A 57,671-nucleotide genomic window follows, 5' to 3' on the forward strand; every position below is an offset into this window, starting at 1 on the left:
CAAGGCGGGGCCCTTCTTCATGACCGCTCGCGGTGACTATTGGGGTCCCCACGCGCGAGGGGCCCCAGGCGACGCCCCGCGCGAAGCGCGGAGCGGCGTCTGGGGTAGCGCGTGGGGCGCACCCCGCAGCTTCAGTGGAGAAGCCGCCACGTCCTTTCGCACTTCTGCGAGAGCACCGTCTCTAAAACGCATCCGGCCGCGCGAACTCCCGCGTGGCCAACCGCGCCTGCGGGTCGATGTTCGCCCGGATCAACGGCAGCGTCCGCGCCACCGCCGTGTCGATCCGCGCACGCAGGTCTTCCGACCGGATCTCGTAGTCGGCGAAGTCGTTCTCGCTGGCGTAGATGCCGAGCGGCACGGTGAGCGACTGGAAGAACCCGAACAGCGGCCGCATCTGGTGCTCCACGAGCAGCGCATGCCGGTCGCTGCCGCCCGTCGCGGTCAGCACCACCGGCTTGTCGATGAGGGCGTACTGGCCGATGTGGTCGAAGAACAGCTTGAACAGCCCGGTGTAGGTGGCCCGGTAGGCCGGCGAGCCGACGACGAGGATGTCCGCGCCTTCCACCGCCTCCAGCGCCTCCGTGACGATGGGGCTGAGGCTGTTGCGGAACGGCCCCGCTCCGAGCTCCGGGAGCAGCGGAGCGAGCTGGATGGTGCGGGAGACCCCTCCCGCCGCTTCCGCGTAGGAGCGCGCGACGTCGTCCACCAGCACGGTGGTGCGCGACGGGTGGGTGGGGCTTCCGCTCACTCCGACCACGGTGAGTGTGCGCGACATGGGTTCCGCCTTTGCCTCAGGGTCCGGGTTGAGGCCCAACGGTACCTCGCGTGGACGGCCACCGCGCGGGTGGCCGTCACGGTCCGTCATGCGGCGGGGTACAGCTCCCGCACGATCTCGAGCGAGCGGATGCGTCCCTCCACGGTCGCGGCTCCGGACGACACCATCAGCTCGTCGGTCTGGGTGGAGGCGAGGAGCGAGTCCAGGCGCGCCTTCACCTCGTCCGGCGTGCCGACCGCCTGGCGTGCGTTGCGGGAGGCGATGAACTCCTCCTCCAGGGGCGTGAACTCGTGCGCGAGCGCCTCCTCGATGCTCACCGGCTCCGGCTTGAGGCCGCGGCGCATGCGCAGGAAGGAGAGCTGGCCGGGCAGCGACTGCGCGCGTACGGTCTCCGGGTCGTCGTCGGAGACCACGTTGACCGCGATCATGGTGTGCGGCTCGGTGAGGATGTCGCTGGGCTCGAAGCGCGACCGGTACAGGTCGAGCGCCGCCTCGGTGTTCTCGCCGGCGAAGTGGTGGGCGAAGGCGAACGGCAGACCGAGTGCTGCGGCGACCTGGGCGCTGAAGCCGCTCGATCCGAGCAGCCAGACCTGCGGGGCATCGCCCAGCCCGGGCACCGCCGTGATGCCGTGCAGCGGGTTGGCGTCGCTCATCCCGCCGTAGAAGAAGCCGAAGAGGTCGAGGAGCTGCTGCGGGAAGTCGTCGACCCCCAGTCCCTCGGGGCTCCGCCGCAGGGCCATCGCCGTCGCGCCGTCGGTGCCGGGGGCCCGGCCGATGCCGAGGTCGATCCGGTCGCCGTAGAGGGCGCGCAGCGTGCCGAACTGCTCCGCCACGACGAGAGGTGCGTGGTTGGGCAGCATGACGCCGCCGCTGCCGACGCGGATGCGCTCGGTCGCGGCCGCCACGCCGGCGATCAGCACGGCCGGCGCGCTGGAGGCGATGGCCGGCATCCCGTGGTGCTCGGCGACCCAGAATCGCCCGTAGCCGAGGCGTTCGGCCGCCTGCGCGAGCCTCACCGTGCCGGCGACGGCGTCGGCGTTGGTGCCGCCCGCGGGACGGCTGGCGAGATCGAGGACGTTGAGGGGGATGCTGGTGGCGCTCACCCTGACACTAACGCGGGCCCTTACACGCCGATTCCCGGCCGGTCCTCAGAGGTCCGGCCGGGAATCGGCGCAGGGGGCGATATGGGGGTCAGGACGTGGTCTTCACCTTGCGGATCCAGGCCACGAGTGCCAGGGCGATCAGGCCGAGGACGATCAGCGAGCCGCCCATCCAGGCCGCCCAGGTCGCGACGACCGAGCCGGTGTGGGCGAGGCCGTCACTGCTGCCGGGGTCGACCACCGTGCTCGCCGCGTCGGCGGGCAGGACCGTCAGGGTGGCGGGGCACTCGTGCCCGCTGGTCTGGCCGTGCCCGACCACGCTGTACGTGCCGGAGGCGCTTGCGGGGAGCGTCACCGACAGCACGTCGCTGCCGTCCGCGTTGGCATGCTTGACGAAGTGGAGGCTGCTGTCCGCCGTGGCGAACGAGGCCAGCTTGAAGGAGGCGCCGTTCTGGCCTGTGACGGTCCAGTCGATCGCCTCACCCGGCGACCAGGTGCCCGGGATGCAGATGAGGGTGGCGGAGCCACCTGACTCGACGACGCTGACGTCGAAGGAGCACTCGGCACCTTTGGTGTACGGCACTGCGTTCGCGGCCGCCGGTGCCGCTACCAGCAGCCCCGCGGTCACAGCGATCGCCGCCAGGATCTTCTTGAACATCGGCCCGCCTTTCAGTTGGGGCCCCGGCATACGGTCGGGAGTTGAGTAATACTCACTTTACGACGCGGGAGCACTGAACAACAATGGGCGCGACGGTGTTCTGTGCCCCCACATCGGGGGTCGTCCCATCCCCCGGAAGTGTCGGAGTCGTCACGACCTTCAGGTTCGGGGCCGTCTGACCCGCGTTCAGGAACTGCACGGAGACGGTCCGCGACTCGCCCGGTGCGAGCTCCACCGTGAAGAGGCTCACCGGACGCGACTTGTCGACGCCGGCCACGGTCGCATAGTTCTTGTCGTCGCTCTGAGTGGCCGCCAGGAAGCCGTCGGCAGGTCCGTACACCGCGACTCGGGTCCGGATGTGGCCGGGGGTCACCCCATAGGTGCCTCCGCCTGTCACGTACTTGGGGAGCGACGTTCCTGCGTCCGCGGGCGCCTTATTGGTGAGCGTCACCGACACAACTGTCGAGGGCTTCCCGTCGGCGCGGCAGACCGCGGATCCCGCCGCGACGGACGTGCCGAGGTAGTAGTCCATCTTCGACCCGGTGGCGTCGTTGAAGTACACACCGATGCCCGCCGAGGCGAGGTCGGACTGCGGGAGCGCGCCAGCGAGCGTCGTTCCGGCCAGCACCTTCTGGTCGCTGCCGTGCGCGCTCCAGACCAGCACCCTGCGGGACTCGCCCGCCGCCGCGAGAGCGGAGAGGAGCTTCTTGGAATCCACTCCCCCGGCCGACATCCGCGAGAAGACGGCGCTTGCCGCGGAGGCGAAGAACGAGTCCTGCTGCGCGGGCTCCGAGTAGCGCTGATACACATCGCTCAGAAGCAGCTTCACCGCGTTGGCGGAGGTGAGCCGGTCGCCGGAGGGCAGCTGGACGGGCCCGGTCGCCTTTAGGAGCCCGCTCAGCACCACCGGGTCGACGGCGACCACACCGTCGACGGTTCCGCCGTACATCGTGGTCCACATCCGAGAGGCGGTCGCGGCGGCGAGCGGGAAGTCAGGAGTGAGGTTCGCATCCTGGAGGAACCGTCCGACGAGGGGGCCGAACAGCCCCTGTGTGCTGAGCGGCACGTCCGCCACGGGCGTCGGCCACGGGCCGATGTCGGTTCCGGCGGCTTGGCGCTGGAGGGTGATCGCACCGTTCTCGGCGTGGATCAGCGCCACGGCCCCGATCAGGCCGCCGGTGGACCGCAGCTCAGCGGGATTCTGGGCGACCATGAGGTAGTCGCGCGGACCGGCCGCTCCGAGCATCGACGGCAGGAGGCGCACCGTGTTCCCGATGGCCTCGATATCCGGGGCCGCCTTGTCGAGCACGCCGTGCAACCGATCGATCCCCCCGGCTACCGGGTTGACCAGCGCGCCCGTGTCGATCGACGCGACACTGGCTCGCGCGGTGTCGAAAGCGGTCGCCGCCTTGGCGACCGTCGGCTGCGCGGCCACGATGGGCGCGAGGTCGATCCGCCCGTCCGTGATGGCGAGCGCGCGTAGATCCACCGCGCTGCCCTCCTTGACCAGAGGAGCCACGACCTGTGCGGCCACGGTGTCGGATGCGGCGGCAGCGGTGCGAACAGCGGCGAGGTTGGGCCCGATCCACGGGACACCCTCCGCGGCGAGCCAGATCGGGTCGGAGGTGAGTGCCGCGGCCTCCCTGGTGTGCTGCTCGAGGGCAGCCGCCGCCCGGCCGGCTCCGGCGATGTCGCCGGAGCCGATGGCGGCCTTTACGCTCTCCGCCGAAGGGACCGCGTCATTGAGGGCGCGCTGCGCGAGGAAGCCGCGGACGCCGATCCAGAGGATGGCGAACAGGAGGATGAAACCGATGACAGCGACCACTGCGATACCGGCCGGATGGCTCAGTCGACGCCGCCGCCGAGCGTTCGTGGGCTCTGCGGGTTCGGGACGCGGCGGCGCGTCCGGCACGGTCAGACCTGTCGCCATGCGACAAATCTAACAAATCCTCACTTTTTTGGCGGCCCCCAAATCGGGGTGGCGCCGTAAAGCGGCCTCAGTGTGTTGCCCGTCTCAGCGGCCGAGGCCCCGGTACGTCCATCCGGCGGCCCGCCAGCGCTCGGGATCCAGCGAGTTCCGGCCGTCGATGACGACCCGTTGCGCGACCAGCTCGCCGACCGCCTCGGGGTCCAGCCCGGTGAACTCCGGCCACTCGGTGATCAGCAGCACGACGTCCGCATCCCGCACGGCCTCCTCCGCCGAATCCGCGAAGGTCAGCTGCGGAGCGCGGCGCCGCGCGTTCTCCACGGCCTGCGGGTCGGTGGCCGTCACGATCGCCCCGGCGTCGGCGAGCCGCATGGCGATCTCGAGCGCCGGGGAGTCGCGGATGTCGTCAGAGTGCGGCTTGAACGCCAGGCCCAGCACGCCGACGCGCACCCCGTCGAGCCCGCCGGAGATCTCGCGCACCAGGTCGACGACGCGTGCGCGCCGCCGCAGGTTGATCTTGTCCACCTCGTCGAGGAACTGCACGGCCTCACCGCGGCCGAGCTCCCGCGCACGAGCACTGAAGGCGCGGATGTCCTTCGGCAGGCAGCCGCCGCCGAATCCGACGCCCGCGTTGAGGAACCGGCGGCCGATGCGCGCGTCGTGCCCGATGGCGTCCGCGAGCTTCGTCACGTCGGCACCGGTCACCTCGGCGATCTCGGCCATCGCGTTGATGAAGGAGATCTTGGTGGCCAGGAAGGCGTTCGCCGACACCTTCACCAGCTCCGCGGTCGCGTAGTCGGTGACGATCACCGGCGTGCCGGCCGCCACGGCGGACGTATACACCTCGTCGAGAAGCCGCGCGGCCCGCTCGCCGCGCTCGCCCTCGGGCACGCCGTAGACCAGGCGGTCCGGGCTGACCGTGTCCTTCACGGCGAAGCCCTCGCGCAGGAACTCGGGGTTCCAGGCCAGGGTCGCGCCGGGCTGCTTCGCGGCCACCGATTCGGCCAGCCGGGCGGCCGTGCCGACGGGCACGGTGCTCTTGCCGACGATCAGGTCGCCGTCCTTGGCGTGCTCCAGCAGCGACGCGAAGGCGGCGTCCACGAAGCGCATGTCCGCGGCGTCGCCGTCGGCGACCTGCGGCGTCCCCACGGCGACGAAGTGGATGTCCGCCTCCCGGGCAGCGGCGAGGTCGGTCGTGAAGCGCAGGCGGCCGGACCTGGTCCCCTCCTCGAGCACCTCGGGCAGGCCCGGCTCGAAGAACGGTGCACGGCCCGCGGAGAGCGCGGCGATCTTGGCCTCGTCGACGTCGATGCCGACCACGTCGTGGCCGAGGTGAGCCATCGCGGCCGCATGAACGGCCCCGAGGTAGCCGCAGCCGATCACGGAGATTCTCATGGTGTCCGGTTCCTTCGGGTGGAGGGTGGAGGGCGCCTAGGTGAAGTCCGGGTCCGGTTCGTCCACGTACGCGGGCGCCGCATCCACGGGCCAGTGCCTGCGGCCGTTGTTGAGCACGCCGCGACTTTCCTGAAGGTAGCAGTTGCCGCACAACGATTCGTAGGAGACCGATGCGCCGTCGATGGCGACCTGATCGCCGTCGAAGACGAAGACGCCGTCGATCTTGCGCGCGTTGAAGATCGCCTTGCGGCCGCAGCGGCAGATCGTCTTGAGCTCCTCCAGGCTGTGCGCCACCTCGAGCAGACGGCGGCTGCCGGGGAAGGCGACGGTCTGGAAGTCGGTGCGGATGCCGTACGCGAGCACAGGGACGCCGTCGAGCAGCGCGATCCGCAGCAGGTCGTCCACCTGCGCCTCGGTCAGGAACTGGGCCTCGTCGACCAGCAGGGCGCTGACGTCGGTGCCGAAGCGCTTGACGGTGCGCTCACGATGCCGCTGGAACGCGCCGTACGCGTCGGTCTCCGGGGCGATCAGGAAGTCGACCTCCCGGGTCACACCGAGCCGCGACAGGATGCCGAGGTCGCCTTTGGTGTCGATGGACGGCTTGGTGAGGAGGACACGGTGGCCGCGCTCTTCGTAGTTGTAGGCGGCCTGGAGCATGGCCGTGCTCTTGCCGCTGTTCATCGCGCCGTAGCGGAAATACAGTTTTGCCACGAACCGATCCTATGCGGCGCGCGGGATGCATCGCCGTGACGCCACGTCAGGTGAGGTAGCCGTCCTCGGCCGCGCGGCGGATCAGGTCGGCGCGCGAGCTGGTGGGACGCCCGGCCTTTCCGTACTTCTCGCGGACGCGGCGGAGGTACGTCTTGGCCGTCTCGTACTGGACGTTCATCGCCTGGGCGACCTCGGACGTCGTCCTGCCGTCGGCGTAGAGCACGAGCGCCTGGCGCTCCCCGTCGCTGAGCCGCGGCCGCGCGGACTCCGGGATGAGCGGCTTCGGCCGCCATGCGGGCGGCGAGGACGCGGCGCGGCCGGCGCCGCGTCCGGCGGCGGACAGAGCGGCCGCGACCAGCTCGGCCATCGGCTGCGACTTGGTGATGTACGCGACCGCGCCGGCCCCGAGGGCGGCCTCGCGGTCCTCCGGGGTGTCGACGGCGCTCAGCACGACCACCTTCGCCCCCGCCGCGCGACAGGTGCGGACGCGCGCGCCGATGGACACGGACTCCTTCAGCTGCAGGTCCATGATGACGACGTCGGTGGGGAACGCGTCGCTGTGGACGAGCTCGAGCCAGCTGCCGGCGCGCACGACGAGGTCGAACTCGGGAGCGTTGCGCTCGATCCAGGAGGCCAGGCTGTCCAGCAGGATCTCGTGGTCGTCGAGGATGGCGAGACGGATCGGCGGCTCGGCATGGCCGGGAGAGCCGCCGGTCGCGGTGGGGTCGTGGTGTGCGGATGTCATCGGCGTCTCCCTCCAGGGTAGGGGAACCCGGCCTCCGGGTATGCGAACCGGACGACCACCTCGCCGCCGCGGACCCGCATGGTGGCGCGCATGACGACCGCGTTGAGCGAGCTGACGAACGGCAGCAGGTCGCGGCGCAGCTCACCCCGGTGGCCGTCGACCCGGGCTCGCAGCACGAAGACGGGATGCTCGGGATCGCGGGCGGTGATGCTGAGGGATGCGGGGTCGAGGCCCGGGAAACCGGCGACGGTGGCGATCAGCGCGCCGACGATCGCCCGCTGGTCGGAGGTCAGAACGCGCTCGAGGCGGTCCGGGTCGTCCACCCGGTCGGAGCCTCCGGCGAGGGGGCGCCTCGAGGCCGCCAGCCGGGATCCGAGCGCCAGCTCGATCGTGTCCTCGAGCCACGGGCTCGCCACCGCCCGCACCGAGTCGGCGCGCAGCCGTTCGGCGATCGCCCGGGCCGTCTGCGCGTCCTCCGGCGTCACGGTGCCGCGCTGGATGAGTCCCGTGAGGAACGGGACCGCCTCGGCGTTGAGCGATGTCATGCGCTCCTGCGCGACCATCCGCTCGGCCGCCTGCCGGAGCTCGCCCTCGAGCCGCGCCTGGCCGTCCCGCGCCACCTCGCGCCATCGCAGCGTCTCGCCGGTCAGGGTCCAGGCGTACCCGGCGCCGCCCGCGGCCAGTGCCAGGATCGGCGTCGCTGCCACGGTGGCGTACACCAGCGGCGAGTTCGCGATGGTGACCGAGTCCTCGGCCGCCGCCAGCGCACCCAGCACCAGCGCCGCCACGACCGCCGAGCCGGCCACTTCGCCGACCGGGCGGTACAGCGGCATCAGCACGAGCAGCAGCGCCACGGCGATCTGGCCCCAGTCGTCCTGGATGCGGTCGTTGTGCCCCCACATGGACGCCGTGAACAGGCATGCGGCGGTGACGACGGTCGCGATGATGCAGAAGTGCGACCACCGGCCGAACGGCGCGAATGCGGGATGCGTGCGGATCGAGACCACCACCACCGCGATCAGGAGCACGACGAGAGCGAGCACCGCCAGGGCCGGGTCGTGGATCCCGCGCGCGTGGCCGAGAGTGGAGAACACGGCGTACACGACCGCGACGGTTCCGAGGAGGGGCACCAGGAGCCAGGCGGACTGCGCGCCGAGGGGGTCGAGCCGCTGCGGGGTGCGTTCCACGGCCACCGAGCGTGCCCCGACGATCGTGCGGGGGCTGAGCGCGGTCATGCGGCTCCGCCCTCCCCTGCCGCCGCCCGCGGTCCGGTCGGCACGGTCAGGATCACCGTCGTCCCCACATCCGTCGTCGAATAGATGTCGACCGTCCCGCCGACGCGCGCGATCCGCTCGTGCACCGACTGGCGCAGGCCGAGCCGGTCGGCGGTGGGACCGGTCACCGGGAAGCCGCTGCCGCCGTCCACCACCATGACCGACAGCGAACCGGACCCGGCGGAGAGCGCGACCTCCGCGGTCGGGCTGCCCGAGTGGCGCACCACGTTGACCAGGCACTGCCGCACCGCGAGACCCACCGCCCGGCGGACGTCCTCGTCGAGTCGCACGAACGATGCGCGGTCCCCCGAGATGTCGACGGTGAGGCCCTCGTCGCGGGCGTCCTCGATGGCGCGGTGGAGCTCGCTGTCGTACCAGGGGTCGGCGGCCGGCACGGCTGCCCCGGTCGTGCCCTGGTCGGTGCCTGCCGCGACGGCCCCGGGCCCCGCATCCGCCCCGGACACCCGGGTGCCGAGCCCGTGCAGGTCCGCCTCGATGCGCTTGGTGAGGCGGGCGTCGAGAGGGCCGGGCCGGGCCCCGGCCACGGCGATCAGCTCGCTGAGCACCGTGTCATGGAGATCGGCGGTCGCCTCCGCCAGGATCTCCCGTCGCAGGTCGACGAGCCGGGCGTCGCGCACCGCCCGATGCAGGGTGGTCTGCGCGCGCGACCGGGTGCCACGGGTCAACCCGTCGTAGGCGAGGATGCCGACGAGCAGCAGGTAGGCGCCGAGTGAGATCGCGTCGGGGACGTAGATGCGGTCGGTCGTCGCGGCGCCGAGGATGACCGCGGCCTCGGCGAGCGCGAACCCGAGGGTCGCCCAGAGGATGCCCGCGAGCGCGCCCGTGCCCGTTCCGCCCACCAGCGTCATGGCGACGACGGGGAGGGCGACGACGAACAGGTTGGTGTCGCGGTAGGCGGGCGTGCTGGTGAACAGGGTGACGACGTAGAGGTAGGTGCAGACGGCGCCGACGAGCAGGTACGCGACCGTCAGCGCCGCGGTGCGCCCGCGAGCGAGGAGCAGGAGGAGCCCGGCCATCGGGACGAGGACGAGCAGGGTGATCCACGAGGAGGGACGGTCGGAGCCGACGAGGGTCGTAGCGACGTTCACCGCCGCCGCGGCGAGGCAGACCAGGCCGGCCCAGCGGGCGGCCGCGGCGAGGGCGCGCGAATTCGCCGGTCGTGCCAGATGGCTGGGCAGACCGAGCGACATGAGTCCCGCCCTTCCGGATCCGAGCGCGCCTCGGTCCCTCCGGGATTATGGCATCCCGAGTCTCGGGAGTGTACCCCGCGGTGTGTACCCCTCGCCCGGACGTCACCTGGCGGCGATCAGAACAGCGTCGGTTGCACCCCCAGGCCGGTCAAGGACGCGGACACCAGCGACGCCGCGTCCGGAGCCTCCGTCGCACCCCCCGCTCGCACCGCCGAGCCGACGGTCTGACGCTCCCCCTCGTCGTCGCGCATCATCCCGAGCGCACTCGACCGCACGCCACCCGTCAGCGGATCCTCCTGTCCGCGCTCGAGTCCGTGCGAGCGGATCAGCGGCTTGATGCGTGCCGCCAGCCACTTCCGGTACTCCTGCGGCGCATAGGTGCCCCGCCCGTACATCTGCCGGTACCGCGGGAGCAGTTCGGGATGCTCGCGACCGAGCCAGAGGTAGAACCACTCCTTCACGCCCGGCTTCAAATGCAGCGCCGAATAGAGGACGGACGTTGCGCCCGCCTCCTTGGCCTGTTTGAGCGCCTCGTCGAGATGGGCCCGCGTGTCCGTCAGATACGGGATGATCGGCATCAGGAACACGCTGCAGTCGAGCCCGTGCTCGCGCACCGCCGTCACGGTCGCGAGGCGCGCCTTCGTGGTCGGAGTGCCGGGCTCGACGGACTGCTGCAGTTCGTCGTCGTAGACCGCGATCGACATCGCGAGGTCGACGGGGACGCGCCGGTTCGCCTCGGCGAGCCGGTCGAGGTCGCGCCGCAGCAACGAGCCCTTGGTCAGGATGCTGAAGGGCGTGCCACTGTCGGCCAGCGCGTCGATGATGCCCGGCATGAGCGCATAGCGGCCCTCGGCCCGCTGATACGGGTCGGTGTTGGTTCCGAGAGCGACCGGATGGTGGCCCCAGCTCGGCTTGGAGAGCTCCTTGCGAAGCACCTCCGCCACGTTGACCTTCACGATGATCTCGTTGTCGAAGTCCTTGCCCGAGTCGAGGTCGAGGTAGGTGTGGGTGGGCCGCGCGAAGCAGTACACGCACGCGTGCGAACAGCCGCGGTAGGGGTTGATGGTCCAGCCGAACGGCATCGGCCCTCCCCCGCCGGGGATGCGGTTGAGCGCCGACTTCGCCAGCACCTCGTGGAACGTGATGCCGGCGAAGTCGGGCGTGCGCACCGAGCGCACCAGATTGTTCAGCCGGGCGAGACCCGGCAGGGCGGACGGCTCATCGGCCGACAGCTCCTGACCACTCCAACGCATGTCTCCATTCGAACATATGTTCGAACCTTAAGCAAGGTGCACGACGTCACCCGTCCATCCCGATCGCAGCCACCGGTCGTGGCTGGCCACGACGACCGCCCCCGGGTACGCGCCCAGCGCCTCCTCCAGCTCGGTGGCGAGGGAGAGCGACAGGTGGTTCGTCGGCTCGTCGAGCAGGAACAGGTGCGGCGGCCTGGCGACGATCAGCGCGAGCGCCAGCCTGCGCTGCTGCCCGACCGAGAGCGCGCCGACGGGCCGGTCGACGTCGCGCGGAGCGATGATCCCGAGCGACGTGAGCGGCACGGCCTCGGCCCTGCGCTCCCCCACCGACGCCTGGTAGATGCGGCGGGGTGTGGAGTTCGGGTCGGCGAACCGCACGTCCTGCTCCAGCAGGGCGATCCGCACGCCTCGGCGGCGTTGCACCGCGCCCGACTCGGGGTCGAGCCGGCCGGCGAGCACCGCGAGCAGGGTCGATTTACCCGCTCCGTTGGCGCCCGTCACGAGGATGCGAGCATTCGCGGGCACGGCGAACTCCGCCATGCTCAGGCGGCCCGGGATACGGATCCCGCGGGCGTGCACCAGCACGCCCGCATCGTCCCCGAGCGCCTGGAACCCCGACGGGATCCCGGCGAACGCGAGGTGTGCAGGCGGCTTCGCCACCTGGGATCCACGCAGATCGTCCAGGCGGCCCTCGGCGTTCCGGATGCGGCGGCTGATCTGCCGATCGAGCGCGTTGCCCTTCACCGACTTCACGAACTTGTCGTTGTCGCGCACCTTCCCGGACCAGGCGATGGAGCGCGCGGTGACGTCGACGGCGTGCTTCAGCTCCTTCAGCTCCAGCTGCTCGTCGGCGAACTGCTTCTCCCAGCGCGCCCGCTCGGCCGCCTTCTCCGCGAGGTACGCACTGTAGCCGCCGCCGAACACGGTGGTCCCGGAGCGTGCCGGGTCGAGGTCCAGGAGTCCGGTGGCCACGGCGTCGAGGAAGGCGCGGTCGTGGCTGGCGAAGATCACCGGCCCCGCCCATCCCTTCAGCTGACGCTCCAGGAACGCGGCGGCCTCGTCGTCCAGGTGGTTGGTCGGCTCGTCGAGCAGGAGGGCGTCCGGCCGGCCGAGCAGCAGCGCGGCCAGGGCGAACCGGCTGCGCTGCCCGCCGGAGATCTCGCTGAGCCGCCGGGCCAGCGGGATGTCGCCGACGCCGAGGCCGGCGAGCAGCTCGTCCCGCCGTGCGTCGACGCTCCAGAGCTCCGCCCGCTCGGCGGCCGCCAGTGCCGCGTCATACCGAGCGGCGGCGGACGGGTCGTCGCCGCCGAGCGCGACCGCGGCATCCTCGAGCTCCCGCTCGATGGCGCGGACGTCGGCGAGCGCGTGCTCGAGCATGGCAGCCAGCGTCTCCCCCGGCTCGAAGCGGACCTCCTGCCAGAGGAAGCCGGTGCGCTCGGGACGGGACAGCACGCCGCTGTCGGGGGTCTCGTTGCCGGAGAGGACGCGGAGCAGCGTCGACTTGCCCGCTCCGTTCTCGCCGATCAGGCCGAGTCGGTGTCCCGGCGCAACGGTGAGCGAGACGTCGGTGAGCACCCGGCGAACGCCGTAGACGACCGAGACGCCGTCGGCGCGCAGGGGTGCGAGAGTGATGGTTGCCATGGGAACCGCCTTTCCGGGCGCTCCGATGAGGAGCAGGTTCCCGCCGGGCGATCTCCGTCGTGAGGTGCGCCGGAGCGCCCAGGTGCCTGACCGGGCAGCGCGCTAGACCAGTGGGTCCTCAACTCACATCGACGGCGCCTCAGGCGCGGGACGTCAGGAGATTCTCACTTCATAGCGGGGACGACGATAACAGGCCCCCCACGCGTTTGTCCAGCGTTCGACGCCGGCGCGTGCGCCCGTTACTGCTGCAGGTGCAGGGTCTCCGCCGTCGTGGCCAGCACCCGCTGCGCCTCCTCGGGGCGGTCGTTCAGCGTCGAGCCGACGGTGGGGATGAGCTCCTTGATCGTCGGCAGCCAGCCGGCGAACCGGTCCGGGAAGCAGTGCTTGAGCAGGTCGACCATGATCGGCACGGCGGTGGATGCGCCCGGCGAGGCGCCGAGCAGGCCCGCGATGGAGCCGTCCTCCGCGGCGACGACCTCGGTTCCGAACTGGAGCACGCCGCCCTTCTTCGGGTCCTTCTTCATGACCTGCACGCGCTGGCCGGCGGTGATCAGCTCCCAGTCCTTGCCGTCGGCCGTCGGCATGAACTCCTGCAGCGCCTTGAGCTTCTTGGCCCGGGAGGCGAGCAGCTCGCCGACCAGGTACTTGATGAGGTCGAAGTTGTCGCGAGCCACGGCCAGCATCGGGCCGAGGTTGCCGGGGCGCACAGAGCCGGGCAGGTCGAACCACGAACCGGTCTTCAGGAACTTCGGGCTGAACCCGGCGTACGGACCGAAGAGCAGCGAGGCCTGCCCGTCGACGACGCGGGTGTCGAGGTGCGGCACGGACATCGGCGGGGCGCCGACGGCGGCCTTGCCGTACACCTTCGCCTGGTGCTGCGCCACGATCTTCGGATCGGTGGTGCGCAGGAACTGACCGGAGATCGGGAACCCGCCGAAACCCTTGATCTCGGGGATGCCCGACTTCTGCAGCAGGTGGAGCGCACCGCCGCCGGCGCCGACGAAGACGAAGCGGGCGGTGGCGACGTGCGAGGTGCGACCGACGTCGTGGCGCACGCGGAGGCGCCACAGGCCGTCCTTGGTGCGCTTGATGCTGCGCACGCTGTGGTTGAGCGCCAGCTCCGCGCCGTTCTCGACCAGGTTGTCGATGAGCGCGCGCGTGAGCGCGCCGAAGTCGACGTCGGTTCCGGAGGTCTGACGGGTGGCCGCGATGCGCTGCTTCGTGCTGCGCTTCTTGGTCAGCAGCGGGGTCCACTGGCCGATCACGGCCGGATCCTCCGAGTACTCCATGCCGGCGAACAGCGGCTGGTCCTTGAGCGCCTCGTAGCGCTTGCGCAGGTAGCGAACGTTGTCGCGGCCGCGCACGAACGTCATGTGCGGCGTCGAGTTGATGAACGTGTTCGGCTCGGGCAGATCCCCGGCCTCCACCAGGCTCGCCCAGAACTGCCGGCTGAGCTGGAACTGCTCGTTGATGCTGATCGCCTTGGCGGGGTCGACGGTGCCGTCGGACGCCTCGGGCATGTAGTTGAGCTCGCACAGGGCGGCGTGACCGGTGCCGGCGTTGTTCCACGGGTTCGACGACTCCTGGGCCACTTCGCCCAGGCGTTCGTAGATCCGGATGCTCCAGTCGGGCTGCACGCGCTGGATCATGGCCCCCAGCGTGGCACTCATGATGCCGCCGCCGATGAGGACGACGTCGATGGGAGAATTGCTCACCCGTCAATCCTATGATGCGGGCGCGCCGGACCCACCCCGCGGGTGCCCCCGATCTCTCGATATCGAGACATCGGGGGCCGCGGAGACGGGCCTGGGGTCAGACCGTGACGGGGTTGCCGAGGCGCTCGGCGACGAGCTCCGCGATCTGCACGGCGTTGAGCGCCGCGCCCTTGCGCAGGTTGTCGTTGCTCACGAAGAGGGCGATGCCGCGTCCCTGCGGGGCGCCCTCGTCGGCGCGGATGCGGCCCACGAAGCTGGGGTCGCTGCCCGCGGCCTGCAGCGGGGTCGGCACATCCGTCAGCTGAACGCCGGGGGCGTCGGCGAGCAGCTCGGCCACGCGCTCCGGGCTGATCGGGCGGGCGAACTCGGCGTTGATCGACAGCGAGTGGCCGGTGAAGACGGGGACGCGCACACACGTGCCGCTGACCAGGAGCTCCGGCACGCCGAGGATCTTGCGCGACTCGTTGCGCAGCTTCTTCTCCTCGTCGGTCTCGTTCAGGCCGTCGTCGACGATGGAGCCGGCGAGCGGGATGACGTCGAACGCGATCGGGCGCACGTACTTGACCGGGTCGGGCATCGTCACGGCGGAGCCGTCGTGCACGAGGTCGAGCAGGTGCTCGTCGGCGACGGCGGCGCGCGCCTGCTCCGCCAGCTCCTCGGCGCCGGCGAGGCCGGAGCCGGAGACGGCCTGGTAGGTGCTGACCACGAGACGGGTCAAGCCGGCCTCGTCGTGCAGCGGCTTCAGGACGGGCATGGCCGCCATGGTGGTGCAGTTGGGGTTCGCGATGATGCCCTTGCGCGCCTCGGCGATGGCGTCGGGGTTGACCTCCGAGACGACGAGCGGGACATCCGGGTCCATGCGCCAGCCGCTCGAGTTGTCGATCACGATCGCACCGGCCTCCGCGAAGCGGGGGGCGTGGGCCTTCGACCCGGTGGCTCCGGCCGAGAACAGGGCGATGTCGATGCCGGAGACGTCGGCCGTGGCGACATCCTCGACGGTGATCTCCTGGCCCTTGAACGGCAGCGTGGTGCCGGCCGAACGGGAGGAGGCGAAGAAGCGGATGCTCTTCACCGGGAAGTCGCGCTCCTCGAGCAGGCGGCGCATGACCGCGCCCACCTGGCCGGTCGCGCCGACGACGGCGACGTCGAAGCCCGTGCTGTCGGTATCGGTGAACTCGCTCATGTCAGCCCCTTCGGGTCGTTTGTGGAGTCAATGCCACGGTCGGCGCGGCTATTCCCTCCGGGTGGATCTGCGGTGGTCGTCTTCGGGTCAGCGACCGGTGCCGGCGTAGACGATGGCCTTCTCGTCGCCGTCGAGGCCGAAGGCGGTGTGCACGACGCGAGCCGCCTCGGCGACCGTGTCGGCGCGCGTCACGACCGAGATGCGGATCTCGCTGGTGGAGATCATCTCGATGTTGATGCCGGCGTCGTACAGGGCCTCGAACAGCTTCGCCGAGACACCGGAGTTGGTGCGCATCCCGGCGCCGACCAGGGCCAGCTTGCCGATCTGGTCGTCGTACTGGAGCGACTGGTAGCCGACCTCGTCGCGCTCCGCTGTGAGGGCGGTGAGCACGCGCTGGCCCTCCGACTTCGGCAGCGTGAAGGAGATGTCGGTGAGGCTGGTCGCCGCGGCGGACACGTTCTGCACGATCATGTCGACGTTGGCGTTGGCCTTCGCGACGATCTTGAAGATCTGCGCGGCCTTGCCCGGCACGTCCGGAACGCCGACGACGGTGATCTTGGCCTCGCTCAGGTCGGTGGCGACGCCGGAGATGATGGGCTCTTCCACGGTTCCATCCTTCTGGGCGGCTTCGGCCGCCGCTGCTTCGTTGAGGACGTAGGTGCCCTCCTTGTTCGAGAACGACGAGCGCACGTGCAGCGTCACGTTGTGGCGGCGCGCATACTCCACGGCGCGGATGTGCAGCACCTTGGCGCCCGCGGCGGCGAGCTCGAGCATCTCCTCGCTGGTGATGCGGTCGATCTTGCGGGCCAGCGGCACCTGCCGCGGGTCGGAGGTGAAGATCCCGTCGACGTCGGTGTAGATCTCGCACACCTCCGCCTGGAGCGCGGCGGCGAGAGCGACCGCGGTCGTGTCCGAGCCGCCCCGGCCGAGGGTCGTGATGTCGCGGGATTCGCGGCTGAATCCCTGGAAGCCGGCGACGATCGCGATGGCGCCCTCGCTCAGCGCATCCTGGATGCGGCCGGGCGTGACGTCGACGATGCGCGCGGCACCGTGCTGGGCGTCGGTGATCATGCCGGCCTGGCTGCCGGTGAACGACCGGGCGTCGTATCCCATGCTCTTGATGGCCATCGCGAGGAGCGCCATCGAGATGCGCTCGCCCGCGGTGAGGAGCATGTCCAGCTCCCGCGGCTCGGGGATCGGGGTGACCTCGTGCGCCAGATCGATGAGCTCGTCGGTGGTGTCGCCCATGGCCGAGACCGCCACGACGACCTCGTTGCCCGCCTTGCGCGTCTCGACGATGCGCTTCGCGACGCGCTTGATGCTCTCAGCGGTCGCGACGGACGATCCGCCGAACTTCTGGACGATGAGGGCCACAGACACTCCTGAACTCACGGGTTTCCCATCCTACCGGCCGCGATATGTCGGTTCCCTTATGTGACAGCGCCTGTGGACAGCCCGCCTCCTGTGGACGATGATGCCCCGCTCACGGCGCGGAGCCGACGAAGATTTGTGCCAAATCGTGGGAAAGGCCGCCCGATAACCGAGATTTGTGCCAAATCGCGGAAGCGGGTGGTGGGCGGGGTCAGGAGACTTGGCGGCGGCCCTCGAAGGCGCGGCCCAGGGTGACCTCGTCGGCGTACTCCAGGTCGCCTCCGACGGGGAGGCCGGAGGCCAGGCGGGTGACCCGGATCTCGAGCGTCGTGAGCAGGCGGCTGAGGTAGGTGGCGGTCGCCTCGCCCTCGAGATTGGGGTCGGTCGCGATGATGACCTCCTGAACCGTGCCGTCGGCCAGGCGCTGCATGAGCTGGCGGATGCGGAGGTCGTCCGGTCCGACGCCGTCGATCGGGCTGATCGCTCCGCCGAGCACGTGGTACAGCCCGCGGAACTCACGGGTGCGCTCGATCGCGACGACGTCCTTCGCCTCCTCCACGACGCAGATCAGCGTCGGCGTGCGGCGCGGGTCGCGGCAGATCGAGCAGGTCTCCTGCTCGGACACGTTGCCGCAGATCTCGCAGAAGCGGACCTTGTCGCGCACCTCGAGCAGCACCTCCGCCAACCGGGTGACGTCGAACGTCTCGGTCTGCAGGATGTGGAACGCGATGCGCTGGGCGGACTTCGGGCCGATGCCCGGCAGCCGCCCGAGCTCGTCGATCAGCTCCTGGACGATGCCTTCGTACACCGGTTACCTCATCCCCGGGGTCGGAGGCGCGGGCTGCTCCTCGATGAAGGTGGCGCCGAGGATCTCGCGCACCACCGCCTCGCCGTAGCGCTGCGGCTGCTGGAAGGTCGGGGTGCGCGATCCTGCGGCGGGGGCCGAGGCCGGACGCGCGCCGCGGGCGCCGGCGGCGGAGCGGTCCGCGGAGGACGGCGACGCAGCAGCCGAGGGCGACGAGGCTGACGGCGCGGTGGGCGCCGCAGCCGGGCCGGCGGACGGCGTCGCGCCGGGCGACGGGGCGGCGGCCCAGTCGCCGGCGGGCTCCTCCGGCACCGGCGGTTCGAACGGCGGCTCGGTCTCCGGCGGCGGGACGTCGTCGAAAGGCGGCTCGTCGGCGGACGGCGCACGGGTGGGCGCGACGGCAGGCGTCGGCGTCGTCGTCACGGCCGGAGCGGGGGCGGCGGCTGCGGGCGCGGCGGCCGGCGCGGGGCGCTCGAGCGTCACGACGGCCGCGGTGGTCGAGATGGCCGTCTGCGCCTCGTCGGCGGCTGACGACGGGATGGCGACCGTCGCCCACTCGGTGACGACGGAGGCCTCGACCGGGGCCGACCCGGCGGCGGAAGCCGGAGTCGCGACCGAAGGAGCCGCGGCCGCAGGCGCCGCGGCCGCAGGCGCCGCGGCCGCAGGTGCCGCGGCCGCGCGATCCGCACCACGCGACGGGGCGGAGCCGGACGAGGCACGAGCGGCTCCCGCCGGCGCGGGTGCGGCGGCGGGAGCTCCGGACGGCGCAGGCGCAGCCGACGACGGCGCGGCGGCCGGCGCCGCTGCGTCGGCGCCCGGCCAGGTCTCGGCGGTCGGAGCGGAGGGCGCACCGGCGGAGGGACGCGGCGAACCGCCGGATCCCGGAGCCGAGTCGGCGCGCGCGATGAACTTGACGCGGATGCCGAGCACCTCGACGATCGCCTGGCGCAGGTACTCGCTGACACCGGGCGCTCCGCCCGCGTCGGGCTGCCGGAAGCTCTGCACGTCGTTGTCGCTCGGGAACGACAGCGTGAGCACGTCGTCGTTGAGCGAGCGCACCTGAGCGGTGAAGACGACCATCCACGCGCTGCGCTTGGCCTTCTGGACGGCGTCGAGGATCTGCGGCCACGAGTCCTTGACCTGCTGCGTGGTCACCGGCCCGACCGGCACGGCGGCCGCGCGTGCGGCCTCCGCGGCGCGGACGACGTCGGCGGTCGCTGCCGGCTCGGAATCGCGCGACGTGTCGGACCCCGCACCCTCTGCGGGACCGGCGTTCGGCGCGGTTGCAGCGGGCGAAGGCGCATCGGCAGCCGGCGCGACGGCAGGCGCGCTCGCACGCTCGGCCGCGGCGGCAGGCTCTGCGGGAGCAGGCGGAACAGGCGCAGCAGACGGAGCAGACGGAGCGGCCGCTGCCGGCCGTGCGGCGGCCGGACGCTCCGGCGCCCGCGCAGGGACCGCGCGCTCGGCGGGCGCAGCTGCCCGCTCCGCACGCTCCACGCCCGCCGCACGTTCTGCGCCGACCGCGTCGCTGACGCCGACACGGCGCTCCAGCCGCTCGACGCGGGCCAGCGCGCCGCGCTCGCTCTCGTCGCTCGACGGGACGAGCACGCGGGCGATCATGAGTTCGAGGTGGAGGCGCGGCGACGTGGCGCCGGTCATCTCCGTGAGGGCGGCGTTGACGATGTCGGCCGAACGGCTCAGCTCGGCGGCGCCGAACTTCATGGCCTGCACGCCCATCCGGTCGAGCTCGTCCTGCGGGACCCCGCGCAGCACCGCCGCGGCCCCTTCGACGCTGGTCGCCGCCACGACGATGAGGTCGCGCAGCCGCTCGAGCAGGTCTTCGACGAAGCGCCGCGGGTCCTGTCCGGTCTGGATGACGCGGTCGACCGCCGCGAACGCGCCCGCTGCATCCCGTGCCGCGATCGCGTCGATGACCTCGTCGAGCAGGGCGGCGTGGGTATAGCCGAGGAGGGCGACCGCACGCTCGTACTCGATCGCGCTGCCCTCGGAGCCGGCCATCAGCTGGTCGAGCAGCGACAGGGTGTCACGGGGCGAGCCGCCGCCCGCGCGGACGACGAGCGGGAGGACGCCGGGCGCGACCGTCATGCCCTCGCTGTCGCACAGGCTCTGCACGTACTCGAGCATCTGCGCGGGGGGCACCAGCCGGAACGGGTAGTGGTGGGTGCGCGACCGGATGGTGCCGATCACCTTCTCGGGCTCGGTGGTCGCGAAGATGAACTTCACGTGCTCCGGCGGCTCCTCCACGATCTTGAGCAGAGCGTTGAAGCCCTGCGGCGTGACCATGTGCGCCTCGTCGAGGATGAAGATCTTGTAGCGGTCGCGGGCCGGGGCGAAGATCGCCCGCTCGCGGATGTCGCGCGCGTCGTCGACGCCGTTGTGGCTGGCCGCGTCGATCTCGACGACGTCGAGCGAGCCCCCGCCGTCGCGGCTGAGCTCAATGCAGCTCGCGCACTTCCCGCAGGGGGTGTCGGTCGGTCCCTCGGCGCAGTTGAGGCAGCGCGCCAGGATGCGGGCGGACGTCGTCTTGCCGCAGCCGCGCGGACCCGAGAAAAGATAGGCGTGGTTGACCCGGTTGGTGCGCAGCGCGGTCATCAGCGGCTCCGTCACCTGGGACTGGCCGATCATCTCGGCGAAGGTGTCGGGCCGATAGCGGCGATACAGGGCGGTTACCACTCACACATGCTACTTGGCGCCGCCGACATTCGGGTGGGAGCGGACGCTCAGGGACCGCGCACGTCCAGGGCCCGCGCGATGGCCGACCACAGCGTCACCCGGGCGTCCTCCGTCGCCTGCGCCGCGGGGGGCGGAGGCAAGTACAGCGGGGTGTACGGCGGCACGTAGAACAGGTGGGTCGCATCCGGGGCGCGCACGTAGGCGTCGCCCCCGTGCGGCGGCCGCACCTCGGCCGCCGCGTCCATCCACTCGCACGCGTCGTCGAGCTGCTCGTCCTGCCCGGCGCAGCCGAGCACGACCGGTCCGCGGATGCGCGTGAGATCGAGCACCGAGGCCGCCGTCGGGTCCCGCGTGCCGCTCACGCACGGCACCCAGGCGCCGCCGACCGTGACCGCCGGTCCCGGCACGGGCGACGGGCAGACCAGGCCGGTGGTCCCGGCGGGGGCGATCGCGCCGTAGACGAGTTCGGGATGCGCGACGGCGGTCCACAGCGCCAGCTGCGCCCCGCGGGACGTGCCGAAGACCGTCACGCGCCGCCCGTCGACGCCCGGCTGCGACCGCAGCCAGTTGAGGGCCGCCACCACGCGCTCGGCGGGCAGCGTGCGGACGACGTTCAACTCCCCCGCCGAACCGTAGGTCGAGAAGGCGAGCGCCGGGTAGCCCATCGCGGCCAGGATGGATGCGGCGAGCACGCCGGTCGGGGCGCCCGGGTCGGTGCCGTCGAGCACCAGCACCGCGGGCCGCGGAGCCGGCGACGACCGGCGCGGCTCGAAGAAGTCGCCCGTGATCCCGTCGTCGAAGACGGCGCGCGACGGCGCGACGGAGGTGAGGCCGACGCGGTGGATGCGGCGCGCCGCCACACGCCGGCCGTCGACGAGGGCGTCGAGGTCGATGGACACGCTGGCGCCGCCCCACTGCTGCGACGAGGTCGCCGATGCCCCGGAGGCGGTGCCGAGCGACCAGAACAGGCCCATCCCGTCCGGTCCGGTGAACGGCGCCTCGATCGGCGCCTCGGTGTCGAGGTCGACGATCCCCGAGGCGGGGACGAGGTACGTCGCCTGCGACGTCCAGTCGGCGCCCACCTGCGCCGCCGCGCGGACCGTCACCCGCGCCCCGGGCGGGAGTGCGACGACGCGCACGTGGATGGGCTCCCAGACCCCGCTGGGCTCCTCGCTGATCTGGAACCGGGGACCGACGGCGGTGGGCGTCTGACCGCATCCCACCAGGGCGCCGAGCACCATCGCCAGCGCCGCGAGCACAGCCGCTGCCCGCCTCATGGGCGGATCGCCCCCGCCAGCTTGCCCACGATCAGCGTCCAGAACGCCACGCGGGCCCGCTCCGTCGCCAGGGCCACGCCCGGAGACTGGTCGCTCAGCCCGATGGGCAGCAGCGGCGGCGTGGCCACGTCGTGCCCGGCGCCGTCCGCGTAGAGGAAGGCGTCGCCGTCCACGCTGCCGCGGACCGACTCGCCCGCGCGCGCCCAATCGCACGCCGTCGGCAGCAGGCGGTCCGCCGTCCCGCAGGCGAGCACCAACGGACCGGGGATGCGCTGCAGCGGCAGGATGTCCGTCCCCGCGATGGTCCGCTCCGGGTTGGCGCACGGCAGCGCACGACCGTGCTCGATCAGCAGCGGGCTGCCCGCCGCGGAGGTGCACTGCAGCGCGGTCGCGCCGCTCGCGGCGAAGGCGCCGTGGATGCGGGAGGGGTCGTTCGCCGCGAACCAGAGGGCAAGCGACGACGCACGGCCCGTGCCGTAGACGAAGATGCGGTCCTCGTCGACGGTCGGCAGGGTCGAGAACCAGCTCAGGACCGCGTCGAAGGTCTCCACGGACAGGGCGGCGGAGCCGGGGATCTGCCCGGCCGGCACGAATGCCGGGAGCACGACCACCGGGAAGCCCGCCGAGGCGATCGTCCGCGCCGCGAACGGGCCTGCCGCTCCCCCGTCGTCGCCGTCGATCACGATGACGCCCGGGCGCAGATCCACCGGTGTCGGCACCGGCTCGACCAGGGCGCCGACGCGGGCGGTTGGAGTGATGGCGGAGGCGTCGGGGTCGCCCGAGCCGATGAGGTCGCTTCCGAGCACGTCCCGGTCGATGGTCCCCGCGGCGAGCGCGGCCCGGTGCAGGGGCGCCGACGCGACCGGACGGCCGTCCTGCTCCGCCGTGAACCGCACCTCCATGCCGCGGTACACCCACTGCTGCTCCAGCTGCTGCTGGCTCATGGACGGACCGGTCAGGCTCCAGAGCAGCCCGGTCCCGTCGGCCTGCGGGAACGGCGCGGCGAGCGGCTCCTGCGACCACAGGCGCACCCGTCCGTCCGGCGGGACGGCGTAGACGGCCTGCGACGAGTACCAGCCCGTGACCGTGCGGGCGCTGGCTGTCACGACGACCGGATGCCCGGGCTCGAGGCCGGCGAGCTGGATGGCGACCGGCGCGGTGACCGCGTCCCCGCTGCGGCTGAAGACGAACCGCGCCCCGCCGCGGGTGGCGCCCGCGCTGCACGCCGACACCAGGAGCGCCGCCGCGACCGCCACGGCGACGGTGCGGACCAGGCGGGCGACGCCGCGGGCGGTCATCCGAGGTCCGCCTGGAGCAGCGCGCGGCCGACCGCGTTCCAGAACGCGATGCGGCCCTTCTCGGTCGGCTGGCCGCCGGCCGCGGGCAGGCTGATCGGCAGCCCCGGAGGGACGGAGACGGCATGCCCGGCGCCGCCCGCGTAGACCACCGCGTCTCCGGGCCGCGCGAGGCGGGTCGCGGCGAGCACCCGCTGCCAGTCGCAGGCGCTCGGGAGGACGGTGTCGCTCTCCCCGCACGCCATCACGACCGGGCCCTCCACGCCGTCGAGCGGAGGGACGGTCGACGGGACGACGGTGCGGGCGTCGTCCAGGCACGGCAGCCCGGCCGAGCCCTCGAACGCCGGCGGCACGCGAGTGCCGGGAAGGCAGAGCAGCGCGGGGGTGCCCGCCGCCACGAACACGCCGTGCACGCGCGACGGGAACCGGGTCGCGGCCCAGACCGCCAGCTGCTCGCCCGCCCCGGTGCCGTAGACGAACACGCGGTTTCGCTGGATGTCGGGACGCTGCGCCATCCAGTCGAAGACGGCCTGCACGGTCGCGGCCGAGATGATGCCCGTCGAGCGGATGCCGTCGCTGGCGGGCGTCACCGGGATGCGGAGCACCGACGCGCCGAACTGCGCCATCAGCGGCGCCGCGTACTCGGCGGACGCCCCCGGAGTCGCGTCGTCGAACATGAGCACGGCCGGGGTCTTCGGATGCTCCAGCGTCGCCGCGCTGAAGAAGGTGCCGAGGGCCACGTCCTCGTGCGTCTGGTGCGGAAGGCGGGGATCGATCAGCGGGCGGAGGTCGCGCGTGTAGAGCGTCCGCACCGACTGGGCGGCGGCCAGCCCCTGGAGCTCGAAGCGGCGGGAGGCCACGACGCGTTCGCCGTCGGAGGCGGTGAGCGTGAGGTGGAGGGTGTCGAGCATCCACTGCCGGGCGGCGTCGTCGGCGGGGATGCGCGGCCCCCGCAACGACCAGAACAGCCCGGCGGAGTCCGGCTCGGTGAAGGGCGCGAACTGCGGCTTCGCGCGAGCGAGGTCGAGCGTCCCGGTCGGCGGGACGGTGTAGGTTGCCGCCGACGTCCAGGTGCCGTGTCTGGTCACCAGCCGTGCGGTCAGGCGCAGCCGGGCTCCGGGCTCCGCACCGACCAGCTGGAGCGGCACCGGCCAGAGGACCGCGCTGTACCGCACGAGCGGTGGGGTGACGAAGTGGGCGCCGGCACCGCTCACCGGAGCCGTGCATCCCGTGAGCGCGGAGACGACCAGCAGCGGGAGCGCGACGAGCGCCGCCAGCATCGCGCGGAGGGAGGCGCGGCGGGCGCGATGGAACCGGTGCAGCGCCCGCTGCATCCCGCCCTCGCCGCGTCGTCGCCGCATGGCACGCTCCCGTCAGCTCCCGGTCGACTCCCGGACGGCCTGCAGCGACTGCCGGGAGATCTCCAGCTCCTCGTCGGTGGGCACCACCAGCACGGTGACCCGGGAGTCGTCGGCCGAGATGACGCGCGCCTCCCGTGAGGCGCTCGCGTTGCGTTCCGCATCCAGCCGGATGCCGAGCACGTCGAGCCCGGTGAGCACCTCCGCGCGCAGCGCCGCGTCGTTCTCGCCGACGCCGGCGGTGAACGTCAGCACGTCGAGACCGCCGAGCAGCGCGGTGTACGCGCCGATGTAGTGCTTGAGCCGGTGCACGGTCACGTCCAGAGCGAGGCGTGCCTGCTCGTCCCCCCGGCCTGCGGCCTGCCGGACGTCGCGCATGTCCCCGCGGCCGGAGAGGCCGAGCAGGCCGCTGCGGCGGTTGAGGAGCTCGTCCAGGTCGTCTGTCGACAGCTGGGCGCGGCGCGCAAGATGCACGAGGACGGCGGGGTCGAGGTCGCCGGACCGCGTCCCCATCACCAGTCCCTCGAGAGGCGTCATGCCCATCGACGTCTCCACCGAGCGGCCACCGTCGATCGCGCAGGCGGACGCCCCGTTGCCCAGGTGCAGCACGATCTGGCGCAGGTCGGAGAGCGGACGGCCGAGGAACGCCGCGGCGGTCTCCGAGACGTACTTGTGCGAGGTGCCGTGGAACCCGTAGCGCCGCACCCGGTGCCGCTCCGCGAGACCCGCGTCGATCGCGTAAATGTAGGCCTCGGGCGCGAGGGTCTGGTGGAAGGCGGTGTCGAAGACGGCCACGTGCGGCACGTCCGGGAACGCCTTCTTCGCGGCGCGGATGCCCTGCAGATTGGCCGGGTTGTGCAGCGGCGCCAAGTCGGAGAGGTCCTCGATGTTGATCTCGACCAGCGGGGTCACGATGGTCGGCTCGAAGAAGCGCTTGCCGCCGTGCACCACCCGGTGGCCCACCGCATCCAGCGGGTTCTCGTCGAGGCTCGGCCCCTCGGCGGCGAAGGCGTCCAGCATGGCGCGGAAGCCGGCCGTGTGGTCGGGGATCTCGAGGGTGCGTTCCGTCGTGCCGTTCGGCCCGCGGTGGGTCGTCCGACCGTTCTGCTCACCGATCCGCTCCACCAGGCCGGAGGCCAGCGACTCCTCGCTCTCGCTGTCGATCAGCTGGTACTTGAACGACGACGAGCCGCTGTTGACGACCAGGACGGCGCTCACGAGAGGGCCGCCTGGATCGCTGTGATGGCCACCGTGTTCACGATGTCGTCGACCGTCGCACCCCGGGAGAGGTCGTTGATCGGCTTGCGGAGGCCCTGCAGCACCGGCCCGATCGCCACCGCGCCCGCGCTCCGCTGCACCGCCTTGTACGTGTTGTTGCCGGTGTTGAGGTCCGGGAAGATGAAGACGGTCGCCCGGCCGGCCACCTCCGACCCGGGCATCTTGGCCGCGCCGACCGCCGCATCCGCCGCGGCGTCGTACTGGATGGGCCCGGCCACAGCGAGCTCCGGCGCCCGCTCGCGCACGAGCTCCGTCGCGGTCCGCACCTTCTCCACATCCGCCCCCGCTCCCGAGTCGCCGGTCGAGTACGACAGCATCGCGACCCGCGGGTCGATGCCGAACTGCTGCGCGGTCATGGCCGAGGAGATCGCGATGTCGGCGAGCTGCTCGGACGTCGGGTCCGGGATGACGGCGCAGTCGCCGTAGACGAGCACCCGGTCGGCGAGCGCCATCAGGAAGACGCTGGACACGACCGAGACGCCGGGGGTCGTCTTGATGATCTCGAATGCCGGGCGGATGGTGTGCGCGGTCGTGTGCGCGGCGCCCGACACCATCCCGTCGGCCAGCCCCAGGTGCACCATCATCGTGCCGAAGTAGGACGCGTCGGTGACCGTGTCCGCGGCCTGGTCGACGGTGATGCCCTTGTGCGACCGCAGCCGCGCGTACTCCTCCGCGAACCGCAGCCGCAGCACGTCGTCGAACGGGCTCAGCACCTCGGCGCCGGAGAGGTCGAGCCCCAGCTCGATCGCCCGCGACCGCACCTCGAACGGCTCCCCCAGGATGGTCAGCCGCGCGACACCGCGCGACAGCAGGGTGTGAGCGGCGCGCAGGATGCGGTCGTCCTCCCCCTCCGGGAGCACGATGTGCTTCTTGGCGGCGCGCGCCCGCTCGATCAGGTCGTACTCGAACATGAGCGGGGTGACGACGTCGTGCCGCGAGACGTTCAGACGCGCGAGCAGCGCGTCCGCATCCACGTGCCGTTCGAACAGGGCGAGCGCGGTGTCGTACTTGCGCTGCGAGTCGGCGGCGAGCCGTCCGCGCGCGTGGGTGATCCGCACGACGGTGTCGTACGTGTCGAGCCGGGTGCGCACGATCGGCAGCGGCGAGCGCAGGCCGGCGAGCAGGCGCTCGATCGGCTCGGGGAGCTCGAAGCCGCCGTTCAGCACGATGCCCGCGATGGACGGGAACGTGCCGGACGCGTTCGCCATGAGCACGGCGAGCAGCACCTCCGTGCGGTCGCCGGGGACGACGACCACGGCTCCGTCGACCAGCCGGGGCAGGACGTTGTTCATCGACATTCCCGCGACCACGACGCCGAGCGCCTCACGGGCCAGCAGCGCCTTCTCGCCCGCGATCAGGGTGCCGTCGGTCTGCTCCATGATCGAGCGGATGCTCGGCGCGACCAGGAACGGATCCTCCGGGATCGCCCACACCGGCGGACGGTCGCTGCTGCCGGCTGCGACGGCCGCGGCCCCGACGGCCGAGCCGACCGCGGCGACGATCTCGTCGAGCCGGGACACATCCGCCCGGTTCGCCACCACCGCGAGGAGGCCCGCGTGCTCTGCACGCAGCTCGGCGACGGCGAGCTCGGCGAGCTGGCGGAGCTCCTCCGGCGAGCGCGGGTCGGCCTGCCCCAGGCGCTCCCCGAAGCCCTGGCCGATCCGTCCCCCGAGCACGAGCAGGACGGGCGCGCCCAGGTTGGCGGAGATCCGCGCGTTGTAGGCGAGCTCCGTGGGGCTGCCGACGTCGGTGTAGTCGGAACCGAGGATGACCACCGTGTCGCACCGCGCCTCCACCGCCCGGAACCGCTGCACGATCTCCGCCAGCGCCGCATCCGCGTCGGCATGGACGTCGTCGTAGCCGACGCCGACGGCCTCGTCGTAGGTGAGGTCGACCGTCGTGCGCTGCAGAAGCAGCTCGAGCACGTAGTCGCGCTCCTCGGTCGACCGGGCGATCGGGCGGAACACCCCGACGCGGCCCACCGAGTGCCGGAGCGCCTCGAGCACGCCCAGCGCGACCGTCGACTTGCCCGTGTGACCCTCCGCGGAGGTGATGTAGATCGAGCGCGCCACGTCAGCCGATCCGCTCGATGGCGGGAGCGGCCCAGCGCCCGTCCATCACCTCGTCGCCCGGGGCGTAGAGCCGCAGCACGGGCCGGAAGGCTCCGGCGGGCGTCGGCAGCCAGTTGGCCGCCGCCCTCTCGTCGGTGGGTCGGGTGGCGCTCATCGTGATGGTCAGTCCTCCGTCGTCGTCGTACACGAGCCCGCGGGTCCGGTCGCCGATCGAGTAACGCTCGATCGGGTTGCGGACGAGGTAGAAGTTGGGGACGTCGTACATGGTGATCGACCAGAACGCCCCCACCGGCGGAAGCGGGTGGAGCCGCAGCCGGTAGGCGTGCTCGCCGGAGAGCGGCTCGCCGTCCTGGTCCTCGTACGTCATCAGATAGGCGGCCTCGTAGGCGTGGTTGCCCCAGAGTCCGCCGAGCGCGGCGGCCGCGCGGTGCGCATACCGCGTCCGCGGTTCGGGCAGCGTCCACTCGGGCCCGTCGAGCGTCCCCAGCTCGAAGAAGTCGAGGTTGTAGTCGAACATGTGCAGGTTCGCCTGCCAGTGGTCGACCAGCGCGATCGCCGTGCTCAGGGACGACTCCAGGGCCTCCTTGCCGAGCGCGTAGCCCGCGGCCAGCGCATCGCGCACGCCCTCCGGCTGCTCGGCGATCGGGTAGGGGCTCACCAGCCCGAGCGGCGCGTACGAGTCGAGCGCGGGACGGTCCCGCTCCGCCGGCGGGAACGCCTGCGACCAGACCCGCAGCTTCTCGAAGAAGTCGAGCGCCTCCCCCTGGCCGGTGGCGACCACCGGGACGCCCTGCGCCGAAGCGAGGCTCTCGCGCACCTGGCTCAGCGTCAGCGCATCCTGAAGAGCGTGCACGGCGGGGAGGTCGTCGTCGCCGTCCACCGCCCAGCGGCCGACGATCGTCGCGACGCGCGTGGGGAAGCGGATGGCGGGGATGCCCGCCTCGGCTCCGGCGTCCGGGTCGCCCTCACCCTCGGGCGGCAGGAGCAGGTACTCGCCGCCCGCTCCGCCGGTCGCGCGGGTGCCGATGTAGGCGAAGTTGTTGGTCCACGCATCCACGAACTGCAGCACGTGGTAGCGGTCGCCGGCGGCGGGGACGCTGAGTCGGAGCGGCCCGACGCTCAGGTCGATCTGGGCGATGGAGTAGACGGTGTCGTTGTTGACGGAGACGAACGCGTCATCGGGCCCGGCCAGCCGGCGGGCGTGCCCGAACATGTTGTACGGCGTCGCGGGGATGCTGCCGATGCCCTCCTCGGTGAAGCGGACGACCTGCTCGAGGTCGAACACCAGCGGAAAGCCCACGACGAAGGCCTCCGTCGCCAGTTCGGTCAGCTCCTCGGTCACCTGCTGCACCCGTCCCTCCATCGCTCCACGGAAGACACGGGTCATTCTACAGGGCGTAGAAGACCCGGCACTGCTGGGGTCAATATACGCGGAGCCGGTGACGGCGGGCTGACAAAAAAAGACCCCCCACGCACCCGCCAGAGCCCGGTTACCCTTGCTGCGTTTCCGCCCTGGGGGAGTTGGCCTGGATGGCGCCACGTGGGGAGCCGGGAACCAGTGTAGCGGGTCGCGCTGGACGGCGTGTGCGTCGGGGCGTCCGCGGATCAAGTAAGATACTGTGAGCCGCCGGCCGCGAGAGCGGAAGGCAGCGCCAGGAGAATTCGCCTAGTGGCCTATGGCGCACGCTTGGAAAGCGTGTTGGGTGCAAGCCCTCGGGGGTTCGAATCCCCCATTCTCCGCCAATATCAGGGACGCGCGACGAATGCGCGAAGCGCTTCTTCGGTGACGCTCCACGAGCCCAGGGGAGCCGCGAAGAGCGCCGCGCGGATACCGGCCCGCTCGAAGGCCCGTTCCGTTTCGGCGGGCCCGTCCGCGAAGTGCGCCCACCCGTCCTGATGTGCGACCACCACATGGCGTGCGTCGAGGACCTCCGCGGCGGCGGCCGCGCGTTCTGCCGTGAACGTCAGGGGCCGATCGTCGTACTTCGCGGGCACATGAGCCGCTCCCGCGTTCAGCAGGGCGACGTCGATGCCGGGGAACCTCCGGGCGACCTCCGCGACCGCCCTGAGCGAAGCATTGTCGCCGCCGACGTACACCGATGGCGCATCGGGGGCCTCGATGACGAATCCGCTCACCTCGCAGTTGACGTAACCCTCGGGGGTCACCTCGTCCGCCGGGCCATGAAGAGCCGGTGTCGCCGTGATCCGCACGCCCGCCGGGTGGGAGAAGCGCTCCCAGGCGACCAGGCCTCGCGCCGGTGCTCCCAGCTCCGACGCGCTGCTCGGAGTGGTGAGCACCAGCGGCGACGCGAGGGCGACTCGGCGACCACCGGCGTCCAGGTTGTCAGGATGCTGCGCGTGACTGACCAGGACCACATCGATGCCGCCGAGCGCTTCGGCGGCGATCGCCGGGCCGGCCGTCTTCTGCAGATAGCCGTAGTCGCCGGGTGGGTCGAAGGTCGGGTCCACGACGATCCGCAGCCCGTGGACGTCGATCACCGCCGTCGGGCCGCCGATCACGCCGACGCCGAAGCGCCTCCGATCCGCCGAGATCCGCGTCATGAGGTCCTCACTTCCGCCCCTTATTCTTCTGTGCCCTCTGGTCGATTCATCGCCAGTTCGAGTATCGGTCGGCGGGGCCGCCCGCTACAGGCTCGAAGGCTTCGCATCGACGGATCACAACAGCGCCGAGATGCCCGTCGCGACGGTGTAGATCGCGAGGCCGGCCAGCGCGCCGACCACCGTTCCGTTGATGCGGATGAACTGGAGGTCGCGGCCCACCTGGGTCTCGATCTTCTCGGTGGTCTCGGCCGGGTCCCACGCCTGCACCGTCTCGGTGATGACGTGGGAGATGTCGCTGCGGTAGCTCGTGACGAGGTGCATCGCCGCTCCGGTCAGGCGCGCGTTGAGGGATGCGCGGAGCTCGTCGTCGGCCAGGACGCGGCGGGCCACGTCGGCCACGAACGCCTCGGCGCGGCGGCCCAGCTCGCCCTCCTCGTCGGCGAGCGCATCCATCGCCGCGGTGCGAGCGGCCGTCCAGGCGGACGCGGCCAGCTCGCGGATCCGCGGGTCGTCGAACGCGCGTCCCTTCGCCGCCTCCAGCCGTTCGATGGTCGCGTCGTCGTGCTGCAGCCGGTCGGCGAACTGGGCGAGGTACTCGTCGAGCGAACGGCGGAGGCGGTGGTCGGGGTCGTCCCGCATCTCCCGGACGAAGCGCCGCGCCTCCGAGTGCAGGCGCTCGTCGATGACGCGGTCCACGAACGACGGCATCCACGACGGGAGGCGCCGCGACACCACCGGGCCGAACACGTCGGGGTTGGCCGCGAGCCACTCGTCCAAACGGTCGAGCAGCAGGTCGACGGCCTCCTGGTGACCGCCCGAGCTGAGCACCCGTTCGCCGAGCCGGCCGAGCGGCGGTCCCCAGAGGGGCGCCACGAGGTGCGTGCGGACGACCGCCTCGATCGCCTCCCGCATCCGGTCGTCGTCGAGCAGGTCGGCGAGCCCGGTCACGCCGCGGAACGTCTCCCTGACCACACGGCGCGAGTTCTGCGGCTCCGAGAGCCAGTCGGCCGCCGCCCCGGCGAGGTCGATGGTCGCGAGCTTGCCGGCGACCACCTCGTCGGAGAGGAAGTTGGTCTCCACGAACTCGCCGAGACTGGCGCCGATCTCGTCCTTGCGGGTCGGGATGATCGCGGTGTGCGGGATGCGCAGCCCGAGCGGATGACGGAACAGCGCGGTCACCGCGAACCAGTCCGCGAGGGCGCCCACCATCGCACCCTCGGCGGCGGCGCGGACGAAGCCGAGCCAGGGATAGCGGTCCTGCAGCGCGTACGCGACGGCGAACACCACTGCGGCCGCGGCGAGCAGGCTCGTCGCGAGGGCCTTCATCCGCCGCAGGGCGAGGCGGCGCTCGGCGTCGGTCGGGAGGACGGTCACGCGACGAGGGTGGGCCGGTGGCCGGCGTGGTGCCGCGGTGCGCCTGCACGATCGGCGGCGACGGTGTTCTGGATGCGCACTCCGAACCTCCCCGGGACGTGTGTCGGGCGATGTCCACCGTACTCGCGCGGCGTCGGGGGCATCCCGAGACGATCGTCGGAGAAGTGTGTCGGAATCTCCGACGCAACGCTCTGGGGAGGGAGATCCGGGCGATATCGGGCGAGATCTCCGACGAACGGCCACGGATCTCCGACGATCGATGAAGGACGCAAGGTGCGACAGCCCAGGCGAGCAGTTTCGGAGAAGCGCGACCGGGGTCGCCGGGCCTAGCCTCGGACGCATGACGAAGAACAGCGGCACCACTGACACCACCACCGGCTCCGCGGCGTTCACCGACGAGGAGCGCGCCGCCATGAAGGAGCGCTCCACCGAGGTCAAACGCGCCCGGCGCGGCAAGACCACGCGCGAGGACGACACGCGCGACCTCCTGGAGAAGGTCGCGGCGCTCCCCGAGCACGATCGCCGGCTCGCGGAGCGCATCCACGCCATCGTCACCGAGAGCGTCCCCGACGTCTGGCCCAAGCTCTGGTACGGGCAGCCGGCGTACGCGCTCGGCGGCAAGACGTTCTGCTTCTTCCAGCCTGCCTCCAAGTTCGGGACGCGCTACTCCACGCTCGGGTTCAACGACCCGGCCCGGCTCGACGACGGGACGATGTGGCCGGTCGCGTTCGCGATCCTCGACCTGACCGACGCGGACGAGCAGCGCATCCGGGAACTGGTCACCGCTGCGGCGGGATGACCCGCCGGCAGCGGGGACACCCCTGTACGGGTGTCCCCCAAAATGCCGCTACCGGAACGATTGCGAATCGGCAAGGCTCGATGGGTGAGTGAGCAGACCGACGTGGACCGGGAGGCGGCGATGGCCCGCGAGACCGTGCTGCGCCCGCACCGTCACCTGTTCCTGCGTGGAATCGTCGCGGTGCTCGCCCTCACGACCCCGGTCTTCGCCGTCCTCTACTGGCTGACGATCCCCGGGCCGGGCTGGCCGTACGTGCTCGTCGCTCACCTCGTCGTCATCGGGGCCACGGTCGTCGGTGTCGCGTCGTTCCTCAACACCACCATCGTGCTGCGGCCCGACGGAGTGCGGGAGCGTGGCTTCTTCGGCCGCACCGTGCACGTTGCGCCGGGCGAGGCCGGAGCGGTGATTCTCGTGCACGTATACGAGAGCAGCACCCTGGAGGCGCTCCCCCAGCTCTTCGTCGCCACCGCACAGGGGCGCCTCCTCATCCGGATGCGCGGCCAGTTCTGGTCGCAGGCCGATATGGAGCGGGTCGCCGAAGAGCTCGATGTGCCCGTCACGCGGCCCGAGGAGCCCATGACGATGAACCAGCTGCGCCGGGCCTGGCCGCGGCTGCTCTACTGGTTCGAGCGCCTGCGCTTCGCCCGCTGACGGTCACGCTCCGCATCCACCGGCCCGCGCATCCGGCCCGCGCCACAGCGCCGCACCGCGTGCCAGGATGACGGGGTGACCGCGCGCACCGACGTCGAACCGCGCAGCAAGGGGCTGCTGACCCCGAGCCGCGAGGCCGGTCCTGTCGCGATCGAGCGACGCGCAGCCGACGGACGTGCCGCACTCTTCGTGCGCCACTACTGGCTGCCGCGCTGGTCCCTCCCGCCGGGCGGATCGCTTCGGCAGGAGGTGCTCGAGTACCCGACGGCGAACCTCGTGGTGGAGCCCGCATCCGCCGGTCTGTTCCGTGCCTCGCGCGGGCTGAGCGTGCGCACGCTCACCGGGACGGGCTGGGCGTTCGGGGTGCTGCTGCACCCGGGAACCGCACGCGGGTGGACCGGCGCCTCGCTGCGCGGACTGCCGCCGGTCGTTCCGCTCGACCGCCTCGCCGCGCCCGGCGCGTCCGGGATGGAGGCGGCCGTGCGGGAGGCGATGGCCGGCGGCGACGCTGATGCGGCGATCGCCGCCTTCGAGAACTGGCTGGACCCGCTGCCGGAGCCGGACCAGGATGCCCGGCTGGTGGGCCGCATCGTCTCGGCCGTCGAAGAGGACCGCAGCCTGCTGCGGGTCGAGCAACTCGCCGAACGGTTCGGGATGGGCGTGCGGCGGCTCCAGCGGCTGGTCGCCGGGCACATCGGGTTCGGGCCCAAGTGGCTGATCCAGCGCTACCGGCTGCAGGAGGCGGCGGCCGCGCTGCGGGCGGCCGCCGCGCCGTCCCTCGCACTGCTCGCCGCCGAGCTCGGCTACGCGGACCAGGCGCACTTCGGCCGGGAGTTCGCCGCCGTGATCGGATCGACGCCCGGCGCGTACGCGGCGACCTACGGAGACGCCGGGCGGGAGGCGCGCTAGCGGCGCTTGCGCGTGCCGAAGATCCCCTCGACCACGCTGCCCAGGATGTCGCGGGTGGCCTTCGAGCCGAGCACCTGCTCCAGCACGGTCTGCTGCGACCGCGACGAGCTCCGTCGCGTCGTCGTGCGCGGGGAAGTCTGGCGCAGGATGCGCTCGTACTCCTTCTGCGCGGCCTTGGCTGCAGCATCCTGCGCCTTCGCGTCGGCCTTCGCCTGCGCCTCGGCAGCCTTCTGCGCCTCCGCCGCGGCCTTCGCGGCTGCAGTTTCGGCCTCGGCCTGCGCCGCCGCCGTCGCGGCCGCGTCGAGCTTGCGGCCGAGCATCTCCCGCGCGGAGTCGCGGTCGAGCGCGGTGCCGTACTTGGCCTGCAACGGTGAGGCGGCGATGGCGGCCTGCACCTGGTCGGGCGGCGCCGGCGACATCGAGCCCTGCGGGGCGCGGAGCCGCGTCCACGCGACCGGCGTCGGTGCGCCCTTCTCGTTCATCACCGTCACGACCGCCTCGCCGGTGCCCAGCGATGTGAGCACCTGCGCGAGGTCGTAGCCGGAGGTCGGGTAGGTCGACACCGTCGCCTTCAGAGCCTTCGCGTCGTCGGGGGTGAAGGCGCGCAGCTGGTGCTGGATGCGGGAGCCGAGCTGCGCGAGCACGTCCGATGGCACGTCCTTCGGCGTCTGGGTCACGAAGAAGATCCCGACGCCCTTCGAGCGGATCAGCCGCACCGTCTGGGTGATGGATGCGAGGAAGTCCTTCGACGCATCCCGGAACAGCAGGTGCGCCTCGTCGAAGAAGAACACCAGCTTCGGCTTGTCCAGGTCGCCCACCTCGGGCAGGTCGTTGAAGAGATCGGCGAGCAGCCACATCAGGAAGGTGGAGAACAGCGCGGGCTTGTCCTGCACGCCCGGCACCTCGAGCAGGCTGACGATCCCGGATCCATCCGGCGCCAGCCGCAGGAACTCGGCCGTGTCGATCTCCGGCTCGCCGAAGAAGGCGTCGGCGCCCTGGTCCGCGAAGGCGATCAGCTCGCGCAGGATGACGCCGACCGTGGCACTCGACAGTCCGCCGAGGCCCGTCAACTCGTCCTTGCCCTCGTCGCTCGTCAGATAGGTGAGCACCGCGCGCAGATCGGCCAGATCGAGCAGCGGCAGCCCGGCCTGCTCGGCGTAATGGAACACGAGCCCGAGGCTGGACTCCTGCGTGGCGTTGAGCCCGAGGACCTTCGCGAGCAGCAGCGGACCGAAGCCCGCGACCGTCGCACGGACGGGCACCCCGGAGCCGACGCCGCCGAGCGAGAAGAACTCCGTCGTCGCGGCGTGCGGTGACCAGTCCTGGCCGATGCCCCTGGTGCGCTCGAGCAGCTTGTCGTTCGGCTCCCCGGGCGCGGCGATGCCCGAGAGGTCGCCCTTGATGTCGGCCGCGAACACGGGGACGCCGGCGGCCGACAGCTGCTCGGCCATCACCTGGAGGGTCTTGGTCTTGCCCGTCCCGGTCGCGCCGGCGACGAGGCCGTGCCGGTTGGTCATCGCGAGCGGGATGCGGACGGGCACGTCCGGACGCGGATCGCCGTTGACGAGGGCCCCGAGCTCCAGAGCGGGTCCGTCGAAGCCGTAGCCGGCACGGACGGCGTCCACCTCGGCCGGGTCGAGAGGGCCGGTGGGCGGGGACGCAGGTTCCGCCGCCTGCGCCTGTTCCGCCCCCTGCGCCTGTTCCGCCGCCGCGCGGAGTGCCGCCGCCCGCGCCTCGGCCGCGGCAGACGCCTCCTGGGCCTTGCGCACCGCCTCCGCCGCCTCGGCCTGCAGCCGCTCCGCCTCGTCCGCCGCCGCCCGGGCCTCTGCCTGCGCCGTCGCCAGCGCGTCCGCGTCGCTCATGCGGCACACTCTACTGGCGCGACTGCTCCTGTCGAGCCGCCTCCTGCGGGGGCTTCGCCAGGAAGAACGGATGCGGTTTCGTCGCCTCGATCGCGAGCCGGTGCGCGAGCGGCGTCCAGACGATGACGGCCACGCCCGCCCCGAGCAGCAGTCCGCCGATGGTGTCGCTGATCCAGTGCGCTCCGAGGTAGGTGCGGCTCATCGCCATCAGCAGCGCCCATGCGACGCCCAGGCACCAGACCCACACCCGGGGGAACAGGATGCCGAGCACGACGACCATCGTGGCCGCATTCGCGGTGTGCCCCGAAGGGAAGGAGCCGGTGTCCGCGTTCACCAGGATCTCCGTCGGTCGAGCCCGCCCGACGGTGTGCTTGATGAGCTGCACGCAGACCACCGAGAGCACGCTGGCGACGGCGAAGAAGGTCGCGCCCCAGGGCCTTCGGAAGGCCAGCAGCAGCAGGAAGATGACGACGGGGACGACGACCGATCCGACGATCCCGCCCCCGGCGTAGTTGAAGAACAGCGCGGGCCCCAGCCACAGCGGCGAGCGGTGCTCGACGATCTCGCCCATCCACTCGGTGTCGATCCCGAACGGCAGCCGCGGGCGCAGCGCGATGATGATGCCGAGCACGACCACCAGCCCGACCGCGACGGATGCGGAGACGACGGGCCAGCGCCGGGCGACCCGGGCGGCCTTGACGACGTCGTGGCCTTCCGCATCCGCCTTCGGGCCCGGGACGTCGTCTGCACTCATGCCGCCACCGTACCCGCGCCCGGCGGGGGGTCGATCGTCAGGTCAGTGCGCCAGTTCGGGAACCGTACGGGGGCGCACCACGAGCCAGAGCGACGCGATGGAGACGAGCGCGCAGACCGCCATCACCGCACCCATCGGGGCGGCGCTGCCGACACCGAGGATGCCCACGATGGGCGACACGATGCCCGCGATGCCGAAGTTGAGCGCGCCGAGAAGGCTCGCGGCGGTGCCGGCCTCATGGCCGTGACCGTTGAGCGCGAGCACCTGGACGCAGGGGAAGCCGAACCCGCACGCCGCGATGAAGAACCAGAGCGGGATGACCGTGCCCCACAGGCCGACGTGCGCCTGGTCGAGCACGACGATCGTCACCGACGCGGCGAGCATCACCACGGTCGAGCAGGCCAGGATCCACTGCGGCCCGACGTACTTGGTGAGCCGCGCTGAGGACTGCACGCCGATGATGATGCCGATCGAGTTCACGGCGAAGAGGAGGCCGTACTCCTGCGCGTTGAACTGGTAGATCTCCTGGAAGATGAACGAGCTCGACGACAGGTACGAGAACAGCCCGGTGAAGTTGGCGGCGCCGACGATCGCGATGCCGACGAACACCCGGTCGCTGAGCACGGCCTTGTAGCGCTGGCCGACGGTCGAGTGCCCGGCGTCCTGACGGCGCGCCTTCGGCAGCGTCTCGACGATCCACAGGGCGACGCAGGTGACCACGAACAGCCCGTAGACGGCGAGCACCACGAAGATGCCGCGCCACGGCATCACGAGGAGCAGCCACGACCCGAGCACCGGCGCGAGCACCGGGGCCAGGCCGTTCACGAGAGCGAGGCGGCTGAGCATCCGCACCAGGGGGCGTCCGCCGAACAGGTCGCGCACCATGGCCATCGCGACCACACCGCCGGCCGCTGCCCCGATCCCCTGCAGCGCGCGGGCGACGCCGAGCAGCTCCACGTTCGGCGCGATGGCGGCGGCCAGACAGGCGATGATGTGCACGCCGGTCGCGACCATCAGCGGGACGCGGCGGCCGATCTTGTCGGACCACGGCCCCACCAGCAGCTGGCCGACGCCGAAGCCGATCGTCGTCGCCGTCAGCGTCAGCTGGATCATCGCGGTCGAGACGCCGAAGTCGTTCTGCAGCGTCGGAAGGGCGGGGAGGTAGGTGTCGATCGTGAAGGGGCCGAGTGCGGTCAGGGCGCCCAGGATCAGGATGTAGGCGAGGCGCTGGCGGCCGGAGAGCGAGTCTCCGGGATGCACGACGGTGGTCACGAGGGAAGTCCTTGGCGAGTCGAGAGGTGGATGGACCGCGCCCGCCGTTGGACGCAATGAGAACAGCACCGCGGATCACGCGGTGCCGGGAGCCGATGTCGAGCCGATTTCGAATCGATTCGATCGATCGGATGAGGTCGATTCTATCCCCAAGAAGACGGGAATGTGAACGTGCGCATCGCATTCCGGACACGAGGGATGTTCGTTCGGGGAACGCACCCCCGCACGCCCCGCCTCAGGAGGCCGGCGACGCCAGCAGGGGGCGGAACGCGAGTTCGGCCGCGCCGATCATCAGGATGTCCGAGCCGAGCGCGGCGCGCACGATGGACAGCCGCTCCGCGCTCGCCGACAGCGCCTGCGCGGCCACCAGCGACGGCAGCCGCGCGGGGTCGATCGCGTGCAGGGCCCCGAGAAACCCGCCGAGGACGATGAGCTGCGGGTCGAACACGTTCGTGGCGTTGCGCAGGGCCGTCGCCAGGAATCCGATCTGCCTGTCGACCTCGGCCACGACGTCCGGGTCCCCGCGCGTGACGGCCGCCAGGAGGCTGCGCTCCAGCTCGTCGGCGTCGGCCGCGTCCATCCCGAGCACGCGCAGCAGCGCGCCCTGGCTCACCTCGGTCTCCAGGCACCCGATCGCGCCGCAGTGGCAGCGCACGCCGGACGAGTTCACGAGCGTGTGGCCGAGCTCCCCCGCGTAGCCGCTGATGCCCGTCAGCGGCCGGCCGCCGACGATCACCCCGGCGCCGATGCCCGACGCGCCGCCGTTCAGGTAGACGAGGTCGCTGGCGCCGCGACCGGCGCCGAAGAGCCGTTCGGCGTCCGCGCCGAGGCTGGCGTCGTTCGCCGCCAGCACGGGGTAGCCGGTGGCGTCCGCGAGCGCCGCCGCGAACGGCTCCTCCGACCAGCGCAGGTGCGGCGCGAGGCGCACGACGCCGTCCTCCTCGCGCACCAGACCGGGAACCGCGACGCCGATGCCGACGACGCGCGAGGCGGCGCCGAGGTCCGGGCGCAGCCCCTCGATGACGGCCGCCGCGATCGAGACGGCCTCGGCGGCGGACGGGATGCGGCCAGTGGGGTACCGCACGCGGCGGTGGACCGTGGCGTCGAGACCGACCACGCCGACCGTCACGGCGTCGATCTCCGGGTTCACGGCGAGGGCGATGACGCGCCCGTCCGCCGCGATCACGGGAGACGGGCGCCCGACACGGTTGCTGACCTGGGGCTCGCGCTCCTGCACCAGCCCGAGGTCTGCCAGCTCGGCGACGAGCGCGCCGACGGTCGACCGGTTCAACCCGGTGGCCTGGGTGAGCCGGGACCGCGAGAGCGGCCCCTCCCGGTGCACCAGCCCGAGCACGGTGGCGAGGTTGTGCCGCCGCACCGTGTCGAGGTTGGTCCCTGCTGTCGCGCCGTTCATTTTCCCCGTAACTGTACCGTCAGGCCGGCACCGCGACGCGTCTTCAGCCGAGCGATGCCGTGCCGTCCGCCGATGCGGTCTCCCGGCCGGTGGCCGCATCCCGCAGCGTGAACGCGTGGCCCTCGGGTCCGCTCGCCGTGAGCGCTCCGCCGCGGCGGGTCACTGTGTACTCGGCGACCTCCCCGGCGGGCGTGGTCACCGTCACGGTGCGGGTCCCGTCCGGGCCCGGGTAGGCGACCAGGGTGAGCCCGTCGCGGTAGTCGTAGTCCGGCCGGTCGTCGCGGGCGCTGATCGGCAGCACCGAGCCCTGGCGCACGTACAGCGGGAGGCTGTCGAAGCCGTGCCGCTGCCGCATCCACCGGCCGCCGGAGACCGCGAGCCCCGAGAAGTACTCCGTCCAGGTGCCCGACGGGAGGTAGAACTCCACCTCCGACGGCGAGAAGACGGGCGCGACGAGAAGGTCGGCCCCCAGCATGTACTGCCGGTCGAGGTAGTCGACGGCCGGGTCGCCGGGGAACTCGAGCTGCATCGGCCGCATCACCGGCGTGCCAGAGGTGTGGGCCTCCTGCCCGGCCGCGAAGAGGTACGGCATGAGCCGCAGCTTCAGCTTCGTGAACCGGCGCGTGACCTCGACGGCCTCGTCGTCGAACGCCCACGGGACCCGGTACGAGTCGCTGCCGTGCAGGCGGGAGTGGCTCGACAGCAGGCCGAACGCGGTCCAGCGCTTGAAGACGCCCGGGTCCGGGGTGCCCTCGAACCCGCCGATGTCGTGGCTCCAGAAGCCGAACCCGCTCAGCGCCAGCGACAGCCCGCCGCGGAGGGTCTCGGCCATCGACTCGTAGCTGGACGTGTTGTCGCCGCCCCAGTGGACCGGGAGCTGCTGGCCTCCCGCCGTCGCGGACCGCGCGAACAGCACCGCCTCGCCGACGCCCCGGGCCTCCTGCAGGACCTCGAAGACGGCCTCGTTGTAGAGCTGCGTATAGAGGTTGTGCATGCGCTCGGGCGACGAGCCGTCGAAGTAGTCCACCTCGAGCGGGATGCGCTCGCCGAAGTCGGTCTTGAAGCAGTCGACGCCCTGGGCGACGAGCGCGCGGAGCTTGTCCTGGTACCACCGGGTCGCATCCGGATTCGTGAAGTCGACCAGGCCCATCCCGGCCTGCCACAGGTCCCACTGCCAGACGTCGCCGTTCGGGCGCTTCACCAGGTACCCGGCCTCGGCCGCCTCCGCGAACAACGGAGATCGCTGCCCGATGTACGGGTTGAGCCACACGCAGACGCGGAGGTCCTTGTCGTGCAGCCGCGCGAGCATCCCCTCCGGGTCCGGGAAGGTGCGCGGGTCCCACTCGAAGTCGCACCAGTTGAACTCGCGCATCCAGAAGCAGTCGAAATGGAAGACCGACAGCGGGAGGTCGCGCTCGGCCATCCCGTCGATGAACGACGTCACCGTCTCCTCGTCGTAGTCGGTGGTGAAGCTGGTCGACAGCCACAGGCCGTACGACCACGCGGGCACCGATGCCGGGCGGCCCGTCAGCGCGGTGTACCGCTCCAGGATCTCCTTCGGCGTGGGGCCGTAGACGACGTAGTACTCCAGGCTCTCGCCGGGCACCGAGAACTGGACCCGCTCGACGGCCTCCGAGCCGATCTCGTACGAGACGTGACCCGGGTGGTTCACGAGCACGCCGTAGCCGCGGTTGGTGAGGTAGAAGGGGATGTTCTTGTAGGCCTGCTCGCTGGAGGTGCCGCCGTCGGCGTTCCAGACGTCGACCACCTGCCCGTTCTTCACGAGCGGGCCGAACCGCTCCCCCAGCCCGTAGACGAGTTCCCCGACGCCGAGCGACAGCTGCTCGTGCACGAACGTGCCCTCGCCCTCCACCGTCATGTACCCGAGCGACTTGTGGCCGCTCGACGTGAGCATCCGGTCGCCCGCCGAGAAGGCCAGCGACCACGGTGCGCCGCGCTTCACCGTCGCGGTCAGCCCGCCGCTGGTGAGCACGCCCGCCGCGCCGTCGACCGACACCTTCGCGTGGCCCTCCTCGACGTGCAGGTCGAAGCCCCGCTCCGGGCGCGTGCCCTGCCAGTGGTCGACGCGGACGCCGACGACGCCGGGCAGCGGCGAGCTGAGGGTGACGGTCAGGGTCGGGCGGTTGAGCGTGTCGCCACGCCGCTCGATGACCTTGCCGGGCGCGGTGATCGTCAGGGTGCCGTCGCCGGCGACCACGTCGTACGCCTCCTGGGCGTAGACGGGGGTGACGCCGTCGCGCAGCATCCAGAAACCATCGGTGAACTTCATGCGGTGACTGCTCCGGTTACTTGACCGCGCCGGCGGTGATGCCGCGGGTCAGGGTGCGCTGGAAGATGAGGAAGAAGACGAGCGTGGGGATGAGGCCCAGCAGCGCCGACGCGGACGTGGTGGTCACATCCATCAGCCGGTCGCCCTGCAGGGCGCTGATCGCCACCGGGACCGTCTGGTTGTCGTTCGACACCAGGAAGGTCAGCGGGATCAGGAACTCGTTCCACGTCCAGATGAAGAAGAAGATGAGCAGAACGCTCAGCGTCGGGCGCGAGATCGGCACGACGACCCGCCACAGGATGCGCCAGCGGCCCGCGCCGTCGAGCGACGCGGCCTCCAGCACCTCCTTCGGGAAGGTGCCGTACACGCTCGACAGCAGGTAGGTGCCGAACGCGCTCTGGATGACGGTGAAGATGATGATGACCGACCACGGATTGTCGTACAGGCCGACCTGCTTGAACATGAAGTACAGCGGGTAGAGCAGCGACTCCTGGGGCAGCATGTTCGCCAGCAGGAACAGGACGATGATCCAGGTGCGGGCCTTCACCCGGCCGATGCCGAGCGCGTACGCGTTCAGCACGGAGAGGACCACCGACAGGACGGCGACCATCCCGGAGATGAAGAACGAGTTCCAGAGCTTCTCCGGGAAGTCGACCCGGTTCCAGAAGTTGACGATGCCGTCGGTGTAGAACGACGTCGGCAGCTGCAGCGGACCGCCCGCGTTGTAGTCGGCGGGGCTCTTGAACGAGTTGATCAGGATGAGCAGGAACGGGAAGGCGATGCCGATCCCGACCAGGATCGCGACGACCAGGATGACCCAGTCGGTCGCGGTCTTGCGGGGCTTCTGCCGCTTGAGCCGGCGCGGCTCGGCGGGTGCCGTGCCGGTGCGCGGACGCTCGATGGTGGTCGACATCAGATCTGGTTCTCCCTGCGCTCCGCGCGGTTCTGCGCGACGATGAAGAGGATGGACACGGCGACGATGACCACGGTGAGCGCGGTCGCGATCGTGGCGCCGTATCCCACCTGCTGGCTCTGGAAGAACTCGCTGTAGGAGTAGTAGCTGGGCACCATCGTCGCGGTGCCGGGGCCGCCTCGGGTCAGCGTGTACACCGGGCCGAACACCTTCAGCGCCGCGATCGTGCAGGTCAGGGTGACCACGAAGATCTCGGGCCGGATGATGGAGACGGTGATCGAGCGGAAGCGCTGGAACCAGTTCGCCCCGTCCAGCTCCGCCGCCTCGTACAGCTCGGGGTCGACGCGCTGGAGGGCGGCCATGAAGATCACGACCGGGTAGCCGATCTGCACCCAGACCATCACCGCCATGATCGACGCGAGCGCCGTGTCCGGGCTCCCCAGCCAGTTGTGGGCGAGGCCGCCGAGCCCGACGGTCTGCAGCATGGTGTTCAGCGCGCCGTTGTCGGGGCGCAGGATCCAGCCGATCACGATCGCCGCGATCACGACGGGCAGGATCTGCGGCAGGTAGTACGTGGCGCGGAGGAAGCTGGCGACCTTGCCGCCGAACTTCTTGCCGACCAGGTCGAACAGCATGGCCGCGAGGATCAGGCCGACCAGCGTCGGGATGACCACCATGGCGACGATCATCGCGATCGAGTTGCCGAAGGACGTCCAGAACTTGTCGTCGCCGAGCAGGCGGACCCAGTTGTTCAGCCCGATGAACTTCGGCGGCCGGATGCCCCGGTAGCTGGTGAAGCTGAGGTAGATGTTCCAGACCAGCGGGACGAGGACGATCACCGTCAGCAGGACGAAGCCCGGCAGCAGGTACCACCAGAACCGTCCGTGTCCGCGGCCCGGCACCAGCGCTTCGCTGCGCGCCTTCTGCGTGCGCCGTCCCGGCGCCCGCGCACTCACGTCGACCATGCGTGCTCTCCTTGCACTGCTCCCGCTCCCCCTCCGTCGAGTCCACGATTTGTGCACGCTCGCACGGCGTGTCGCGTGCACTTTTCGTGGACTCGACGGTGGGGAGGTGGTGGGAAGGGGGTGGTTACTGGTTGACGATCTGGTCGACGCCGTCCTGGTACTCGGAGCCGAGCTCCTTGTTCACCGCGGTCGGAGTCTTGGTGCCGTTGATGAGCTCCTGCAGACCGGCGTTCAGCTGGTCGTAGAAGGTCGGCGTGGGCCAGTCGGGGTAGTACGCGATGCCGTCCTCACCCGTGAGGGTGTTGAAGTTCGCGATCAGCTCCTTCGACTTCTCGTCGGTGATGTCGCTCGTCTTCGCGGCCACCGGCACGCCGCCGTTGTTGCCGATCAGCGCCTGGATCTTCGGGGTCATCGTGATGTCGATGAACTTCTCCGCGAGGCCCTTGTTCTTCGCCTTCTCGGGGATCACCCACATGTTGCCCGCCGATCCCGGCGAGAGCTTGGTGCCCGGGAACAGGAACGTGCCCCACTGGTAGTCCTTGATCTCGGTCTGGAATCGGCCGTACCACCAGCTCCCCGAGAAGAAGATCGGGTACTTGCCGGAGATGAACGCAGTGCCGGCGTCCTCGGCCTTGAGGCCTGAGGCGTCCTTGGAGATGTAGCCCTTCTGCACCCAGTCGTCGACGGTCTTGGTGGCGGAGAGCAGCTCGCTGCCCTGCCAGTTCACCTTGCCCTTGTAGAGCTGGTAGTCGTCGACGAAGGAGCGATCCGCCTTGGTGAGGGCGAGCTGGTACCAGAGCTGCCCGAGCGGGTACTCGGCGGCCGACTCGGCGAGCGGGGTGACCCCCGCGTCCTTGAACTTCTGCAGCGCGGCGACGAACTCGTCCTGGGTCTTGGGGACCTCGATGCCGTACTTCGCGAACATGTCCTTGTTGTAGTAGACCTCGACGTACTCGCCGTAGTTCGGGATGCCGTACCAGGAGCCGGAGCCCATGATGCCCTTGTCGTCGTAGCGCGAGGTGGTCTGGAGGCTCGGTGCGAGCTTCTTGTCCCAGCCGTACTTCTTGACGGCGTCGTCGAGGTTGCTGAGCAGGCCCTGGCTGGCGAGGAGGCCGGCGGTCGCGTTGCCCTTGTTGTACTCGAGGATGTCGGGCGCCTGGTCCGAGTTCAGGACCTGGGATGCCGTGGAGCGGATCTGCTCGAAGGCCTTGGCCTCGAACTTGACCTTCGCGCCGGTCTCGGCCTCGAACTCCTTGATGGCCTCGTTCCACGCCTTGCCCATCGCGGAGTCTTCGCTCTCGAAGTGCCAGAGGGTGAGGGTCTTGCCCTTCCCGTCGGTGCTGTCGGACGACGAACCGCTCGTGCCGGAGCACCCGGCGAGCATCAGGGCACCGGCGGCCAGAACGGCGCCGATTGCGAGGTGCCTCTTGCGCATCTGTTACCTCCTTGTAGTGGAGTGGACGCGCGTGTGCAGGCCTCGCAGCCACTCCGATGCATTTTGTTGGTGAACACAACATAAGCGACGCAAACGGCGGGATGCAAGTTCTTTCTCGTGGATAGAAGCCGAGATCGCGGGACAGAATGGTTAGTTCTCGTCAACAACATAGGCGGGCTAGCGGCACCATATGACGCGGAACGGCGGGAATCTCAGGCCGCAGCGAGGGCGCGCGCCGGGTCCGCGATGAGGTCGGCCAGCACGAGTTCCGCCGCCCCGATCAGCAGCTGGTCGGCGCCCAGCTGGGCCTCGACAACGGTCACGCCCTCGCGGGCGGAGTGCACCACGTCGCCGAGAAGGTCGGGGGCGCCGTGCGCGCGGCCGCCGCGATAGAGGGCGGCGAGGAAGCCGCCGAGCACGAGCACCGAGGGGTTGAACACGTTCACGGCGTTCCGCGCGGCGATCGACAGCAGGCCGTAGTCGCGCTCGATGACGGCGAGCGCGGCCGGGTCGTCGGTCTCCACGAGCCGGTCGGCGAGGGAGGCCGCGTCCGCCGACGCGAGACCCACCGACGCGAGCAGCTCCGCCTGGGTCACCTCGGCTTCGAGGCAGCCGCGAGAGCCGCACGAGCAGTCCCGCCCGTGCGACTGCACGAATGTGTGACCGAACTCTCCCGCGTATCCGGCGGAACCGGTCAGCAGCCGTCCGCCGCCGACCGCGCCCCCGCCGATCCCGGACGCTCCGCCGATCATGTACACCAGGTCGTCGACGCCGCGCCCCGCCCCGAAGGCGCTCTCCGCCCTCAGGCCGAGGACGGCGGCGTTCGCCGCCCAGACGCGGTACCCGGTCGCGGCCGCGAGCATTTCCGCGAGCGGCTCGTCCACCCAGCCGAAGTGGGTCGCCTCGCGCACCATGCCGTCCGACAGCCGCACCTGGCCCGGGACCGCCACTCCGATCCCGGCGACGCGTACCCGCGACTCCCCCGCGAGCATGCCGGCGATCCCGGCAGAGGCGAGGGTCACGGTCTCGGCCGCCGACCGGACGGACGGGGTCTCGATCCGGATGCGCTTCAGCACCCGGCCGCCGAGCCCGACCAGGCCGACGATGACCGCATCCACCTCGGGGTTCACGGCGACGGCGGCGACGCTGCCCGACACCCGGACCACCGGGCTCGGCCGGCCGGCCCGACCACCGCCGGGCGTCTCGTCCACCTCGACCAGGTCGAGCGCGGCCAGCTCGGCCACAAGGTCGCCGACGGTCGACCGGTTCAGACCGGTGAGCCGCGTCAGGTCGCTCCGCGACAGGGCGCCGTCGCGATGCACCAGGCCGAGCACGGTCGCGAGGTTGCTGCGGCGCAGCACGTCCGTGGCGCCGCCCGACGACGGGCGCACGGTGCTCAGGTCGGATGCGGACATGGAATGACCATAACGCGCGGCGCACGGCCGCCCGGCCAGCGCATCCCGCCGGTCACCACGTCTCGGGGCGCGCCCCCAGCGGGACGGGAGCGGGACGCTCGACGGTGGAGGTCAGCTCGACGACGGTGTGCGTCTCTCCCGCGCGCAGCACCGCCTCCATGATCTCGAGCACGTGGAACGCCAGCTCCCCCGACGCCCGGTGCGGCCGATCGGTCTCGATCGCGCGCGCCATGTCGGCGAGGCCGTAGCCGCGCCCGGCGTCCGCGTACCCCGCCGCGGGCGGCACGTCACGGAACTCCCGGTCGTCGGCGGTCGCGATCCGGACCGTGTCCGAGAACATGTTCGGATCCGGCACCGCGATGGTGCCCGCGGTGCCGTACACCTCGAACTTCGGGCTCTCCGTCGCCCACACGTCGAACGACACCGTCACCGTCGAGATGACGCCCGAGACGTGCTCCAGGATGGCGGTGACGTGCGTGTCCACGTCGACGGGGATGCTCGAGCCGGCCAGCGGGCCGGTCGCGACGGTCCGCTCGCGGGTCGAGCGCCGGGTGGCGCCGGACACCCGGGCGACCGGACCGAAGAACGTGACGAGGCTGGTCAGGTAGTACGGACCCATGTCGAACAGCGGTCCGCCGCCCGGCTGGTAGTAGAACGCGGGGGCGGGATGCCACAGCTCGTGCCCCGGCGCGCTCCACGCGACGGCGGCCGCGACCGGGTCGCCGACCCGGCCGTCGTCGAGCAGCGCGCGGGCGGTCTGGACGCCGGTGCCGAGCACGGTGTCGGGGGCGCTGCCGATCCGCAGGCCCAGCGCGTTCGCGCGCTCCAGCACGGGAGCCGCCTCCTCCGTGGAGAGGGCGAGCGGCTTCTCGCCGTACACGTGCTTCCCCGCGGCGAGGGCGCGCAGGGCGACCTCCGCGTGCGCCTGCGGGATGGTCAGGTTGAGCACCGCATCCACGTCGGGATGTGCGAGCAGCTCGTCGACCGACAGGCCGAGCACGCCCTGTTCGGCGGCCACGGTCGCGGCGCGGTCGACGTCGAGGTCGGCGACGGCCGTGAGGCGCAGGTTCGGCAGGTGCGGGAAGTGCTCGAAGTACTGCCGGCTGATGACGCCGACACCGATGACTCCGACGTTCAACGGGACGCCCACAGCAGACCCCTCTCGATGATGGTGCGGACGGGCTGGCTCTCGACGATCTCCAGGCGGTGGCCGGGCGCCGAGACGAAGATGCGGCCCTTGCCCCACTGCCGGGTCCAGATCGCGGGCGACGTGACCGGACGGTTCCACGCGTCCCAGGGGCGGACCTCCTGGGTCGTGGTGGCCAGCACGTCGTTGTATTCGTCGCTGAGCACCCAGTACTGCTCGGTCACCAGGTCGAAGTCGTCGATGCCCTGGGTGATCGGATGCGTGCGGCCGAGCTCGGTGATGTGCACCGTGTACGGGATGTAGTTGTCGGACTGGTCGCCGACGCGCTCGGCCGGGTCCTTGCCCGCGTGGTGCGCGAACTGGCCGCCGATCATGTGCAGGTAGTCCGCGTTGTCCCGGTAGGAGTCGGCGATGCCGCCGTGCCAGCCGGCCATGCCGGTGCCGTTCAGGACGGCCTGGCGCAGTCCGCGGAACTCGGCGTCCTCGATCCGGTTCATGGTGTTGACCTGCACGATCAGGTCGACCGTCTCCATGTAGGCCTCGTCGGCGTAGACCGTCGTGCCCTCCTCGATGCGGACGTCGAACCCGTTGTCGCGGAGGAACGGGACGAACAGCTCCGTCGTCTCGACGGGCATGTGCCCGTCCCATCCGCCGCGCACCACCAGTGCGTTCTTGCTCATGCGTCCTCCTCGGTCGCGTCGATCGGCGTCCACGCACTGCCGTCGGCGGCGCTGCGCTCGACGGCGTCGAGGACGCGCTGGATGTGCAGGCCGTCGGCGAACGACGGCTCCGGTTCGGTGCCCGTGGCGATGGCCGTCACGAAGTCGACCACCTCGTGGCTGAAGGCGTGCTCGTAGCCGATCGCGTGTCCCGTCGGCCACCAGTTCGCCATGTAGGGATGCTCGGGCTCGGTCACGATGATGCGGGTGAACCCCTGCTCCCCGGCCGGGGCGGTGGCGTCGTAGAACTGCAGCTCGTTCATCGACTCGAGGTCGAATGCGATGGCGCCGCGCGAGCCGCTGAGCTCGATCCGGAGGGCGTTCTTGCGGCCGGTCGCGTAGCGCGTCGCCTCGAAGGCGCCGAACGCTCCCGCGGCCGCGCCGCCGCTGAGCCGGGCGGTGAACCAGGCGGCGTCGTCGACGGTCACACGTCCGCGCTCGGTGGATGCCGTGCCGGACAGTCCGACGGTCTCCCCGAGCAGCGGGCGCTCCTCCACGAAGGTGGCGAGCGTCCCGGAGACGCCGCTCAGGCGGGAGCCGGTCAGGTGCTCGACCAGGTCGACCGCGTGCGCGCCGATGTCGCCGAGCGAGCCGGAGCCGGCCGCGGCCTTGTCGAGCCGCCAGGTCATCGGGCCCTCCTCGTCGCGCAGCCAGTCCTGCAGGTAGAGGGCGCGGACCTGGCGGATCTCGCCCAGGCGGCCCTCCTGCACCAGGTTGCGGGCGAAGCCGATCGCGGGAACGCGCCGGTAGCTGAAGCCGACCATCGAGCGGACTCCGTCGGCGGCGGCGCGCTCGGCCGCCTCCGTCATCGCCTCGGCCTCCGCGACCGTGTTGGCGAGCGGCTTCTCGCAGAGCACGTGCTTGCCGGCCTGCAGCGCGGCGATCGCGATCTCGGCGTGGCTGTCGCCAGGGGTGCAGATGTCGATCACGTCGATGTCCGGGTCATCCACGGCCGCGCGCCAGTCGGTGACGGCGTTCTGCCAGCCGAAACGGCGGCGCGCATCCTCGACCCGGGCGGCGTCGCGGCCGACGATCGTCGCCATCACCGGCTCCGCCGGAAGGTCGAAGAAGCGCGGGGCGGTGCGCCAGCCCTGGGAGTGCGCCGCGCCCATGAACCCGTAGCCGATCATGGCCACGCGGAGCTCTGGGGTGTCGGTCATCGTCGGCCTCCTTGTCGTGCGAACGCGCGTCGTACCCGTGCGACGCTAGATCGCCTCCGCCCCGAGGGACAAGTTTCCGCGTAGGGTTGGAAAACTTTCGCTGCGCGCGATGCGGTGCGGAGCCGGGCTCAGCCGCGCGGCGGAGCCGTCGAGCCGCGCTCCACCAGGGAGGTCGCCAGCTCCAGCCGCGTGTTGTCGACGTCGGCGGTGCGGAGCCGGAGCGCCAGGCGGGTCGCCTCCTCCGCCATCTCCTGCAGCGGCTGGCGGATGGTCGTCAGCGGCGGACGCGCCCACGACGCCGACGGGGCGTCGTCGAAACCGACGACCGACACATCCCCCGGCACGTCGAGGCCGAGCGAGAAGGCCGCGTCATAGACGCCGAGCGCCTGCATGTCGTTCGCGCACACGATGGCGGTCGGCCGGTCGTCGCCGCCGAGCAGGCGACGGGCGGCGCGCTCCCCGTCCTCGCGGGCGAACCCGCCGCTCTCCACGCCCGGGACCGGCAGCCCCGCCTCCTGCATCGCCGCCTGGTAGCCCGCGACCCGCGCCCGCGAGCACAGCAGTTCGACCGGGCCGCCGATCGCCGCGATGCGCCGGTGACCGAGCGCCAGCAGGTGGCGGGTGGCGGCCAGTCCGCCCGCCCAGTTGGTGGCACCGATCGCGGGGACGTCCGCGGGAGGGTCGCCGGCGGGATCCACGACGACGAAGGGGATGTTGCGGGTGCGCAGCTGACGGCGGTGGTCGGCGGTGAGGTTCGAGAACTGCAGCACGATCGCGACGGGCTTCCGCCGGAGAACGCCGGTGATGAGCTCGTCCCCGACCGCGTGGTAGTCGCCGATCGTCGACAGCGTCATCGCGAGGCCGTTCTCGCGTGCGGCCCGCTCGACGCCGCGGATCACCTCCACGGACCACTCGCTGGCCAGGTTCTCGATCACGAGCTCCACCGCATCCCCGCGCTCGGTGTCGACGCCGCGCCGGGCGTACCCCGAGTCGTGCAGCAGGTCCTCGACGCGGCGGCGGGTCGAGGGCGCCACCCCGGGGCGCCCGTTCAGCACCTTGGACACGGTGGCCAGCGACACGGACGCCTCGCGGGCGATCGCCTCCAGGGTGGGTCGGGTGGGACCGGGCATGCAGACACTGTCGCATATCGGTCGCGCGGTCGAGCTGTGCCACAATGTCCGCCACGCGCCCGTGCCGACCCGTGCGCTTCGAAAACCGTGCCGAAAGCGAGACCGATGCCGCTCACCGACCTGACCCACGCCGAACTGCTCGCCTTCCGCCCGGAGGTGCAGGAGCCCGCCGACTTCGACGCGTTCTGGAGGCGCACGATCGCCGAGGCGCGGGCCGCCGGCGGCACCGCGGAGCTGACGCCGGCGGACACGCCGGTCACGCAGCTGATCGTCGAGGACCTCGTCTTCCCCGGGTTCGGCGGCGAGCCGGTGCGCGCCTGGGTCTCACGCCCGCTGCACGCCGACGGCCCGCTGCCCGCGGTCGTCCAGTTCCAGGGCTACGGCGGAGGGCGCGGCCTCGCCGGCGAGAACGTGGCCTGGGCGCTGGCCGGGTACGTCCACGTCTTCGTCGACACCCGCGGCCAGGGCAGCGGATGGGGCAGCGGGGGCGACACGCCCGACCCGCACGGCTCCGGACCGGCCACGCCCGGTGTCATGACCCGCGGCATCCACTCGCCGGAGACCTACTACTACCGCCGGGTGTTCACGGACGCGGTGCGCGCGGTGGATGCGACGCGCGACCTGCCGTTCGTCGACGCCTCCCGGATCGCCGTGACCGGCGGCAGCCAGGGCGGCGGGATCGCGCTGGCAGCGGCCGCGCTGTCGGACGGCGTCGCGGCGGCCATGCCCGACGTGGCGTTCCTCTGCGCGTTCCGGCGCGGCGTCGAGGTCGCGGGCGGCGGACCCTACCTGGAGCTCGCCACCTACCTGTCCGTGCACCGCGACGAGGTCGCGGAGGTGTTCCGGACCGTGTCGTACTTCGACGGGGTCAACTTCGCCCGCCGCATCCACGTGCCGACGCTGTTCTCGGTGGCGCTGATGGACACGGTGGTGCCGCCGTCGACGACGTTCGCGGCCTACAACCACCTCGCCGCCGAGGACCGCGCGATCGAGGTCTACCCGTTCAACGACCACGAGGGCGGCGGCGCGGCGCAGTGGCGCGCGCAGGCCGGGTGGCTGGCGGCGCGCTTCAGCGCCTGACCGCCGCTCGCGCGCATCCCGCCGCGCCCCCTCGATGCGCGATTTGTGCCCAAATGCGCGTCCGCAAACGTTGCGACGACATTCGTGCCGAATGGCGCCTCCGGCATCCCGCAAGGCACCATTCGTGACGAATGCGCGTCCACGACCGTTGCCGCGACATTCGTGCCGAATGGCGCCTCCGGCATCCCGAGAGCCGCCATTCGTGACGAATGTCGCCCAGGGGCGGGACGATTTGTGCCAAATCGTGGGATTGGCGGCGCCATAACCGCGAATTGGCACAAATCGTGCGGGAGGCGGGGAGCGGCGGGGCGCGTCAGGCGGGGGGCGCCGTTGTTCCGCGGCGGACGAGCCTCGTGGGCAGGCGCAGGTGGGTGCGCTCGGGCGTCTCGCCGCTCATCATCGCGGTGAGCAGGTCGGCGGCCGCCGCGCCGAGGCCCTGCATCGGCTGGCGGACGGTCGTCAGCGGCGGGGTGTACTGGGATGCCTCCGGCACGTCGTCGAAGCCGATCACCGACAGTTCGCGGGGCACGTCCAGGCCGATCTCCGCCGCCACCTCGATCACCGCGAGCGCCGAGACGTCGTTGGCGGCGAAGACGGCCGTCGGGCGGTCCGGACGCGTGAGCAGCGGCAGCGCCACCTCCCGGACCGTGTTGTGCTCGTAGCGGCCCACTGCGACGAGCGACGGGTCGAAGGGGATGCCCGCCTCGCCCAGCGCGTGGCGGTAGCCGGCGTCGCGGAGGTTCGACGAGCGGAGGTCGGGACGTCCGGCCACGAAGGCGATGCGCCGGTGGCCCAGCCCGATCAGGTAGGCGGTCGCGTTGCGTGCGCCGCCGAAGCTGTCCGACTCCACGGTCGGCACGTCGGCGCGGCCGGTGTGCGGGTCGATGGCCACCATCGGCACGTCGGCGTTCGCGTTCACGACGGTCGGGGTCACCATGATGACGCCGTCGATGAGCGTGCCGCTGAGCCGGCTCAGCGAGCGGCGCTCCCAGCCCTCGCTGGACGGCTGTCGGGATCCGCTGTAGGCGAGGAGGTCGTAGCGGGAGTCGTGCAGGGCCGCCCCGACGCCCTTGAGCACCTCGGCGGAGAACGGCTCGAAGTCCGCGACGAGCACCCCGATCACGCCGGTGCGCCGCGACCGCATCGAGCTGGCGACCAGGCTGGACTCGTAGCCCAGCTCCTGCACGACCTGCAGGACGCGCTCCACGGTCTCGACCGCGACCCCGTACCGACCGTTGACCGCTTTGGACACGGTGGCGACGGAGACGCCGGCCGCTTCGGCCACATCGTTGATCGTCGGACGCCGTCCCATGCCACCGGAGCCTAGCGTAGAAAAGGTTTTCGAAAACGTTTGACACTCTTAGCTCGGCTTGCGACACTTCCCTCGTCCCCACCTCAACGAAGAGAACAGGTTGGAATCACATGAAAGGCACCAAGCTCCTCACCGGGGCCGCCGTCGTGATGGCCGGCGCGCTCGCCCTCACCGGGTGCAGCGGCGGCTCCGACAGCTCCAGCAGCAACGGCAAGGTCAGCATGACCCTCTGGCAGAACTCGACGACCGGTCCCGGTCAGAAGTTCTGGAAAGACGCCGTCGCCGCTTTCGAGAAGGCGAACCCCAACGTCACCATCAAGGTCCAGTCCATCCAGAACGAGGACCTCGACGGCAAGCTCCAGACGGCGCTCAACTCCGGCGACGCTCCCGACATCTTCCTGCAGCGAGGCGGCGGCAAGATGGCGGCGATGGTCAACGCGGGTCAGCTGATGGACATCACCGACAAGGTCTCGTCCGAGACCAAGAAGAACATCTCCGAGGGATCCTTCAAGGCGGAGACCTACCAGGACAAGGTGTGGGCGATGCCCATCGCCGTGCTGCCGGGCGGGCTCTTCCACAGCCAGGACCTGTTCAAGGCCGCCGGCATCACCGAGGCACCGAAGACGATCGACGACCTCAACGAAGACGTCACGAAGCTGAAGGCCACCGGGGTCGCCCCGATCGCCCTCGGCGCCAAGGACGCCTGGCCGGCCGCCCACTGGTTCTACTGGTTCGCGCTCCGCGAGTGCGCCGGTTCGACCATGGAGAAGACCGCCGACTCCAAGTCGTTCAGCGATGGATGCTGGCTGAAGGCCGCCGAGGACCTGCAGAAGTTCTCGGACACCAAGCCCTTCAACGACGGCTTCCTCACCACCTCCGCCCAGCAGGGCGCGGGCAGCTCGGCCGGCCTCGTCGCGAACCACAAGGCCGCGATGGAGCTCATGGGCGCCTGGGACCCGGGAGTGATCGCGTCCCTCACGCCCGACCAGAAGCCCCTCCCCGACCTCGGCTTCTACCCCTTCCCGGAGGTCTCCGGCGGTAAGGGCGAGCCCGGCTCGATCATGGGTGGCGTCGACGGGTACTCGTGCTCCGTCAAGGCCCCCAAGGAGTGCGCCGACTTCCTCAACTTCGTCGCCACCACGGACCAGCAGGAGGCCTACTACAAGGCCTTCAACGCCCCGCCGGTGAACGCCGAGGCGCAGAAGGTCGTCACCGAGCCCTACCTGAAGGATGTGCTGGCCGCCTACAACAAGGCGCCGTACGTCTCGCAGTGGCTGGACACGGTCCTCGGGCAGAACGTCGGCAACGCGCTCAACGTGGCGGTCGTCGACATGCTGGCCGGCAAGAGCGACCCGAAGCAGCTCATCCAGGCGGCCAACGACGCCGCCAAGAAGGGCTGAGGACAAAGCTCGTGAGCAACACCCGCGAGAACACCACCACCGGCCTCCTGCCGAAGTCGGGTCTCGCGCAGCACGGCGGGAGCGGCGCGGTCGCGTCGCTCCCGTCGCCGCGGCGCCGCCGGCGGACCGGCTGGGCCATGCGCCTCGAGATCCTGCTGCTGGCCGGACCTGCGGCGATCATCTTCCTGGCGTTCGTCATCTTCCCGGTCGTCATCGCCGCCTACTACGGCTTCTTCCGGTGGCAGGGATACGGTCCGGCGACGGACTTCATCGGCCTGCAGAACTACGTCACCATCCTTCAGGACTCGGCCTTCCAGCAGGCTCTGATGCACAACGGGCTGATCGTGATCGGCTCGCTCGTGCTGCAGGGGCCCGTGGCGATCCTGTTGGCCCTCCTGCTCAACCGCAAGATGCGCGGCCAGTCCGTCATCCGGGTGCTGATCTTCGTGCCCTACGTGATCGCCGAGGTCGTTGTCGGCACCGGGTGGAGCCTGATGCTCGCCACCAACGGGGCGCTGAACGGCTTCCTCAAGAACGTCGGTCTCGGCTTCCTCGCCAACGACTGGCTGTCCAACCCGAGCATCGCGATCTGGACCCTGCTGGCCATCCTGACCTGGAAGTACGTCGGCTTCGCCGTCATCCTCTTCCTCGCCGGCCTCCAGGGCATCCCGGAGGAGCTGTACGAAGCGGCCGCCCTCGACGGCGCCTCCTACTGGCAGATCCAGCGCAGGATCTCGCTGCCGCTGCTCGGCCCGACGCTGCGGATCTGGGCGTTCCTGTCGATCATCGGCGCACTGCAGCTGTTCGACCTCGTCTACATCATCTGGGGCCAGTACGTGGCCTCGACCGCCGGCACCTCGACGATGGCGACCTACATGGTCGCCAACGGCCGCAACGCCGGCAACTTCGGCTACGGAAACGCCGTCGCCGTCGTCATCTTCCTGATCTCCCTGATCGTCGCGCTGTTCTACCAGCGGTTCGTGCTCCGGCGCGACACCGAGGGCGCCATCACGGGTGACAGGCGCACCGGAAGGAAGAAGCGATGAGCGCGATGGTCGTCATCCCGGACGCTCCCGACGCCCCCGGCGTGCTGGATGCGCCGAGCCGCAAGACGGCGAAGAACCTGCCCTGGGGCTCCCCCAGCGTCTACTTCATCGCCCTCGTGGTGATCGCGCTGATGCTGACCCCGATCGTGTACATCGTGCTCGGCGGCTTCCGCACCAACTCCCAGATCACCGTCGACCCCGCCGGGTTCCCCAACCCGTGGAACGTGCAGAACTACATCGGCGTCCTCACCGGCGGCACGTTCTGGGCCGAGGTCGGCAACTCGACGATCGTCGCGGTCGTCACCACCGTCGGCGTGATCGTGCTCGGCCTCATGGCCAGCTACGTGCTCGCCCGGTACAGCTTCCGCGGCCGCGGTCTGCTCTACGCGCTCTTCGCCGCGGGTCTGATGTTCCCGATCACGGTCGCCATCACGCCGCTCTACATCGTGGTGCGCAACCTGGGGCTGATGAACTCGCTGGTCGGCGTCATCCTGCCCCAGATCGCGTTCGCCCTGCCGACGACGATCATCATCCTCGTCCCGTTCCTGCGGGCGATCCCGGATGAGATCCAGGAGGCGGCGTTCATCGACGGCTGCAGCCGGCTCGGCTTCTTCTGGCGGATGGTGCTGCGGCTCTCGATGCCCGGCGTGATCACCGTGGGCATCCTCGCCTTCATCGCCAGCTGGAACAGCTACCTGCTGCCCCTGTTCCTCCTCAACAACGAGGCGACGTTCACGCTGCCGCTCGGAGTGCAGGCGTTCTCGTCGCAGTACTCCGTCGACACCGCCAAGGTGCTCGCGTTCACGTCGCTGTCCATGATCCCGGCGCTGATCTTCTTCAGCTTGTTCGAACGACGCATCGTCGGCGGGCTGACCGGCGCCGTCAAGGGCTGACGCCCGACCATCTCGAGAAGTGTGAGATCGACATGACCGAATCCCTTCCGCGCTCATCCGCGCCCTCCGAGCGCGTGCGGGAGCTCCTCGCCTCCATGACGCTTGACGAGAAGCTCGCCCAGCTGGTCGGCTACTGGGTCGACAAGGGCGACGAGCTCGTGGCTCCGATGGCCGGCGAGATGGGCAACCCGGGCGCCTATGCGGATGTCACCGCGAACGGCCTCGGGCAGCTCACCCGCGTCTACGGCACGCGCCCGGTCGAACCGGTCGAGCGCGCGGCGTGGCTGTGGGCGGAGCAGCGGCGGCTGAAGGAGGAGACCCGGCTCGGCATCCCCGCGCTGGTGCACGAGGAGTGCCTGACCGGCCTGGCCGCCTGGAAGGCGGCGACCTTCCCCACCCCGCTCGCCTGGGGCGCCTCCTTCGACCCGGAACTGGTGGAGGAGATGGCCGGGCTGATCGGTCTGTCGATGCGCGAGCTCGGCATCCACCAGGGTCTTGCGCCCGTGCTGGATGTCATCCGCGACCCGCGCTGGGGACGCGTCGACGAGTGCATCGCCGAGGACCCGTACGTCGTCGGCACCATCGGCACCGCGTACGTGCGGGGGCTGCAGGACGCGGGCGTCCACGCCACGCTCAAGCACTTCGTCGGCTACTCGGCGTCGCAGGCGGGCCGCAACCACGCCCCGGTGCACGCCGGGCCGCGCGAGATCCGCGACACCCTGCTGCAGCCGTTCGAGATGGCGGTCCGCGACGGCGGGGTGCGGTCGGTCATGAACTCGTACGCCGAGCTCGACGGCGTGCCCGTGGCGGCGAGCGCCGAGTACCTGACCGGTGTCCTGCGGGACGAGTGGGGCTTCGACGGGACGGTCGTCTCCGACTACTTCTCCGTCGCCTTCCTGCACACGATGCACGGCGTGGCCGCCGACCTCGGCGAGGCCGCGGCGCTCGCCCTGGCCGCCGGCATCGACGTCGAGCTCCCGACCGGCGACGCGTTCCTGGAGCCGCTCGCCGCACGCATCCGCTCGGGCGAGACCGACGAGGCGCTCGTGGACCGCGCGGTTCTCCGCGTGCTGGCGCAGAAGGAGGAGCTCGGCCTGCTCGACGCCACCTTCGACGAGCCGCCCACCTCCATCGACCTCGACACCCCCGCCCATCGGGATGTCGCCCTGCGGCTCGCCGAGGAGTCGCTGGTGCTGCTCACCAACGACGGCGCGCTCCCGCTGGCCGGTCCCCCCGCACGCATCGCCGTGCTCGGGCCGAACGCGGACGCGCCGGAGGCGCTGATGGGCTGCTACTCGTTCGCCAACCACGTGCTTGCCCACCACCCGGAGGTCCCGCTCGGGTTCGGGCTGCCGTCGGTGCTGGACGCCGTCCGCGGCGAGTTCTCCTCGGCCTCGGTCGTGCACGAGCGCGGCTGCGACGTGGAGGGCG

46 protein-coding genes, 1 tRNA gene and 1 other RNA gene (1 of these 48 cut by a window edge) are annotated in these 57,671 nt (G+C 71.2%); 9 read left to right on the top strand and 39 right to left on the bottom strand.

Annotation, left to right across the window (positions count from 1 at the left end):
• Window positions 1-181 precede the first annotated feature (181 nt).
• From msuE to ffs, 23 genes are all read right to left on the bottom strand, one after another.
• Window positions 182-775 carry an FMN reductase gene (gene msuE / locus ACTJI1_RS09675; protein WP_310134423.1) on the bottom strand — a complete coding sequence of 198 codons (594 nt, stop codon included), beginning with the start codon at window positions 773-775 and terminating at the stop codon, window positions 182-184.
• An 86-nt stretch (window positions 776-861) separates the two neighbouring features.
• A complete protein-coding gene (locus ACTJI1_RS09680; RefSeq protein ID WP_440742456.1) occupies window positions 862-1,878 on the bottom strand; it encodes an LLM class flavin-dependent oxidoreductase in 1,017 nt (338 codons plus the stop codon).
• 88 nt (window positions 1,879-1,966) lie between these two features.
• Window positions 1,967-2,533: a hypothetical protein gene (locus tag ACTJI1_RS09685; RefSeq protein ID WP_440742457.1), complete on the bottom strand. Its 567-nt coding sequence runs from the start codon at window positions 2,531-2,533 to the stop codon at window positions 1,967-1,969.
• 52 nt (window positions 2,534-2,585) lie between these two features.
• A complete protein-coding gene (locus tag ACTJI1_RS09690; protein ID WP_440742458.1) occupies window positions 2,586-4,463 on the bottom strand; it encodes a DUF4012 domain-containing protein in 1,878 nt (625 codons plus the stop codon).
• Window positions 4,464-4,547: 84 nt separating this feature from the next.
• Window positions 4,548-5,855, bottom strand: coding sequence for a UDP-glucose dehydrogenase family protein (locus ACTJI1_RS09695; RefSeq protein ID WP_440742459.1), 1,308 nt, complete (start codon window positions 5,853-5,855; stop codon window positions 4,548-4,550).
• A gap of 36 nt (window positions 5,856-5,891) precedes the next feature.
• Window positions 5,892-6,566 carry a thymidine kinase gene (locus ACTJI1_RS09700; protein WP_310134410.1) on the bottom strand — a complete coding sequence of 225 codons (675 nt, stop codon included), beginning with the start codon at window positions 6,564-6,566 and terminating at the stop codon, window positions 5,892-5,894.
• A 46-nt stretch (window positions 6,567-6,612) separates the two neighbouring features.
• Window positions 6,613-7,311, bottom strand: a complete 699-nt coding sequence (locus ACTJI1_RS09705; protein ID WP_440742460.1) for a response regulator — start codon at window positions 7,309-7,311, stop codon at window positions 6,613-6,615.
• Window positions 7,308-8,546, bottom strand: coding sequence for a hypothetical protein (locus ACTJI1_RS09710; RefSeq protein ID WP_440742461.1), 1,239 nt, complete (start codon window positions 8,544-8,546; stop codon window positions 7,308-7,310). Before ACTJI1_RS09710 ends, ACTJI1_RS09705 begins: the two co-directional genes overlap by 4 nt.
• Window positions 8,543-9,796: a sensor histidine kinase gene (locus ACTJI1_RS09715; RefSeq protein WP_440742462.1), complete on the bottom strand. Its 1,254-nt coding sequence runs from the start codon at window positions 9,794-9,796 to the stop codon at window positions 8,543-8,545. The genes ACTJI1_RS09710 and ACTJI1_RS09715 overlap by 4 nt, the downstream gene beginning before the upstream one ends.
• Window positions 9,797-9,912: 116 nt before the next feature.
• Window positions 9,913-11,049, bottom strand: a complete 1,137-nt coding sequence (locus tag ACTJI1_RS09720) for an Rv2578c family radical SAM protein (protein WP_440742463.1) — start codon at window positions 11,047-11,049, stop codon at window positions 9,913-9,915.
• Window positions 11,050-11,076: 27 nt separating this feature from the next.
• Window positions 11,077-12,690: an ABC-F family ATP-binding cassette domain-containing protein gene (locus ACTJI1_RS09725; RefSeq protein WP_440742464.1), complete on the bottom strand. Its 1,614-nt coding sequence runs from the start codon at window positions 12,688-12,690 to the stop codon at window positions 11,077-11,079.
• A 239-nt stretch (window positions 12,691-12,929) separates the two neighbouring features.
• Window positions 12,930-14,405 carry a malate:quinone oxidoreductase gene (locus tag ACTJI1_RS09730; RefSeq protein WP_440742465.1) on the bottom strand — a complete coding sequence of 492 codons (1,476 nt, stop codon included), beginning with the start codon at window positions 14,403-14,405 and terminating at the stop codon, window positions 12,930-12,932.
• Window positions 14,406-14,502: 97 nt separating this feature from the next.
• Window positions 14,503-15,588 (bottom strand): aspartate-semialdehyde dehydrogenase, encoded by a 1,086-nt coding sequence (locus ACTJI1_RS09735; protein WP_440742466.1) that lies wholly within the window; start codon window positions 15,586-15,588, stop codon window positions 14,503-14,505.
• 87 nt (window positions 15,589-15,675) lie between these two features.
• Window positions 15,676-16,962, bottom strand: coding sequence for an aspartate kinase (locus ACTJI1_RS09740; protein WP_310135079.1), 1,287 nt, complete (start codon window positions 16,960-16,962; stop codon window positions 15,676-15,678).
• Between the two features lie 208 nt (window positions 16,963-17,170).
• Window positions 17,171-17,767 carry a recombination mediator RecR gene (gene recR / locus ACTJI1_RS09745; RefSeq protein ID WP_310134393.1) on the bottom strand — a complete coding sequence of 199 codons (597 nt, stop codon included), beginning with the start codon at window positions 17,765-17,767 and terminating at the stop codon, window positions 17,171-17,173.
• Between the two features lie 3 nt (window positions 17,768-17,770).
• Entirely contained in the window at window positions 17,771-20,458 is a 2,688-nt protein-coding gene (locus ACTJI1_RS09750; protein ID WP_440742467.1) for a DNA polymerase III subunit gamma and tau, read from the bottom strand.
• A gap of 47 nt (window positions 20,459-20,505) precedes the next feature.
• Entirely contained in the window at window positions 20,506-21,735 is a 1,230-nt protein-coding gene (locus tag ACTJI1_RS09755; protein ID WP_440742468.1) for an acyl-CoA thioesterase/BAAT N-terminal domain-containing protein, read from the bottom strand.
• Entirely contained in the window at window positions 21,732-23,033 is a 1,302-nt protein-coding gene (locus tag ACTJI1_RS09760) for an acyl-CoA thioesterase/BAAT N-terminal domain-containing protein (protein WP_440742469.1), read from the bottom strand. The genes ACTJI1_RS09755 and ACTJI1_RS09760 overlap by 4 nt, the downstream gene beginning before the upstream one ends.
• Window positions 23,030-24,391, bottom strand: coding sequence for an acyl-CoA thioesterase/BAAT N-terminal domain-containing protein (locus ACTJI1_RS09765; protein WP_440742470.1), 1,362 nt, complete (start codon window positions 24,389-24,391; stop codon window positions 23,030-23,032). Before ACTJI1_RS09765 ends, ACTJI1_RS09760 begins: the two co-directional genes overlap by 4 nt.
• Before the next feature lie 12 nt (window positions 24,392-24,403).
• A complete protein-coding gene (locus ACTJI1_RS09770; RefSeq protein WP_440742471.1) occupies window positions 24,404-25,606 on the bottom strand; it encodes an acetate/propionate family kinase in 1,203 nt (400 codons plus the stop codon).
• Complete coding sequence (pta, locus tag ACTJI1_RS09775) at window positions 25,603-27,738, bottom strand: phosphate acetyltransferase (protein WP_440742472.1); 2,136 nt, start codon at window positions 27,736-27,738, stop codon at window positions 25,603-25,605. Before pta ends, ACTJI1_RS09770 begins: the two co-directional genes overlap by 4 nt.
• A 1-nt stretch (window position 27,739) precedes the next feature.
• On the bottom strand, window positions 27,740-29,125 hold the full coding sequence (locus tag ACTJI1_RS09780; RefSeq protein ID WP_440742473.1) for a DUF1254 domain-containing protein: 1,386 nt from the start codon (window positions 29,123-29,125) through the stop codon (window positions 27,740-27,742).
• Between the two features lie 69 nt (window positions 29,126-29,194).
• Window positions 29,195-29,291, bottom strand: an RNA gene (gene ffs, locus ACTJI1_RS09785) — signal recognition particle sRNA small type.
• A gap of 102 nt (window positions 29,292-29,393) precedes the next feature.
• Here ffs and ACTJI1_RS09790 point away from each other — a divergent pair.
• Window positions 29,394-29,481, top strand: a tRNA-Ser gene (locus tag ACTJI1_RS09790).
• A gap of 3 nt (window positions 29,482-29,484) precedes the next feature.
• Here ACTJI1_RS09790 and ACTJI1_RS09795 read toward each other — a convergent pair.
• On the bottom strand, window positions 29,485-30,300 hold the full coding sequence (locus ACTJI1_RS09795) for an MBL fold metallo-hydrolase (RefSeq protein WP_440742474.1): 816 nt from the start codon (window positions 30,298-30,300) through the stop codon (window positions 29,485-29,487).
• Between the two features lie 114 nt (window positions 30,301-30,414).
• Window positions 30,415-31,626 (bottom strand): DUF445 domain-containing protein, encoded by a 1,212-nt coding sequence (locus tag ACTJI1_RS09800; protein WP_396427126.1) that lies wholly within the window; start codon window positions 31,624-31,626, stop codon window positions 30,415-30,417.
• Between the two features lie 388 nt (window positions 31,627-32,014).
• Between ACTJI1_RS09800 and ACTJI1_RS09805 the strand changes: the two genes are divergently transcribed.
• The 3 genes from ACTJI1_RS09805 to ACTJI1_RS09815 all read left to right on the top strand — a co-directional run bounded on the left by ACTJI1_RS09805 (window position 32,015) and on the right by ACTJI1_RS09815 (window position 34,033).
• Window positions 32,015-32,473, top strand: coding sequence for an iron chaperone (locus ACTJI1_RS09805; protein ID WP_440742475.1), 459 nt, complete (start codon window positions 32,015-32,017; stop codon window positions 32,471-32,473).
• A gap of 84 nt (window positions 32,474-32,557) precedes the next feature.
• Complete coding sequence (locus tag ACTJI1_RS09810; protein WP_440742476.1) at window positions 32,558-33,124, top strand: hypothetical protein; 567 nt, start codon at window positions 32,558-32,560, stop codon at window positions 33,122-33,124.
• A gap of 75 nt (window positions 33,125-33,199) precedes the next feature.
• The gene (locus tag ACTJI1_RS09815) at window positions 33,200-34,033 is read left to right on the top strand and encodes a helix-turn-helix domain-containing protein (RefSeq protein ID WP_440742477.1); all 834 of its coding nucleotides are present in this window, start codon (window positions 33,200-33,202) and stop codon (window positions 34,031-34,033) included.
• Here the strand turns inward: ACTJI1_RS09815 and ACTJI1_RS09820 are convergent.
• The 13 genes from ACTJI1_RS09820 to ACTJI1_RS09880 form a co-directional block, all read right to left on the bottom strand.
• Complete coding sequence (locus tag ACTJI1_RS09820) at window positions 34,030-35,895, bottom strand: helicase HerA-like domain-containing protein (RefSeq protein ID WP_440742478.1); 1,866 nt, start codon at window positions 35,893-35,895, stop codon at window positions 34,030-34,032. The genes ACTJI1_RS09815 and ACTJI1_RS09820 overlap by 4 nt on opposite strands.
• A 10-nt stretch (window positions 35,896-35,905) precedes the next feature.
• The gene (locus tag ACTJI1_RS09825; protein WP_440742479.1) at window positions 35,906-36,649 is read right to left on the bottom strand and encodes a phosphatase PAP2 family protein; all 744 of its coding nucleotides are present in this window, start codon (window positions 36,647-36,649) and stop codon (window positions 35,906-35,908) included.
• 42 nt (window positions 36,650-36,691) lie between these two features.
• A complete protein-coding gene (locus tag ACTJI1_RS09830; RefSeq protein ID WP_310134356.1) occupies window positions 36,692-37,921 on the bottom strand; it encodes a multidrug effflux MFS transporter in 1,230 nt (409 codons plus the stop codon).
• Window positions 37,922-38,156: 235 nt separating this feature from the next.
• Complete coding sequence (locus ACTJI1_RS09835; protein WP_440742480.1) at window positions 38,157-39,335, bottom strand: ROK family transcriptional regulator; 1,179 nt, start codon at window positions 39,333-39,335, stop codon at window positions 38,157-38,159.
• A 43-nt stretch (window positions 39,336-39,378) separates the two neighbouring features.
• On the bottom strand, window positions 39,379-41,625 hold the full coding sequence (gene yicI, locus ACTJI1_RS09840; protein ID WP_440742481.1) for an alpha-xylosidase: 2,247 nt from the start codon (window positions 41,623-41,625) through the stop codon (window positions 39,379-39,381).
• Between the two features lie 16 nt (window positions 41,626-41,641).
• Entirely contained in the window at window positions 41,642-42,538 is an 897-nt protein-coding gene (locus tag ACTJI1_RS09845; RefSeq protein WP_310134351.1) for a carbohydrate ABC transporter permease, read from the bottom strand.
• Complete coding sequence (locus ACTJI1_RS09850) at window positions 42,538-43,503, bottom strand: carbohydrate ABC transporter permease (RefSeq protein ID WP_310134347.1); 966 nt, start codon at window positions 43,501-43,503, stop codon at window positions 42,538-42,540. Before ACTJI1_RS09850 ends, ACTJI1_RS09845 begins: the two co-directional genes overlap by 1 nt.
• Window positions 43,504-43,627: 124 nt before the next feature.
• Entirely contained in the window at window positions 43,628-44,938 is a 1,311-nt protein-coding gene (locus ACTJI1_RS09855) for an ABC transporter substrate-binding protein (RefSeq protein WP_440742482.1), read from the bottom strand.
• A 212-nt stretch (window positions 44,939-45,150) separates the two neighbouring features.
• The gene (locus ACTJI1_RS09860) at window positions 45,151-46,353 is read right to left on the bottom strand and encodes an ROK family transcriptional regulator (RefSeq protein WP_440742483.1); all 1,203 of its coding nucleotides are present in this window, start codon (window positions 46,351-46,353) and stop codon (window positions 45,151-45,153) included.
• Window positions 46,354-46,405: 52 nt separating this feature from the next.
• Entirely contained in the window at window positions 46,406-47,503 is a 1,098-nt protein-coding gene (locus tag ACTJI1_RS09865) for a Gfo/Idh/MocA family protein (RefSeq protein WP_440742484.1), read from the bottom strand.
• Entirely contained in the window at window positions 47,488-48,180 is a 693-nt protein-coding gene (locus ACTJI1_RS09870; protein WP_310134337.1) for a ThuA domain-containing protein, read from the bottom strand. Before ACTJI1_RS09870 ends, ACTJI1_RS09865 begins: the two co-directional genes overlap by 16 nt.
• Complete coding sequence (locus tag ACTJI1_RS09875) at window positions 48,177-49,349, bottom strand: Gfo/Idh/MocA family protein (protein ID WP_440742838.1); 1,173 nt, start codon at window positions 49,347-49,349, stop codon at window positions 48,177-48,179. Before ACTJI1_RS09875 ends, ACTJI1_RS09870 begins: the two co-directional genes overlap by 4 nt.
• A gap of 158 nt (window positions 49,350-49,507) precedes the next feature.
• Window positions 49,508-50,509: a LacI family DNA-binding transcriptional regulator gene (locus ACTJI1_RS09880; protein ID WP_440742485.1), complete on the bottom strand. Its 1,002-nt coding sequence runs from the start codon at window positions 50,507-50,509 to the stop codon at window positions 49,508-49,510.
• 105 nt (window positions 50,510-50,614) lie between these two features.
• Between ACTJI1_RS09880 and ACTJI1_RS09885 the strand changes: the two genes are divergently transcribed.
• Window positions 50,615-51,589 (top strand): acetylxylan esterase, encoded by a 975-nt coding sequence (locus ACTJI1_RS09885; protein ID WP_440742486.1) that lies wholly within the window; start codon window positions 50,615-50,617, stop codon window positions 51,587-51,589.
• Window positions 51,590-51,902: 313 nt separating this feature from the next.
• Here the strand turns inward: ACTJI1_RS09885 and ACTJI1_RS09890 are convergent, their stop codons facing one another.
• A complete protein-coding gene (locus tag ACTJI1_RS09890) occupies window positions 51,903-52,901 on the bottom strand; it encodes a LacI family DNA-binding transcriptional regulator (protein WP_310134329.1) in 999 nt (332 codons plus the stop codon).
• 110 nt (window positions 52,902-53,011) lie between these two features.
• Between ACTJI1_RS09890 and ACTJI1_RS09895 the strand changes: the two genes are divergently transcribed.
• The 4 genes in view from ACTJI1_RS09895 to ACTJI1_RS09910 are tightly spaced (at most 47 nt apart) and all read left to right on the top strand, a layout consistent with a single transcriptional unit that may run on beyond the window.
• The gene (locus tag ACTJI1_RS09895) at window positions 53,012-54,301 is read left to right on the top strand and encodes an extracellular solute-binding protein (protein ID WP_310134327.1); all 1,290 of its coding nucleotides are present in this window, start codon (window positions 53,012-53,014) and stop codon (window positions 54,299-54,301) included.
• 47 nt (window positions 54,302-54,348) lie between these two features.
• On the top strand, window positions 54,349-55,347 hold the full coding sequence (locus ACTJI1_RS09900; RefSeq protein ID WP_396427125.1) for a carbohydrate ABC transporter permease: 999 nt from the start codon (window positions 54,349-54,351) through the stop codon (window positions 55,345-55,347).
• Window positions 55,344-56,240 (top strand): carbohydrate ABC transporter permease, encoded by an 897-nt coding sequence (locus ACTJI1_RS09905; protein ID WP_310134322.1) that lies wholly within the window; start codon window positions 55,344-55,346, stop codon window positions 56,238-56,240. The genes ACTJI1_RS09900 and ACTJI1_RS09905 overlap by 4 nt, the downstream gene beginning before the upstream one ends.
• A 32-nt stretch (window positions 56,241-56,272) precedes the next feature.
• A protein-coding gene (locus ACTJI1_RS09910) for a beta-glucosidase family protein (RefSeq protein WP_440742487.1) crosses the window boundary here: on the top strand, window positions 56,273-57,671 show its 5' portion. The gene runs 926 nt beyond the window's last position; the window shows 1,399 of its 2,325 coding nt (coding positions 1-1,399); its start codon is at window positions 56,273-56,275; its stop codon lies beyond the right edge, outside the window.

The sequence above is a fragment of the Leifsonia sp. 22587 genome, assembly GCF_052044215.1.
Taxonomy (GTDB): domain Bacteria; phylum Actinomycetota; class Actinomycetes; order Actinomycetales; family Microbacteriaceae; genus Leifsonia; species Leifsonia shinshuensis_C.

What these genes read in the sequence shown, in the direction of transcription:
- ACTJI1_RS09690 (WP_440742458.1), bottom strand. Translation starts at nt 4,463, where the DNA reads ATGGCGACAGGTCTGACCGTGCCGGACGCGCCGCCGCGTCCCGAACCC.
- ACTJI1_RS09705 (WP_440742460.1), bottom strand. Translation starts at nt 7,311, where the DNA reads ATGACATCCGCACACCACGACCCCACCGCGACCGGCGGCTCTCCCGGC.
- ACTJI1_RS09780 (WP_440742473.1), bottom strand. Translation starts at nt 29,125, where the DNA reads ATGACCCGTGTCTTCCGTGGAGCGATGGAGGGACGGGTGCAGCAGGTG.
- ACTJI1_RS09710 (WP_440742461.1), bottom strand. Translation starts at nt 8,546, where the DNA reads ATGACCGCGCTCAGCCCCCGCACGATCGTCGGGGCACGCTCGGTGGCC.
- ACTJI1_RS09795 (WP_440742474.1), bottom strand. Translation starts at nt 30,300, where the DNA reads ATGACGCGGATCTCGGCGGATCGGAGGCGCTTCGGCGTCGGCGTGATC.
- ACTJI1_RS09880 (WP_440742485.1), bottom strand. Translation starts at nt 50,509, where the DNA reads ATGCCCGGTCCCACCCGACCCACCCTGGAGGCGATCGCCCGCGAGGCG.
- yicI (WP_440742481.1), bottom strand. Translation starts at nt 41,625, where the DNA reads ATGAAGTTCACCGATGGTTTCTGGATGCTGCGCGACGGCGTCACCCCC.
- ACTJI1_RS09725 (WP_440742464.1), bottom strand. Translation starts at nt 12,690, where the DNA reads ATGGCAACCATCACTCTCGCACCCCTGCGCGCCGACGGCGTCTCGGTC.
- ACTJI1_RS09885 (WP_440742486.1), top strand. Translation starts at nt 50,615, where the DNA reads ATGCCGCTCACCGACCTGACCCACGCCGAACTGCTCGCCTTCCGCCCG.
- ACTJI1_RS09760 (WP_440742469.1), bottom strand. Translation starts at nt 23,033, where the DNA reads ATGACCGCCCGCGGCGTCGCCCGCCTGGTCCGCACCGTCGCCGTGGCG.
- ACTJI1_RS09825 (WP_440742479.1), bottom strand. Translation starts at nt 36,649, where the DNA reads ATGAGTGCAGACGACGTCCCGGGCCCGAAGGCGGATGCGGAAGGCCAC.
- ACTJI1_RS09845 (WP_310134351.1), bottom strand. Translation starts at nt 42,538, where the DNA reads ATGTCGACCACCATCGAGCGTCCGCGCACCGGCACGGCACCCGCCGAG.
- ACTJI1_RS09695 (WP_440742459.1), bottom strand. Translation starts at nt 5,855, where the DNA reads ATGAGAATCTCCGTGATCGGCTGCGGCTACCTCGGGGCCGTTCATGCG.
- ACTJI1_RS09890 (WP_310134329.1), bottom strand. Translation starts at nt 52,901, where the DNA reads ATGGGACGGCGTCCGACGATCAACGATGTGGCCGAAGCGGCCGGCGTC.
- ACTJI1_RS09755 (WP_440742468.1), bottom strand. Translation starts at nt 21,735, where the DNA reads ATGAGGCGGGCAGCGGCTGTGCTCGCGGCGCTGGCGATGGTGCTCGGC.
- ACTJI1_RS09835 (WP_440742480.1), bottom strand. Translation starts at nt 39,335, where the DNA reads ATGAACGGCGCGACAGCAGGGACCAACCTCGACACGGTGCGGCGGCAC.
- ACTJI1_RS09805 (WP_440742475.1), top strand. Translation starts at nt 32,015, where the DNA reads ATGACGAAGAACAGCGGCACCACTGACACCACCACCGGCTCCGCGGCG.
- ACTJI1_RS09800 (WP_396427126.1), bottom strand. Translation starts at nt 31,626, where the DNA reads ATGAAGGCCCTCGCGACGAGCCTGCTCGCCGCGGCCGCAGTGGTGTTC.
- ACTJI1_RS09850 (WP_310134347.1), bottom strand. Translation starts at nt 43,503, where the DNA reads ATGGTCGACGTGAGTGCGCGGGCGCCGGGACGGCGCACGCAGAAGGCG.
- ACTJI1_RS09765 (WP_440742470.1), bottom strand. Translation starts at nt 24,391, where the DNA reads ATGCGGCGACGACGCGGCGAGGGCGGGATGCAGCGGGCGCTGCACCGG.
- ACTJI1_RS09870 (WP_310134337.1), bottom strand. Translation starts at nt 48,180, where the DNA reads ATGAGCAAGAACGCACTGGTGGTGCGCGGCGGATGGGACGGGCACATG.
- ACTJI1_RS09735 (WP_440742466.1), bottom strand. Translation starts at nt 15,588, where the DNA reads ATGAGCGAGTTCACCGATACCGACAGCACGGGCTTCGACGTCGCCGTC.
- ACTJI1_RS09720 (WP_440742463.1), bottom strand. Translation starts at nt 11,049, where the DNA reads ATGCGTTGGAGTGGTCAGGAGCTGTCGGCCGATGAGCCGTCCGCCCTG.
- ACTJI1_RS09860 (WP_440742483.1), bottom strand. Translation starts at nt 46,353, where the DNA reads ATGTCCGCATCCGACCTGAGCACCGTGCGCCCGTCGTCGGGCGGCGCC.
- ACTJI1_RS09905 (WP_310134322.1), top strand. Translation starts at nt 55,344, where the DNA reads ATGAGCGCGATGGTCGTCATCCCGGACGCTCCCGACGCCCCCGGCGTG.
- ACTJI1_RS09895 (WP_310134327.1), top strand. Translation starts at nt 53,012, where the DNA reads ATGAAAGGCACCAAGCTCCTCACCGGGGCCGCCGTCGTGATGGCCGGC.
- ACTJI1_RS09685 (WP_440742457.1), bottom strand. Translation starts at nt 2,533, where the DNA reads ATGTTCAAGAAGATCCTGGCGGCGATCGCTGTGACCGCGGGGCTGCTG.
- ACTJI1_RS09855 (WP_440742482.1), bottom strand. Translation starts at nt 44,938, where the DNA reads ATGCGCAAGAGGCACCTCGCAATCGGCGCCGTTCTGGCCGCCGGTGCC.
- msuE (WP_310134423.1), bottom strand. Translation starts at nt 775, where the DNA reads ATGTCGCGCACACTCACCGTGGTCGGAGTGAGCGGAAGCCCCACCCAC.
- ACTJI1_RS09820 (WP_440742478.1), bottom strand. Translation starts at nt 35,895, where the DNA reads ATGAGCGACGCGGACGCGCTGGCGACGGCGCAGGCAGAGGCCCGGGCG.
- ACTJI1_RS09875 (WP_440742838.1), bottom strand. Translation starts at nt 49,349, where the DNA reads ATGATCGGCTACGGGTTCATGGGCGCGGCGCACTCCCAGGGCTGGCGC.
- ACTJI1_RS09715 (WP_440742462.1), bottom strand. Translation starts at nt 9,796, where the DNA reads ATGTCGCTCGGTCTGCCCAGCCATCTGGCACGACCGGCGAATTCGCGC.